This is a genomic window from Zunongwangia atlantica 22II14-10F7, assembly GCF_002094855.1.
Taxonomy (GTDB): Bacteria; Bacteroidota; Bacteroidia; order Flavobacteriales; family Flavobacteriaceae; genus Zunongwangia; species Zunongwangia atlantica.
Window position 1 is genome coordinate 1 of the sequence record NZ_ARYN01000019.1, and the last position, 57671, is coordinate 57671.

Consider the following 57671-nt stretch of genomic DNA (forward strand, 5'->3'; position numbering starts at 1 on the left):
CAAAAAGGTAAGGCTGTAATATTCAATGTAAACTTAAAACTATGAAATATAGATCGGTCAACCATACTGGAATGCTGCTAAAGCGAACGTGAGACAAAAGTAAATTTTCCGCTTCAATCCATTAAACTTTTTGTTTGCTTTTGGCTTATGTTCAAGATCATTTTGACGAACCGTTTTGACTGCAACGTAGTGAAAGGAAATATGGTGAGGAGTATTGCAATTTTGCCTTAATGGATACTATTCTAAGACATTCTGGTTACATTACTCTAGGCTTTATAGATCTTTCCAACGGGATATATCCACAGGGATGGACATATTTCGAAATTTAAAAATTATAAAACTCTAAATAACAGTGTTTTAAAAATTAAAAGGGTCGAATAACACCGCTTTGCGTGTTATCCTCTTGCATAACCCCTTAGCCTAGCTTTGTTATTTGTTTTTGGATATTTTTTATTGACATTAAATTTCAAATCTATAAGTGGTTCAAAATTTTAAAATGGCTATGCATAAGATAGCTCTCAATGCATACACCTTTTAGATCACTAATTTTAATAATTCAGTTTTAAATCATTTATACCGATAATTCAATGTACATTTCATAGTGCTAAGACAATCTATCACAGTCGCATATAGTAGTGCAATAAACTCATTGTTTGTAATTAAATTAAGGATGAAAGAAAATGAATTTGGTCAGTTGGTTCCCTTTAATTTACGAAAGGAAATTACCTATAGTTCTAATGCTATAATTAGACGAACTATAATTGATAAAGCATCTAGAATTGTTGAGTTGATGGCATTTGACTATGGTAAAGTTTTAGCGGTTAAATCAGCCAATACTCAACTTCATTTTTTGATTGAAGGGAAGGCAGAGATGGTGGTAGATGAAGTTTCTACATATCTTCAATCAGGTGATTCTATTATTGTCCCATCAGGTATTACTTATTCTTTAGAGGCCAATGAAAAATTCAAAATTGTAACTATAAATTTAACCTAAACTACATATGCTTTATAAAAAGCCTTTATATCAAACTATGGATCGCGTTTGTGCTAAAAAATTTCCTGAACAAGAACTAAGTATAAGAATTTATGCTTACAATATTTATTATTGTAAAATAATAAATAACCCAGAAGCTAAAGAACTTATATATTTCGAAAATGAATTGACTTCTTATCCTATTTTAAACAAATCGTAATTATAGTTCATTAGGTCAATAATAACTAAGAATTACTTAAAGTCAATATTAATACTAATAGCTCAAAAAAAGTCTAGAAAAACGTTGGCTGCTTTCGGAGAATTACGAAGTTTAATTAGTCCCATTTCCTTAATTTGTCGAACGCGTTCTGAAGTTAAGCCTAGATATTTACTAACATCTTTTAAGCTTTTAGCTTCGCGTCCATTAAGACCATATAATAAAATGATAACTTCTTTTTCCCTGTGTTTTAGTATGTTCATCAATTGACTGATTTCTTTCGATACTGATTTGGTTAAAAGTTTTTGGTCAGGATCATCTGTTTCACTTTTAATAATATGTCCTAAAGTTAAATTGTTACTATCTGTTGTTAGTGGTTTATCCAAGGAAAGGTATGTGGCATTACTTTTTGTTGCTTGTTCTATTTCTGCTAAAGGGAGTTGCAAAAAATCAGAAATTTCTTCGGAAGAAGCATCTCGCTGTAACAATTGCTGAAGTTCAGAATTTGCTTTTCTAATTTTATTAATTACAGCGATTTTATTTAGAGGTAATCTTACGACCCTTGCGTTCTCAGAGATTGATTGTACAATTCCCTGACGTATCCACCAAACAGCATAAGAAATGAATTTAAATCCTCTTGTTTCGTCGAAGCGATTGGCTGCTTTGATAAGCCCCATATTTCCTTCAGCAATTAAATCTGATAAGCTTAAGCCCTGAAACTGGTATTGCTTAGCTACAGAAATCACAAACCTTAAATTTGATGTGATAAGAATATTTAGAGCTTTCTGATCACCAGCTTTAATTTTTCTTGTAAGTTCAACTTCTTCTTCTCCTGTAACAAGAGCAATTGGATGGATGTCTTTTAAATAAAAATTTAAAGTTGGATCATTTTTATTTGTTGTCTGTTTAATAATTTTAAGTTGTCTCATATTTTATGATTTAATAGCTTGATTAATCGAATGAATGACGTTTTCTTTAGCTCTAATGATAAGATTGGATATTTTTCAGGAATTTTCAGAGGTGAAATTGAAATATTTGCAATCACTTTTCCTTTTTTAAAAAATATCAATTCCAGATTTTATTTGGAAATAATAGCTTAGAGCTAATACCCCATATTAAAGATATTTTAATGTAATTAGCCATATTTAGTCTAAGGTAATTTTCCATATCTGAAGGCTTTTTAGACCTTCAGCAAATAAAGCATAATCACCTTTTTTCTACCCGAACAGCTTTGGAGCCCTTAACTGTTTTTTGTTTTATAAAAAGAACCTTGTCTTGTGGCATAAGATCTTCCAAAATATCTAAGATGTGAAAAAAGATATTAGTTCCAGATTTTTGATCTTTTATAAAACCATACCCTTTTTCTGTAAAAAAAGAAATAACAATTCCTTTTCGTTTTGTTTTATGATCGAGATTTTGATCTTCTTGAAAAGAATGAAGGGCGGCATCATCATGATTAGGATCATTTTGAGGAACCTTACTTAGATGGCCAGATTTATCGACATAAATCAACATTTCTTCAAAAGTCTTCCCTTTATTATTATCAGTCTTACGATTCTCTCTACGCTGCTGCTTCAGCTTTCTTTTTTCAACCTTTTTTTTGTTATATTCTTTTTTTGAAACGGAGTCTCCCATAGGATCAATTTTTTATAATTAAAATATTTATTGGATAGTCACACAATACCCCGAATTAATTATATTGATAAAAACGACTTGTGTTGACTAGTGCCGCAAACGAATAAACATTACCGAAAAGAGAACCAAAAAGGAGAAAAATTAAATATAATCAACGTTAGGGGAGTCCTAGGTACAGGTATTTGTAATGCTAGTGTAAGGTATAACATTTTTCTTTGTATTAACCTTATAAGCACTTTATTTTATCAGAACCATTAAAAAAATGACTCTTCAATAGAAAAAGACATATGCTAAATAACACTAAAGAGTTTTATTTGTTATTTTAAAAAGCATATAGAGTATTTTTATAATTAGGAATAATGTAAATTTGTATACAAACCATAATGTTTGATATATGACATTACTTTTTACAGAGGTTTTCGTAGTTTCGATTGCTATTATCTGTTTTTTACTTATTTTTTTAATTTATGTATTTGGAGGATTTCCCTTCATTTTTAATGGAAGAAAGAATTACTAACAATAAAATAAAAAGCTCCTTAAAATTTAAGGAGCTTTTTAATTATAGCAGTCCTGCTATTGTTTACCAAGATTTCTTAACATAGCGATATGATCTGCAATCGCTTCAGTAAAGGTTGATTTTTGATTATAAGGAATACCAAATTCAAGCGCTGTATTTTGTACAATTGGGCTAATATGACGATAGTGAACATGACAGACATTAGGAAACAAATGGTGTTCTATTTGATAATTCAATCCTCCTATTAACCAGGAAAATATCTTATTCTTCGGTGAAAAATTAGAGGTAGTTAGTAATTGATGTACTAACCAATTATTATCAATTTCACCTTTATCATCCGTTAATGGATAATCAACATTCGGCATAACATGTGCGACCTGAAAAACACAGCTTATTAGAAGGCCTGTTATCAAATGCATGGATATAAAAGCAAGAATAATAAGCCTTGGAGAAAATGGCAATACGATAATAGGTAAGACTATAGCGTAACTGTAATAAGCCAATTTCCATAGAGTCAAATGAAATAGGCTCTTATAAAATTTATTCCGATTTTCGATCAATCCCATCTTTCGATACCTGGTTAATCTCACAAAATCTTTTGCGCTAATCCAAGCTAATGTTGAAATACTATAAAAAAACCACACGTAAATAAATTGAAAACGATGAATTTTGTATTTCTTTTTATGCGGTGAAAATCGTAAAAAAAATGGCATATTTAAATCATCATCGGCATCATGGATGTTGGTATAGGTATGGTGTAAAACATTGTGTTGCAAATGCCAAACAGTAGCATTTGCTCCAATAATATTCATAGAGTAACCAAGGATTGTGTTTAGTTTTGTATGTTTAGAATAAGATCCATGAATAGCATCGTGCATTACCCCCATACCAATTCCAGCCATACCAAAACCACTGGTAATATAAAGTAAGAATAACATCCAAGCAGATGTGACGATACCCGAACATAAAATAATTATAGGACCTAAAAACAATAAAAGCATTACTATTGTTTTTGTTACCATACTGCGATTAGCATGGGTGGAAATCTCATTATCTTTAAAATACTGACGAACTCTTTTTTGTAAAAGTTTTACAAAATTACGATCTAACGACCGTGAAAATTTAGGATGATTTTGCAAATTAAGGCGTTATTAAAGGTGATAGATAAAACGATAAATCGAGGAAGAATTGTCGGTTGTTCCGGGAAGTTCTTGGTATCTTTAATGTTATTAACGCAATTATCCAGCCAAAATTATAATTATTACCATTTAAACGAAACAATTTTTACGCAATGGTAATTTAGTCTACAGCTCTAAGCAACATTAAAATTAAATTTTCAGATTGCCAAAATTGGTTTAGGTATATGATTCTTTTAGTACATTAGTAAAAGATGAACTGAAAACACCTAATCTGATGTTTGATCTTGGAAAACTCTATATCCCTACCATTCTTTCGTTTGATCCATCAAGCAAAACAATATCTTTTACTCTACCTGATTTTTTCACTAAAGAGCATTTTGAACATGTCCAATACTCCCTTTAGCATAATATTTTTAAGCTCTGATACTATTAATTATTATGGTGAAAAGGATAAAGAATTTGCTATTTTTGTATTAAGTGAAATTGACGAAATAAAGTCAATTGATATTGAATAAAATGGTTCCGATTCGGTGACCTTTTGAAAGCAACTTTCGAAACCTCCCGATTGACAAGGCATTTAAGGGCTGGGTAGCGTTCTGCCACCCCGACTTTAACAAGTTATATTTTAACATAATTAAAGGGTAATTATATGGTTTTCATATAGTTGCCCTTTCTTTTTTGCTCAAATTTTAACAAACAGTGTTAAATTTTATGTGAGTTCACCGTGAGTTCACTGGGAATTTGTGAGTTTATCGTGAGTTATTTTTTTGTATTTTTAGCTTACCGATACTCCATAATTGCGTATTGGTAGTTTGACTTTCGCCTTAATTAATTGTTTCATTAAAATAACATAACGATGCGTACCAGTCAAACCTTTTCCATTTCTTTTTTTATTCGCAAAAAGAAAAAGCAACCAGCCTTAGCCCTCCTCTATGCCCGAATCACCGTTAACGGTAAATCATTAGAAATAAGTTTAAAACGAACTATTCCGGTAGACAAGTGGAACCAATCAGCCAGTAAACTTACCGGTAACACTTCTGAAAGTCGGCAGATCAATAAAAAGATTGATGAAACCAAAGCGCAATTATATAAAACCTATGATAGCCTTTTAAAAGAAGGACTGCTGGTAACCACACAAACAGTCAAAGCTAGATACCTGGGTAGTGACCAGCAACATTATACGCTTACCTATTTGATTAACTATCACAAAGAAAAGATGGATAAGGTGTTAAAATATGGTACCATGAAAAATTATACGACTACGGAAAATTACCTAAAAGATTATTTAAAAGCCCAGCATCATACTTCAGATGTTTATCTAAAGCAAATTGATTACCAGTTTACCCTGGGATTTGAAAGTTATTTACGTGTTTTGCCGGGCCTTCAAAATAATGGAGTAATGAAGCATATGGAGCGGTTCAAAAAACTAATGCGCCTGGCCGAACATTTAGATTGGATTGAAAAGAACCCCACCAAAAGGTTCAAGCTACGCTTTGATCAGGTGGATATGGTTTATTTAAACAAGACCGAGCTGGAAAAGATCAAAAACGAAGAGTTTGAAAAACCGGTATTAACTATTAACCGGGATATTTTTGTTTTTGCCTGTTATACCGGGCTGGCTTATGCTGATGCCAAAGCCTTAAATAAAAACAATTTGCAAATTGGAGTGGATGGCAATAAATGGATTTATACCCGAAGGAGTAAAACGAATACTGCTGTGAGAGTTCCATTACTCGCAGAGGCGGAACGAATTCTAAAAAGATATAAGACTCATCCTAAAATAGACGGAACGGAAAAATTGCTACCGGTTTATTCCAACCAGAAAACCAACCAGTATTTAAAAGAAATAGCTAAAGAGGTGAAAATAAAAAAACAACTGAGTTTTCATACCGCCAGGCATACTTTTGCCACAACGATAACTTTAGCTAATGGCGTTCCCATAGAAACAGTTTCCAAGCTTTTAGGCCATACCAAATTATCCACTACACAGATCTATGCACGAGTAATTGATTCTAAAATTTCTAATGATATTGATAATTTAAGAGAAAAGTTGAACGATGAAAAAACAGAAATGGTAACAGACCGTACCTTTTATTTATAAACCTTTATTAATAGAGACTTTGTAATAGTCTTGTTTCAAGGTCACCAATTCGGATTCAAGTTTTTTGTTCAAATTTTGTTTTCAAATACTGAAGAAAGTAGAAACTACTTCTAAAATAGCTTATATCTTTATTTGTCGCAGAATTTCTTCGAAACTGGGTGGATCATTTCAGGTCTAGGAATTTTGATCAACCTATTAATAAAAATTAACCTATTTGATATCCTTAAAATCCTTTGTTTTTTCCATTTTAGCTTCTATTTACCGGAAGCCGTTGAGAGCAAAGTATTTGGTCATAAATTTATCACCAATCCAAATTTATCTTTTAAAAAACTTTTGTCCGTTATACTGAGAAACTTTGGGGGCTTTGATTCAGCTGTTATTGTTTTGGTTGCCGATCATATTTTTTTATTTGCCAATGGATTTTGAGATCGAACTGAAGCGAAGAAGATATTGCTCAGCCAGTATTTCTACAGAATTAATTTCTTAATTTGTATTTATTATGAAATTACTGATTGTAGAAGATGAACCGTACCTGTTAAAAAGCCTTGAGGATTTCGCGGCCAAAGAAGGCTATTTATATGATTCGGCAGGCAACTTTCAAACAGCCCAAGAACGTGTTTATTTATACGATTATGACTGTCTAATTCTAGACATTAATTTACCGGATGGCAGTGGGTTCGAAATTCTTGAAATTCTTAAAAAAGAAGATAAGACTGATGGTGTTATTATTCTTTCTGCAAGAGATTCCCTAGATGATAAGTTAACTGGCCTCGAATTAGGAGCTGATGATTACCTGATAAAACCATTTTATTTTTCAGAACTTAATGCCCGGATAAAAGCCGTCATTCGTAGGAAACAGTTTAAAACCAATAAGCCTATCCGCTTTGCCAATATGGTAATAGATCTAGGCCAATACCTAGTGAGAATAGATAACTTTTCTACGCCAATCTCATTTACTAAAAAAGAATATGCTATACTCATCCACCTCATTAACAATAATAAACGTATTATTTCTAAAATGGCGCTCGCAGAGTACGTATGGGGTGATTATGTAGATGAGGCCCAGAGTTTTGATTTTTTGTTTTCTCAGATTAAGAACCTCAAACGAAAGCTGAAAGATGCCGGGGCACAAGTAGAAATAAATAACATCTATGGGGTAGGTTATCAAATTCAGGCTTTATGAAGCTGCTTACCTACACATCCCGCCTTCAAATGCTGTATTTCCTCGTCTTGTTCGGGATTTTTTCGATATTGTTTTATTTGGTACTTAGCTGGAATGTACTTCAAAATGTAGATGAAGTGTTGAACAACCGCAAAGTCAACTTGCTAGCTTATCTAGAAGAAAATCCTGAAGCTCCTTTTAAAGAGGATAACCCACTAGACGATTTTACCTTTTTTCCTGTTGAAAAGAAGGTGTTTCAGGAAAGCTATGAAAGCTACACTGACACTCTTATTTATGAGCCTGTTGATGATGAGTTTGATGAGTACCGAAAGCTTACAGCTTATGTGAAATTACACAATAATAACTACCGGCTGGAAATTATAAAGCCACATCTGGAAGCGGGAGAAATGATAGGTACCATTGCCATTACACTCGGCAGCCTATTTATGGGCTTGGCGCTTTCTTTTTACTTAACCCAACGTATTATCTCCAAAAAAATATGGAAATCGTTTTTTGAAATGCTCGAAAGGCTCCGGCTCTTGCGCTTTGATAAAGAGAAAATGCCCGAATTACCATCTACAAATATTGATGAGTTCCGGATGCTGAATGAAGCTGTGAATGAGCTGGTCCGAAAAAATACTGAAGTCTTTCAAAGCCAAAAGCAATTTATTGAAAACGCTTCACATGAAATGCAAACGCCCTTGTCCATTATCCAGTCAAGGCTGGAAGCACTCATTGGGCAGGCTGAACTTTCAAAGAAGCAGGCGGAAATTATTGAAGGCATTATCGGTTCAACACAACGCTTAAAAAAACTGAGTAAAACTCTGTTGCTCTTATCTAAAATCGAAAACCGGCAGTTTATCCTTTCGGAACAGGTTGATATTCAAACAATTTTATGCCGATCCATGGAATTTTATGAAGAACATAAAGCCGCCTTGAATATATCGGTGAAAGCCGAAACACGAGATAGTTTGAAAGTGCAGGGAAATATTATGCTTACGGAGATACTGATACAGAACCTACTTAAAAACGCCTTTCTGCATAATATTGAGAATGGAATGGTAAGCGTTCAAATAATGGAAAACAAGCTCATTATTGCCAATACCGGGCAAAAGCAAGAAATAGGAAAAGTATTTGAGAAGGATAAATTGTTCAACCGTTTTTACAAACAATCCAGGAATCCCAATACTTGGGGGTTGGGATTAGCCATTGCTCTAAAGGTAGCTGAAACGAGTGGATGGGGACTTCATTATTATAAAGAAGAAGGATTGCACATTTTTGAAGTGAATTTCGGGTAACCAATCAGCTTCCCAAATTTCTACAGATTCCATTCATATACTTGCATTTAATAAAATCATGAAACTATAATGAACAGAGCCGGGAACCAAATCATTCTTATTTTGCTTTTATCCTTTTTAACCCCTAAAATTGTTTTTTCACAGGTAGAAAATAAAGAAACAAATTATCCTAAGATAAAAAACTATTTTAGTATTATGCATCCTATTGCCACTATAACAAAAGACGGGAATCACTTTAATTTTGATGGCAGTTATACAGTAGGCTTTCCAGTTGGTATAAATTTCCTTCAGAGCGACAAAATAGCTTACAGTATCGAGTTTGCACCTATGATTTCTTTTAATGATCGTGCGAGTAGGGTAACCGGATTACTTTTTCACCCAGGTGTTATCTACCGAAACATTGGAGGTTTTAATTTTTTAACCAGGCTTGCATTCAATACCAACGGCCGTTATGGTTTTACAGCCGTTATAAACAGACCTATAATTAAAAAGGAACTTATTTCCTCGCTACGCCCATTCCGTTTAGATTCGGCAATGATTTACCTTTTTCAGTAACTTTTGGTTTTCAAGTTGGAATAGCATTTTAATCATATAAAAGAAAAAATTATGGACAGAAAAGATTTTTTAAGGAACTCAGCAATTTTAGGTGGAGCAACCATACTCCCTACTAACAATGTATTTTCGCAGAATGTGACTGAAAATGGAATAGATAAGTTGGTCGACAAAAACGGTAACTTTATCCAGAAATCACTTCCTTACAACAAAACATTTTTGGAACCACATATGGACGAAGAAACCCTTCACTTACACTATGAGTTTCATCATGGTGGAGCAGTTAAAGGTGCAAACAAAGATTTGATTAAAATAAAAGAACACCTAAAATCAGGAGATTTAGACCAGGTTGATTTGTGGACACGCAAACTGGCGTATCATTTTTCAAGCCACGTGCTACATACCATTTTCTGGACAAACCTTTCCAATAAAAAAACACAGCCCAAAGCAGAACTATTGAAACAGATAGAAAAAGATTTCGGCTCATTTGAAAAGCTCCAGGTATATATAGCAAAAGTATCTAAAGGCGTAGAAGGAAGCGGCTGGGGTATTTTGGGTTATCAACCCTTTTCCCGATCGCTAACCATCTTGCAATGTGAGAATCATCAGAAACTGACCCAGTGGGGCGTGATTCCGTTATTGGTTATTGATGTGTGGGAACATGCATATTATTTGAAACACAAAAATAAAAGAGGGGATTTTGTCGATACGATTTTAAATATCATTAATTGGGATAATGTAGCAGAACGATATAATAAGGCCATAAAAATTGTTTAATGGAGCAATTACCCTTTAAAGAAGCCATAAAAGTATGGATTAGAGTAGCCATTTATAGCTTTGGTGGACCTGCCGGGCAGATTGCGGTGATGCATAAAATTCTGGTCGAAGAAAAAAAATGGATAAGTGAGGACCGCTTTTTACATGCGCTCAATTACTGTATGCTGCTGCCTGGGCCGGAAGCCCAGCAGCTGGCCACGTATATTGGGTGGTTGCTGCATAGGACGAAAGGGGGGGTAACTGCAGGTATTTTATTTGTAATACCTGGATTTGTTTCAATACTAATTCTCAGTATTCTTTACGCTGCTTACAGAGATGTTGGTATTGTCGAAGCTATATTCTTCGGTATTAAACCTGCCGTCTTAGCCATAGTTGTTGGAGCCGTCATTAAAATAGGTAAAAAGGCCATCAAAAATGAGCTCATGTTTGTTTTGGCGGCTTTGGCCTTTATAGCTATATTTTTCTTTGAGGTAGATTTTCCTTATATAATAATAGCAGCGGGATTGACAGGTTTTATTGGCGGAAAACTTTGGGAAGAAAAATTCCATGTCATTAAAGGGCATAGATTAGCTGAAGAACATAAAGACAAGGATAATAATGAAAATACATTGATTGACAGCAAAATACAACCTGTAAAGCCGTCTTTAAAAAAAACATTCAAGACTATTTTTATTTTCCTAACGCTATGGTCTTTACCACTATTGATCCTTGGACTGGTGATTGGGGTCGAAAACATTTTCTTCTCGGAAGGCTTATTTTTCAGTAAAACGGCCGTTGTAACTTTCGGAGGGGCTTATGCTGTATTAGCCTATATCGCTCAAAAAGCGGTTGAAGATTATGGCTGGTTACAATCCGGTGAAATGTTGGATGGACTGGGTATGGCCGAAACTACGCCGGGTCCGCTGATACAGGTGGTACAGTTCGTAGGCTTCATGGGGGCCTATAGATTAAGCGGCTCTCTCGATCCTCTAACAGCTGGAATTTTAGCTTCCCTGATGGTTACCTGGGTTACCTTTGTACCTTGCTTTCTATTCATTTTTACAGGCGCTCCTTATATAGAATACCTACGGGGCAATAAAAGTTTAACCACTGCACTATCAGGAATTACAGCTGCCGTAGTAGGGGTTGTACTTAATCTGGGTGTCTGGTTTGCAATCCACACCCTTTTCTCTGAGGTTAACGAAAAATATCTGTACGGAGCAAGGTGGTTGATTCCCGAATGGAGCACAGTTAATATTGGATCATTAATTATTGCTCTAATAGCCTCTTTTGTATATTTCATTTTGAAATGGGATATGTTGAAAACTATCCTGATCAGTGTTTTATCAGGTATCATCTATTTCTTCATATTTAAGGAATTAGGTTGATTATGTGCTGTAACCCTATTGTCGATAACAGCATGATAACAAAGGATATGGCACTTACGGTATGTTTAAAAGGTGTAACCGGCAATCACGACAAGGGCGGCGGTTTATGGATAAAACAATTATTATGTAGTACGGGCAAATCCACTCGAGGATAACGTGGTGTGTACAAAGTAGAAGATGGCTAACGCAGAGATTTGCCCCTTGTAGGAAAAGGAAAAACCTATGGCTTAGATGTTGCCGCTCTAGGTGATAACTGGAAGAGCCTGGAATTAATATTAAAAGTGATGATTTACCATTTATTTGAACAATAAGGAGTATTTAAAGTTAAAGATACCACCCTCACTAAAGCTGGTAAGGTGGGTTTATGGACCAAAGAAGATGCTGTAACTTACTTTGATGATTTCAGTATAAAAACATTAGATTGATTAGAAGAATTTAAATAATAAAACAAACATATTATGAAAAGTAAATACGTATTGATTTCAACAGTTTTTTTATTGCTTTCGTGCAATGGCCATGACGGTAAAAAAGAGAATGCTGACAGTTCTCGCCCATCTTCTGAAAAACAAAAGGAGATAGAACAACAGGAAGATATGGAACGGCATCCCCTGAATATTACAGCTATCCGGGAGGTTATTGGCATTAAGGGCACGGAAAACAATGGGGAATATAAAGTAGTAGTTCCCCAAAATGATCTAGAGATAATGGTTGATGGTTTTAAAATCATCCCCCCGATGGGACTAGGCAGCTGGGCAGCATTTTCTGCGATTAAAGAGGGAGCAATGGTCATGGGCGATATAGTGGTGACTGAAGATGATTTGTGGCCGGTACAACAGGAAGTAATAAGACAGGGATTGACTATTACCGCCATCCATAATCATTTTGTGAGGAATAATCCCAATGTCATGTACATGCATATTGGAGGTATGGGTGAAGAAGGAGTACTTGCAGAAAAAGTAAAAGCTTTATTCGATAAGGTTGTGGAAGTGCGTGGTGGGAATCCTGCAGCTTCCGAACCTAGTGAAGTCGAGAATACGCTGGATACTGATAGAATAGATAATATTATAGGACATTCAGGTAATCTTAACAATGGAGTTTATAAGATTACAATAGGGAGGCCAGATGTTGATCTTAGGGAGCACGGAGCTCCTGTTAGTACTTTTATGGGATTTAATACCTGGGCCAGCTGGCAGGGGACTCCAGAAAAAGCTGCTGTTGCAGGAGATTTCACCATGCTTGCCGATGAAATTGCCCCTGTTATAAAAGCCCTTGTAGAAAACGGTATTGAAGTAGTGGCAGTACATAATCACATGGTGTATGAAGAACCAAGAATATTCTTTTTACATTATTGGGGTGTGGGCCCAGCCGAGAAACTCGCCCACGGTCTGAAAACGGCTCTTAACCAGACCGGGGTGGTGAGCAAAAATGAATAATTAAATTCATTTTTAATTTAGCGAGGTATTTTAAATGAATGAGAGAGGAGACACGGGATTAATTTCCGTTACCTCTTTCCACGTAAAAATACCTACGGTTCTCGTATACTGTAATTTTTCTATTTATTCTGAATTTCCTCTAACCATTGCCAAGAGGTGGATGTCCTGTCTGGAACTTGCCGAAATAAAACTTTATGTGAGCTTTTTAATAATCCCTTGAATAAAATAGACCTATGAGTAACCCAGGCGAAATTTTCGTTATCTTTAAAAGAAAAGGATAATTATATGTCTATATACGATTACCCTTTAAAATGTTGAAATTTTCTTTAACGAAAAGGATGTTGAACTCCTATTAAATTAAAAGGTCTTAAAACCTGATTTTCCATCTGATGCCGTTCCGGAGATAACTAACAAGGGCTTTTATCAAATAAGTATCAGCCCGAAGCTTTGAATAGCGTATAATTCGTTCCTATCAGTTCGGTCACAGTTTATTATTATGGGGAAGTATTCCCCGATAGAAAGTTAACAATTACAGAAACTCACTAACATATATATAATTCCTAAATAAGTGTGTTCGTAAAACTAAGGGGGAATAGCAAGAGGGTAACACGCGAAGCGATGTTACAGATCATTAATACATTGAAATTCAATAAATTACGAATTTAAATCCTATCATTTTTCACGTATTTTGCGACAAATGCTCTCGCAACCCCCGTAAATAGGTGGTTTTTTGCGACAAATTTCACGGAAAACTGAAATTCAAACCCACTTACCACTTTTACCTCCACTTCGCAAAAGCTCCATTTCAGCAAAAGAGGTTTATTACAATTTGTCTTAGACACGAGCCAAAAAGCTTAAAATATTAAAAGAATACGATCGAAAAAGCTTTTTGACTCAAGTCCGCTAGGCGGTAACTAAAATTCACCGATCAGGTTTTCAGAATTATTTAAAAATCCTTCCTACATCACCTTACCTTTCGATGCAAAAATCAAGCTTAAAAATTAACCGGAGCGCATAAACCGCTTTGCTATTTATAGCTCCTCTATAATTTTAAAACTGAATGAAGTAGCATCAAAAGGTAATGCGATGGCGCTGGAAGAAGTAAATAAAATTGAGAATAAACCATTTCATCCTGATCTCACTATTTTTTCTTTTCGCCGGCAAAAGGAAAATGCTCCAGATGAAAAAAGTAAATTGGTTTTTGTTCTAAACTTTCCGGATTGACCAGATTCGATGCAAAATCTTTGATTTTTTTGGAGTCGGATCTTTTACTTCCTCAATAAATTAGACAGGATTCATAATCTAATTATTTGTATATTTGATTAGGTCAGAATATCAAACTGCACCAATACGTTCTATTTAAATTGTGAGTTAATCGTGAGTTCAAAAAACTAGAACTGCGTGAAACCATACAAATACTGGGGTTTTCAGCGTTTTAAAAGCGTTCTGCCACCCCGACGAAAAACCTGATAGTCTTATGATTATCAGGTTTTTTTGTTTTTGGGATTATTAATAATGCATCACTATCTTTATATGTTTTGAGTGATCACCTATATTACTTCAAATGCTTTTTTAGATTGACATCTATCGATTCTATTTTTTAGTTTCCTACAGAATTAAAAGATTATTAATATCAATTGTATTTTATAGATATATTCTTGGTTGTACATCGGCTAAGAGTAACCTCCTGGCGAAATATTTGCTAAAATTCTTAATTTCTATATATTTTTACAGCTTAAAATATCGAATAATAGTAGATTTACCGCGGTCTCAAGATGATTTTCTTAAAATAGCAAATCAGCTGAAAATGGTGAATGTAGTATTCTCTAAAAAGCCAAAGAGGCAATTTTATGCTTGAAAAAGAACGTTTAGAAGAACTTTACAGTTATCAGATTTTAGATACAGATCCTGAACTAGAACTAGATGAAATCACGCAGCTGGCATCTTTAATTTGTGGTGTGCCAATAGCTTTAATAGGTCTGGTAGATAAAGACCGGCAATGGTTTAAGTCTACTTTTGGTATTGCAGTTTCTGAAATTCCTAGAAAAGAAGCCTTTTGCCATCGTTTAATATCTGAAGATCTCGAACTTTTGGAGATCGAAAATACCCATGCAGACGAAAGATTTAAAAATGAACCTGTAGTCGCTGCAGCCTCACATATTCAATTTTATGCAGGTGTTCCTCTTAAAAGCCCTGCAGGACATGTATTAGGGACACTATGCGTTATGGATACACAGCCTAATAAACTTTCAGAAGATCAGAAAAAAGGCCTGTTGCTTTTAGCTAAAAAAGCAACAGATTTTTTAAATACTCGTAAAACTTTACGAGATCAAAAAATGCATATCGATTTAAGTGCTTCGCGGCTTAAACAGATATTGGATAATGTACCTGGTGTTGTTTTTCAGATTAAAATAGCACCAAACCTGGATTTTAATTTCGATTTTTTAAGTAAAGGGATAGAAGATATTCATTCAGACATCGATCAACTTAAAATTTTAGAAAATCCGGCGATTTTACTCAATTATCTTCATCCAGAAGATAAAGATGAATTTTTACAAACTTTAGAAAAATCTGCCAGTACATTATCGCATTATAAATTTACATTTCGTATTGTTTCACAAACAGGGCTTATAAAATGGTATAAGTTAAGGGCAACCCCTAAAAAAAGTGATAACGATAGTATTCTATGGTTTGGGACTTTATTAGATGTATCTGGTATTATGGAATATGAGTCTATTTTAGAGCAAATTACTTTTGATATTTCTCATGTAATTAGAAGTCCGTTAACCAATTTACAGGGCCTAAGTACAATTCTTAAAACTGAAGAGAAATTAACCGAAGGCAATCTTAGAAACTATGCAGATATGATTAGTATAGTGATCGAAGAGCTAGACATATTTACACGAAAATTAGACCAATTTTATCAGTTAAAAATTGCCGATCACCAGGCAAGAGTCTAAAATGTTATTTTGTAACTTCTAAAAAGCTACCTGAAACTGTATTAAAGCACGGGTAGAATCGTATTGCGAAGTGTTTTCTATATTGGTTTGATAATCATAAAATACGCCTACCAAAGATAATTTTGCATCGTAATCACCTGCTAAAACAAGACTTATCATTGGGATGTGCGATCTTAAAATGTCTCCGTTAACCTGACTGTTTGTATCTAAATATTCTTGCCTAATGCTAAATTCTAAAGCTTTTAAATAGGGAAGGTTTAGGTATTTTTTTGCTCTAAGGAGATTATAAATTCCTTCCATATAAAAATCGTTTAATTTAAGATTATTTGTAAGTATTCCGGTTGCTAAGGCTTCATTATAGGCTGTAAAATTAGTACCGCGTTTATACTCCATATGCGCATCGATTTCCCAGGTTTTACTAATAGGGTAGGTGATTTTTAAGTCGGCACCATAAGCATTAGCGTTTTGATGGTGTTTATTGGTAATCGCTCCGTTTATACCAATTTGTAAGATATCTAATGGTAAAACTTCAAAACGTAAACTGTAATTTTTATTATTATCGTTATCCTGGCTTTGATTGCGGTTATTTCCATTGTATACCGTAAAATAATATTTAAGCGGAATATTTTTTTTACTCAATTCTCCATAAACCGCCGCACCAATTTGAAAACTTTGCCATGCATTCTGTCCAAATAAAAAATATTGGTTAGACCATCGATAAGAATTATTTAGCTGAAATGGGTGCAAATCTTCTAAACCAAAATAAGGTCTAAATTGGCCAAGTCTTATAGTAAAGTAGGGATTAGCTTTATATTGAACAAAAGCGTTTTCCAACACTTTTCTAGAAACAGATTCATTATTAAAATTAGCAAGATTCAATAATATTGATGTCGAAATTCGATCATTTATATAAAAGCTGGTCGCAAATCGTACATATTCCATCTGGAAGGAGTTATTTACAATTTCCTGATCGTTTTCCAGATCTTTAGAAAAATGATTGCCTTCAAAATCGATATTTTCATCAAAAGAAGCGGCATATCTTCCTACAACTAATGCTTTTAGTTCCATTCTTTTCTGAAAATCACTCAATTTAGAGGAATCTTTTGCGGTTTGTGCAGATAAAGGAAATATCAAAAGCCCTAAAAGCGCTTGAAGTATAAGTTTCATGAGACTTAGGATTTTAAACATGATAGACTTGTAAAATTATTGGCCTTTAAGACAGGATTGTATGATTTTTATCAGCTTCCTAATCGATTTTGGAGCTTTTAAAGCACTTTTTTATAGGTAAATGTTATGGTTGGTGGGAGCGGTATTTTTTAACTACCACAGTTATTAGGTTTTATTCTTTTTCTGGAGTTTTTATACTGAATTATAGACCTAATATTTTCAGAAAAAATTACTTCAAAAAACATCGAATATTAGCTTTTGTTTTCCGTAGAAAAAAATCTTAAAAAATATGCCAAAGCTGATATTTATCAGGTTTCTTTAAGTAGATAGTATATACCTTTAATACTGTAAAACGAAGAAGAAATTTGTTTATCAGTAAGTTAAATGAGGATTCGTTTTTAAACTGATAAACTTACAATGGCGACCAAAAAGAGATTGAAATTCCCCGAAGGATAAGCCTCGGAAAATTAAATAATCACTGAATATTAATTTTTAAGCCAAGCGTCATGAAAGCCAAGAAAAATCCAAAAGCAGACCTCAATAGAGGAAGTGTGATTTTCTTCCAAATTGGTCTGATCATGATACTGTCCTCTGTGTATTTCACTTTAGAAATGCGCACCGCTGTTAACGATAGTGTCGATAATTATACCGTTGAGGTAGATGAAGAAATGATTGTGGATATCCCTATTACACAAATGAACACACCTCCACCGCCACCACCTCCACCACCTCCAGTAATTCCAGAAGTGATTGATATTGTAAATGATGATCTGGATATAAAAGAAGATGTAATTGTATCTACTGAAAGTGACCAGGATGATAGAATTGAGACTGTTGCTGAAGTATCTGATATAGATGAAGGTTTTGGAGAAGGAGAGGAGATAGAACAAGTTCCCTTTGTATTTGTAGAACAAGTGCCTATTTTTCCCGGTTGTGAAGATCTTAAAGATAATGAAGCCCGTAAAAAATGTATGACCGAGAAAATCGATCAGTTTGTTAGAAAAGAGTTTAATACAGAAGTGGGTACAGATGCCGGAGTATCTGGAATTAACCGAATTATCGTAGTGTTTAAAATCAACGAATTTGGCAAAGTAACAGATATCCAATCTAGAGCACCAAACATCTTATTAGAAGAAGAAGCAGAGCGGGTAATAAAAATGCTGCCTCAAATGCAACCAGGTATGCAGCGTAATCGTCCCGTAAGAATTTCTTACTCCCTACCAATTGTGTTCGAGTTTAGAGAACGCGGTTAGGATCTAGAAAGTAGACGGCCATCAAAATTTTGAAATATATCTATGGAATTCACTTAAAACCAAAAAACATGAAAACTGTTCTTATCCCTTTCGACTTTTCAAAAGCTTCTTTAAATGCCCTAAAGTATGCTGTTGAATTTGCAAAACAAAAACCAATTGTGACCGTGTATTTACTCCGCATTTTACCAGAAAATGCTAATGAAGCCGAAGTAAAGGCTAAGTTGGATGAGGTAATTGCTGAATACAATAAGCCTGGATTTCCAGAAATAAAACCCATCGTAAAAAGTGGTGAAACTGCTCCTGTAATTTTAAAATTAAGGGAAGAACTAAATATAGATTTAGTGATCGTAGGAACCCGTGGCTCTAAAGTTGTAAGAGAAGATATGACTTCTAATACATCAAAATTAATTCAGCAAGCAGATCTTCCGGTATTGGTGATTCCTGAAAATTCAAAATATTTCAGTCTAAAAACAATCATTCTTACCATGGGGAAAGAAAAGATTGCAGATAGAAATGTGTTGTTTACTTTACTTGATGTAGCAAGACGCTTTAAAGCAAAAGTTCATTTATTAACTGTAGATAAAGGATCTAAGCTAATGGGCTATTCTGAATACGACGAGATAAATGAAAGAACCATAGAATATTTTCTGGAAGATTTCTATTCTCATCATGCTTATCTTGAAAATGAAGATATAGAAGAAGGAATTAAGCAATACCTGGAAAGTCACAATATAGATATGCTTGCCATTATGCCTAAAACGCATTTAGAAAATGGCAAGGCATCTAAAGGAAAATTAACCAATATTTTAACGCTGCATAGCGATAAGCCCTTACTGGTTTTAGATTAAGAAAGTCTTTTTAACCAATTTTAATGCTTATTTATCTTTTCTTGGGTAATGCCTTGCCTAAAGGAAACTTGTCGATTACCTGGCGAAGATTTAGAAGCATAGTATAATACAACTTAAAATAACAATAAACACGTGCCAGACTTCTGGCAATACTAAATGTTTCACTTAAATTTTCAATTATCATGAGTACTTCTCTAGACTACCCAAGAACACAAGATCTTTTAAAATACGGAATAAAAGATAATAAGGTACTGTGGAACCTTAGCGGTGAAGAACTTCAAAAGCTAACGGTAGAAAAAGGAATGGGGAGAGAATCTTCTAACGGAACTCTAGCTGTAAATACTGGTAAGTTTACCGGTAGATCTCCTCAGGATCGTTTTTTAGTGCAAGACGATTACACTAAAAATGTATGGTGGGGAAAAATAAATAAACCAATCTCTCCAGAGAATTTTGATAAGCTTTACGACAGGGTTACCAATTACCTTTCAGGTAAAGAAGTTTATGTTCACGATGGTTATGTATGTGCCTATCCTGAATATAGAATGAATGTTAGAACAATTACAGAATATCCTTGGTCTAATTTCTTTGTTAAAAATATGTTCTTAAGACTTAACGAAGAAGAACTGGAAAATTTTGAAGAAGAATGGTTGGTACTTTGCGTGCCAGGATATGTAGAAGAAGATCCTACATCTTACGGAATACGCCAGGGTAACTTTAGTATCTTAAACTTTACCAGAAAAATTGCCTTAATAGGAGGTTCTGCCTATACAGGAGAAATGAAAAAAGGTATTTTCTCTGCCTTAAACTTAATTTTCCCACAGGATAAAAATGTGCTACCAATGCACTGCTCTGCTAACGTAGGAAAAGAAGATGATACTGCTATTTTCTTTGGTCTTTCTGGAACAGGTAAAACAACCCTTTCTGCAGATCCTGAAAGAAGATTAATTGGTGACGATGAACATGGATGGACACCAGATAATGTGATCTTTAATTTTGAAGGTGGTTGCTATGCTAAAGTTATAGGTTTAACTGAAGAAAAAGAGCCAGATATTTTTAGAGCAATTAAACCTGGAGCTTTACTAGAAAATGTAGTTTTTGATAAAGACGGAGAGATCGATTTTCTAGATAGTAGCATTACTCAAAATACAAGGGTAAGTTATCCAATAGAACATATAGAAAATATTCAGGAAAACTCTTACGGTGAAAATCCTTCGAATATCTTCTTTTTAACCTGTGATGCCTTTGGTGTGTTGCCACCGGTTTCTAAATTAACTCCTGGCCAGGCTGCATATCACTTTATCTCTGGTTATACTGCAAAAGTAGCAGGAACTGAAGCCGGAATTACAGAGCCAGTACCATCATTCTCTGCTTGTTTTGGAGAACCATTTATGCCATTACACCCAACAGTTTATGCTGAAATGTTGAGCAAAAAAATGCAGGAAGCTAATGTGAATGTATGGTTAATCAATACAGGATGGAGTGGAGGCCCTTACGGAGTTGGATCAAGAATAAAACTAAAATACACTCGTAGTATGATTACTGAAATTTTGAATGGAAACCTTGAAAGTGTAGATTACGAGATGCACCCAATATTTGGTTTAAATATGCCTAAGTATTGTGCAGGGGTACCTTCTGAAATGTTGAATCCAATAAATACCTGGCTTCAAAAAGGTGTTTACATTCAAAAATCAATTCAGTTGGCACATTCATTCCACTTAAACTTTGAAAAATTTGCACAAAAAGCGTCGCAAGAAATTTTGGAGGGAGGCCCACTAATCGATGAGCACCACCACATTTCTTCAGATTTATAAAGATTTTTTTGGGGATTTTTTGGTTTGAGAAGGTCGTAGTCTATAGGGAAGACTACGATCTTCTTTTTTAGAGAAGTAAAAAGCACCGAGTGATCGGTGCTTTTGTGCTTTCTGGCAGAGATATATTAAGGAGAATAATTGAGATTGGAAATTGTACTGACTAATGATTCGATTGTCAAACTATAAAGTGCTGCCAGATTCTCCTAAATTCTGATCCAATTTAATTTAAGATTTTAAAATCCTTATCCTGTAGTATCCTGATTGATATTGACTTAAAATGAAACATTTAGAAATAAAATTTAACCTACAACTTATCAAGGCACAATAAATAATTACTGTCGTTTTTTATCGATTTTCGATGTTTTAGAGATGCTTTTCTAAACATGATTTATAAAGTTATTCTAACACGATCTGCCTAATTGTTAATTTATTATATCACAAAAGCTTAAAAAATGAACACTTTTAATTTATTTAGCTTATACAGAAGTTAAGGTTTATTAATCATGCTTTTTAAGCTAATGATCTGAAGTATTTTTAGATTATGATAAAAGAGAAAATATTCAACGATACCGAAACAGCTTTCAGATTAAAATCTGATATGGAAATTAATAGAGCTGTGCTTCTTTTTAGTGTAATGGGAACTCCTTCTTTAATAAAACCAGGAATTGCTCTCACAAAATTTGCTCTTAAGGCTAAATTACCAATCACACCAATTATAAAGAATACCATTTTTGATCAATTTTGTGGAGGTGTAACGATAGAAGATTGTAAACCTACTATGGATCAAATGGATGAGGTGAATCTTTCTAGTATTTTAGATTATTCCGTAGAAGGGAAAAAAACAGAAGAAGAATTTGACGCTGCTTACAAAGTAAAGTTAGAACTTATAGAACTAGCTAAAGAAGAAAGTGAAGTTCCTTTTGCCATTTTTAAGCCCACGGCTTTAGGAAGATTCAAAATCTGGCATAAAGTAAGTTCTCATGTAAGTCTTAACGACAAGGAAAAAGAAGAATGGGAGCGTGTTCAGAAAAGAGTAGAGGGGCTTTGCGAAAAAGCAAAAGAGTTGAAAGTAAGATTATATGCAGATGCTGAAGAATCCTGGATGCAGGAAGCTGCAGATAATCTAATGGAAAAAATGATGGCCAAATTTAACCAAAATGAGGCTCTAATTTTTAATACTTTTCAATGTTACCGTTGGGATCGTCTGGAATATATAAAAGAACTACACGAAAAGGCGAAGGAGGATGGATTTAAGATTGGAGCAAAGATCGTTAGGGGCGCTTATATGGAAAAGGAAAATAAGCGTGCTAAAAAAAGAGGTCAGAAATCACCAATTTGTGAATCTAAAGAAGCAACAGATGTTAACTTTAATAGCGTGATGGGGTATTGCCTGGATCATTTAGAAGACTTTTCCCTTTTTATAGGAACCCATAACGAGATTAGCAATTATTTAGCTTTGCAGATTATGGAGGATAAAGGCATTGCCAAAGATGATGAACGAGTTTGGTTTAGTCAGCTTTATGGAATGAGTGATCAAATAAGTTATAATTTGGCTGCCAGAGGTTATAATACGGCAAAATTAGTTCCGTTTGGTCCTGTTAAAGATGTTGTTCCGTATCTATTAAGAAGAGCAGAAGAAAACTCTTCTGTAAAAGGGCAAACCAGTAGAGAGCTTAATTTGCTAACCAGAGAAAAAGAAAGACGTAAAAAATCAGAGCAACTGGCACAGGCATAAATTTTAAATGTATTTTTCGGTGAAATCTACATTGAAATTTTTGACAAGATCGATTTTGAAAACAGGTGTCTATTTTATATAAAATGAGTAAGCTCCTTATCCGAAGATCAAGGAGCTTACTGTGCACTAACTAAAACTCACTTAAAATTGCCGAAGTTCATTGGCGGTGAACGACGATTGCAAATTAGCTTTCAATGTTTTGTGATGTTTAAAGAAGTTTTTCCCATCTGCAGCAGATAAGGTAATTTCAGTATATCCTTCTTTTTCTACGATTTCAATAACTTTTACTTTCTTACCGTAAAGACTTTTATAGTTGGGGATTTGCCCTTGTTTCAATAAAAAATTTCTCTTCGGAAGTTGTATTCCCTGAAAGTTTAAATGTTCAGGTGCATTTATAATTAATTCGTCTCCAATATGTACTTCAGGAATTATTGGATCTCCTGAAGTTGCTTTACTTTGCCAGCTAAAGGCTAAAAACATAAGGAGTATAAAGACGATTTTGTATGAATTTCGGGGTAATTTCATTTTTTAAATTTTAGACTGTAATTCTTTTTTAATTTGATTTGCAACTATAGAAACCTGTTCTGGTTTTAGTAAAACAACACCAACATTTATAAACTGTTTGTTATTTTTAGTGGTCTTGCTAGTTACAATACTTGGAGTGCCAGATTTCAGTTTTTCATATAATTGATTTCCGGTAATTTTAATTTTATTGGTATCCCAGGTAACATCTAGAGTTGGGAATACATTTGCAGGGCCTTCAGGAATTATTACTTCAGTTTTTACTCCGTCAACTTTATCCAGAGTAGTACTAATGGCAGAAGTACGATCCATCCAATCCTGCCATTCTTTATCATGGTCCTTTTCCAGATAGATTTTTAGAGCAGCATACATCCCAAAGATCTCTTCTTTATTCACCTTCATTGGGCGGCCAATTGGAGCTTCATGCGGACTATAGTTTAATTTTGCAGCTTCAATTAGGGATTCTTTTCCAAACAGTAAACCTGCACTTTGCGGCCCTCGAATCATTTTTCCACCTGAAAAAGTGACCAGATCAAAGCCCATTTTTTGATATTTAAAAAGGTTTTCTACTGGCGGAACATCTGCAGCAGCATCAATAAATGAAGGCACGTTATGCTCTTTACAAATGGCTACAAATTTTTCGTGAGAAATAGTATTCTTTACTCCGTACCAGGATTCTGCAGCATTAAAAAAAAGCGCCATCACCGTATTTTTATTGAAGGCCTTACGCATTTCTTCTTCGTTATTAACTTCGATAATTTTAGCACCTGTTGTGGTAATGGCCTGATCGAATACATAACGATGATTAGTTTGCATAATCACTTCTGGACGTTCGCCGGGAAGATTAGGAATAAGTTTTCGCTTTTCTTCATCGAAACCTGTGATGGCTGCAGCAGTACCCAAAACAAGTGCGCAGGCAGCACCCGAGGTTACCATTGCAGCTTCACAGTTTAGCATTTCAGCAATCTTAATTCCTGCTTTATCCTGTAACTGGTACATATCTGCAAAATCATGAGCGGTAGAATTGATAGCTTCCAATACTTCTGGTAGCATAAGTGATCCTGAAAGCCAGGTCATTGTTGCCGATGCATTTATAACTTTATCTACCCCTAATTCGTTAAAATAATCAATGCTTTTTTTTGCCTTTTCGCTTTTATTGATTGCACTGAATTTATAAATAGAACCCGGAATGCTTCCTGCCAGGGTAACCAATGGAATACTTTTTAAAATATCTCTTCTTTTCATAATTGCAGATAATTAGTTTACTGGATAATCTATAATATATACTCTGATCCTGATCGTTATCGGGATATTCCAAAATCAATATTAGATTCTCATCAATGCCTCATCATTTTGTGCTGAGGTATTTTACCAGGTACGTTTGTTTAAAAATTGATTCAATTCCTCCTGCGTCATGGGAACTCGATCATCATTATTTTTAATCCATTTAAGGAATCGATCTTTAATAGCTGGTGTCCATTCGTTATCGATTTCACCAGATTCATAAATTCCTTTAGAGAGCATTTCGTGACCAAACTCATCCCTTAAATCAATAAATTCGGCTGTTAAAACCACTTTTTCAACTAAATGTGCGGGAATAAAAATTACACCTTCTTCTTTGGCTAAAACCAAATCACCAGGCATCACAATAGCCTGCCCAATTTTTATTGGTGTATTTAGTCCTGCAAGCATTACATTTTTTAAGTAAGTAGGATTCCAGTTTTTAACAAAGGCATTAAAACCTTCGATTTTCGACAAACCTTCTAAATCTCTTGAAGACCCATAAAATACAACTCCGTTTTTTGTTTTAGAGTAAATGGCATTACCCAGATTGTCACCTATTAAAGTTCCTTGTAAGGTCTTTCCAAAAGCATCAGCAACATAAATATCGCCTTCGGTTAACTTGGCAATAGGCCACGAGTTGGTGTTTCCTTTAAAACCTTCTTTGTGTCCCCTGATTTTAATTTGTTCTTCTACATCTGGACGACTTGGTAAGAACATAGCCGTTACCGCTCTTCCTACCACCGGGTTATTATTTATAGTTTTCCATTCTCCTTCGAATTGTGAAGGATATCCCTCGTTATCCAAAATTTGCCAGGCAACATCTATAGAAATGTCTTTAGCCCTTTCCATAAGATCTGAAGGGATTTTAGGACGACCATCTTCAAAACGTTCACCTTCCCATGCATTGGTAAGATATATAAGTTCTTCTTTTGCAATTTGCTGGGCATTTGCAAATTGAAAAGCTATAAAGCAAACAAAGAAAGGAATGTAATATTTAGCTTTTCTGATATTCATAAAGCGTTCTTTATAGATTATTATCCCATTCTGGACTTGCCAATCCGTTTAGATCGTAAACGATTTTACCAGCACGAAGGGTCATTTCACATTGTAGCTTTTTATCGCCCATCATTTTTTTACCGCTACTATCGATGAATCCAAAATCACCATCTAAAACCGATAATATTGCAATATCAGCAACGCTACCTTCAGATAGGTTTCCAAGTTCTTCACGATGGATTACCTGAGCAGGTTTCCATGTAGATGCGTTAATTACCTGTTCTAAAGACATATTAAGATTTAAGAATTTAGACATTACATTAAGCATGTCTTTCATCCCTCCATTCATACTTTCAGCATGTAGATCTGTACTAATAGTATCTGGGAAAAAGTCTTCGTCTATAGCTGGTACAGCCTGGGCAAAAGCAAAACTTCCACCACCATGGCCAACATCGAAGATGATTCCTTTTTCACGACCTTTAGTAGCATAATCGTATAATTTACCCGTTGAAGGATCTAAAATCGTCATTCTAACACTAGATAAATTAGCATACATATGAGTGAAAATATCACCAGGACGCAGTTCTTCCATAAACAAACGTGTTAACGAAAGAGGGGGGTGGTGACCTCCAAAATCTATCATAACGGGTACGCCTGCAATTTCTCCTGCTTCCACAGCTCTTTGAATTGGCGTCCATTCAGCACCAGAATAGTGTGCAACTTTTATCCCTACAAGTTCTGGGTGTTGTTGGATGGTTAAGCCCGTCATTTTTGCATTCATGTCCTGCAAGTCCTGTTCCCATACTCCACCACGCATACCTTCTCCAACAATATTCAGAAAAGATAAAACTCGGGTTTCAGAATGATCTATTACATTATTCTTATAGGTTTCGAAATTCTTCCAACCTGGGCTTCCTGCATCTACAACGGTGGTAACACCATTTCTAAAAGTAAATCCATCTGGCGGAAGGGCAAGAAATCCATCAGAGAGATAATGATTTTCTTTTGTTCCGTAGAAATTATGAGTATGAAGATCGATAATTCCCGGGCTTACATAATAGCCTTTTAGGTCTACTGTTTTTTTAGCTGAATTAGCATTGATATTGCGCTTAACAGCAACGATAGTATCATTTTTAATAGCAATATCTAGTGTTTTGCTCTCAATTTTATTCTTAGGATCGATAACGGTTCCGCCTTTTAAAAGCAGGTCGTATTCCTGAGAAAAGACATGAGAGGAGCTGCACAGTAATGTTAGGAACACTACGGTGTACTTAAAAAAATATGTTTTAAACATTATGTGGTTTTTTGCGTTAGGATTTCATTTAGTCTTGAGGCAACGACTCTTTCCTGTCCAGGTTTTAACATCCAGGTGGTTATACTAACAGAATTTTTTCCACCACCGGCAATTTCTATAGAAGGATGACCATTTCTCATCTCTTCTTTTAGTTCATCTCCTGAAATTGGAATTTTTGAAGTATCCCAATTTAAATGGAGTGTAGGTACAACATTGGCAAGTTCTGGAACTTTTATTTCAGTATTCATCCCTTCAAAATCTTTTACTGCATTCTGAACAAGATTTATCTGGCCTTCCCAAAGTTTCCAATCTGCTTCGTGATCTCTGGATAAAAAGTCTTCAACCGCAGCAAGCATTCCTACAATTTCTTCTTTATTTACCTTCATTCCGCGGCCAATAGTATCACCAAATGGTGGCGCATTAAGGCGGGCGGCATCGATATATTTCTTTTTACCCATTAATATACCAGCGCTTTGTGGTCCTCTAAGACCTTTACCACCAGAGAAGCAAACCATATCAAATCCCATTCTTTGGAATCTAAAAAGATTTTCTACCGGAGGAACATCTGCAGCACAATCGATCATTGTAGGTACGCCGTGCTTTTGGCATATGTCCAGTACTTCCTGCCACTGGATCTCACCCTCGTAATTAAGGAAATTAACGAAGTAATACATGGCTGTATTTTTATTGATTGCTTTTTCCAGCTCTTTTGCAGTGTCTACATAAACTACTTTAACGCCACAGTTTTCGATTGCCTGAGCATACTCAATAGCATGTTTGCGTTGCATGATCACTTCGGTTTTCATGCTGGTACCATCAAGATGAGGTAACATTCCTGCTTTTTCTGGGTCCAGGCCGGTTAAAGTACCGGCCGTTCCCAATGTTATAGCTGCAGCTGCACCAGAGGTAACTGTTGCAGCTTCGCAGTCTAATAATTCAGCAAGGCGAGCGCCTACTTTGTCCTGTAATTCATGATAGTTCACAAAATCGTAGGAAGTAGCAATGTAAGCGTTCTTAACTTCTTCACGCATTAAAGAACCCGTCATAAACGTGTAGGTTCCGGCAGCATTAATGAAAGTTCTTACTCCAAGCTCTTTAAAATAATCTCTCTTTGCCGATTTTGGAAGTTCTGAGGCCGAATTCTTTTTAATAAAAAAATCGGGTTTTAAAGCTCCTGCAAGTGGCAGTAGGGAAAGTGATTTTATTAAATTTCTTCTAGATGTCATATTTTTATTTTAATGCTGCGATACAATCGATTTCTACCAGGGAACTTCCTGGTACACCACCATAAACAGCTACCGTAGTACGCACAGGAGGGTTTTTACCAAATTTCCCAAGATATACCTCGTTCATAGCTTTATAGTCATTAAGGTCATTTAAATACACATTAACCTTAAGTACTTTTTCCATGGAAGAACCTGCTTTTTCAAGTTCTTTTTTAATCTCCTCTAAAACATGTTTGGTATGGTCTTTAACATCACCCTCAAAATGTGCTCCTTTTCCGGCGATGTATACAAGGCCATTATGAACTACAGAACTTGAAAATAATGGCACCTCCTGATCAGAATCATCTGCAGTATTTCTAATAATTTTGTTTGAAGATTCCTCTTGGGATATATTTTTGGCATTTAAATTTCTACCAAATGCGGCTAATCCTGTTAATCCAAAAACTGATGCAGCTATTTTTCTGATTGCGCTTCTACGTTGATTTTTCATAAAAATTATTTATTTAGTGTTTATTGTTCTACGTCCCACCATACTCTGGTAGTAAACAGATCTAAACCTTGCTGACTAAGAGCGGCCTCGTAATTTTCAGTATTTACACTAATTTCACTTGGCGGGTAGGTAAGTCTTCTAGGGATAGTTCCTCCGGTAAGATTACCGGTTACGTTTACCGGGGTAAGTTCTGGATAGCCAGTTCTTCTCCAGTTAGAGTATACTTCAATCTCATCTGGAAAAACAGAAACCCAGAATTGTGTATGTATAGTTTCCATTTGTTCCTCTAAACTTCCAGTCAAAGTCTGTGAAGCGATATAGGTGTTAATTTCTTCTTCTGAAACGGCAGCTTCAGTTCCGTATAAATCTTCTAGGCTATTCATCGCGTCTCTAATCCCCTGGTGATAATAATTTTCTGCATCACCTGAAGTCCATCCTCTAGCCGAAGCTTCAGCAAGAAGAAGGTTCATTTCAGCGCTTCCTAAAACTAATAATGAAGAATTAAGGGATAAAAGCGTATTAAGGTTAGGCTCTGAAAGGTTTGGAAAATTTGAAGGTCTATTTACTAAACCATTTGGCATTCCCTGTTGTATAGCCGGATCTGTAGATTGTCTTCCATCTACCCAAACTGCTGCGAAAGAAGTAAGTCTTGGATCATTATTTTCTGAAAGATAGCTTATAAATGTATCAGAAAATTTACCACCTTCAGTATTACTTGTTCCCTGGTTTGATTCGCTATAGTTATTGTTTCTTAATTGAAATGCTATAGGGTTTGAATTAATAACCTGCCCACCAGGGTAATCGATAACCGCATTGCTAGAAGGCTCTTCTATTACTCCTGCCGAAATAGCTGTTTGTGCCCATTCTTCGGCAAGAGAAGGATTAACTTTGGTTAATCTCATGGCTAATCTTAGCATTAATGAATTTGCAAATCTATTCCACTGATCTACGTTACCATTATAAATTAGATCACCATTTCCAAAACTAGGCTGATTAGGATCTAAGGTATTAGACGCAGTTTGCAGCGTATTTAGCATATTCATATAGATAGTTTCCTGAGTATCATAAGCCGGGCTATAGTTAGCATCGCTAAAAGCTGTAGTAGCTTCAGTATAAGGAATCATACCATATAAGTCTGTAAGACGGTGATACGTATAAACCTTCCAGATGTTAGCTATTGCATTTTGGTTGGAAAGTCCTTCAACACCATCTGTAGCATAAATGATCTTGTCTATTTCATTAATAGCATCTAAATAAGCGCCGTTAAAAAAGGCATAAGGATAACTTCCAGAGATGTAAACATATTTATCTCCCAATCCTGGTACTTCAAGATAAGTAGCAAAATGCTGTACAAATCCTCCTGCACCAAATTCATAAACAGTTCCTGTACTATTATTTAATGCATCATAGATAGCCTTTGTAAACATGTACTCAGGATCTACATCTGTAGAGGCATCTGGGTTAGTGTTTTCTTCTTCGAAGCCATCGTCACAGCTTGTGAATAAAGCAAAAACTAGAATGAATAGGTATGTAAATTTTGTATATATAGTCTTCATAACGTTCTCGATTAAAATTTAAACTTAAGGTTCAATCCGTAGCTTCTGGTTCTAGGAAGTGCGAATGATTCAAATCCTTGCGCGTTACTGTTTGTAAAGGCAGATTCAGGATCAAAGTTATCTGTCTCACTATACAGAACGAATAAGTTTCTGGCGATAAAAGACAATGAAGCCGACTGTAGTTTGAATAAACTAATCTTTTCTACAGGAATATTATAACTTAAAACAACCTGTCTTAGTTTAACAAAACTACCATCGTAAATAAATTCATCTGAATAGTTTCTTAGGTTTTGATAGTAAGATCTAATATCTGTAGATGGGATAGTGTTGCTGTAAGGAGCTCCATTTTGGTCTACACCTTCTAATACAAGACCATTTTCTCTACCTTCTAAAGTACGTTGAGATAAACCAAATCTTGTAGCATATACGTTTAATACAGAGAAGATATCGTTACCAAATTTACCATCTAAAAGTACATCTAAGGCGAAGTTTTTATATTTAAATCTATTGCTTAATCCCATAGATAAAGGCGCAACCGAGTTTCCTATTTTTTTTAATTCACTACGCATAGGGAAACCAGAGTTAGAATCGTAAACTATATTCCCATCGTCGTCTCTTAGCATAGAATATCCTTTAATTACACCAAATGGTTCTCCTACTTCGTGGTGAATTTCTGCCCAGTTTCCTACCGAGTTTGCCACAGAAATGGTGTTAAGCCCTTCAGCTAATTGCTTTACTTCATTTTTATTGTAAGCCATATTGTAGTTTACATCCCAGCTGAAATTATCAGTTTCTATAGGTGTACCATTTATGGCGAATTCAATTCCCTGGTTTTGTACCTCTCCTACGTTAAAGTAAGTGTACTCATATCCCGTGGTTACTGGTATTTGTGCATTTACGATATCATCTGTAGTTGTTTTTTCGTAAACCGCAACATCAAAACCTAATCTATTATTAAATAATCTTGCCTCTAGGCCAATTTCAAAAGTAGTAGAAGTATAAGGTCTTAGGTTTGCATTGGCTAATAAACGTTGCCCACCTACCTGCGTTACCTGTTGTAATGGTTCTCCACTACTTGGAATCATGGTGTAACTTTCATTTAGTGTATATGGATCTGGCAAACCTCCACCAACTTGCGCCCATGAAGATCTAATTTTACCATAGCTAAACCAATCTGGCTTATTGATAACTTCAGAAAAAACGAAACCAGCACCAACAGAAGGGTAAAAAATACTGTTGTCACTATCTGCACCATTTGCTGCGGTTAAGGTAGAAAACCAGTCTTCTCTTGCTGTAGCATTTAAGTATAAAAAGTTTTTATAACTAAGATCTAAAGAACCAAATATAGAGTTTGTTGTAAGTCTTTGGTTACTTGGTATTGTAGTGCTTGTTTGAAGGTTAGTAAAACTGTAGAAGAAAGGGATAATAAATTGTCTTCCATCATAATTAGTTTGCTGGTTTTGGTACTTTCTAATATTTCCACCAGCCATTACACCAAGATTAATATCTTCAGTTATGTCTTCATTGTAATTCATGGTTAACATACTATTAGTTTCGCTTACAGTTAAATCGAAGCCATGATATTCTCCTGCTGCATTATTTGTATATAATGTACCTGTTGGTAAGATTGCTGTAAAATCGAAGCTGGTATAGTCTCTACTTACAGAACCTTTAATAGAAAGATTATCCAATAATCTATAATTTAAGGAAACCTGTCCTAAATAACGATCTCTTAAGCCTTGATTTTGGAATCTATTAGCAACAAAATAAGGGTTAGATGCATACGGAGTCTCATTCCATTCTACTTCGTATCCATTTTCGTCGTATCCAGGATTTAGCCAATCTACATTTACTGTATTCGCTAACATATTTACCCAGTTTGGGTTACCAGTAGCATCCCCGGCACTAGATCTATTGTATGATTTAGAACGGTTAAACTGAACTAATCCTTCGATATCCAGTCTTTCACCAATTGTAGAATTAAGGTTTAAACTAAAAATACGTCTGTTAAAGCTATTGTTAGGAACTACACCTTTACTATCTGTATCTGAAATTGAAAATCTATAGCTGGTTTTTTCACCGCCACCACTTAATGCCACTGTGTTGATGAAGGTAGTTCCGTTCTCATAGAAATTATCGATATTATTTCTTTGTGCAACATAAGGTCGTTCTACACCATCAAATGCAACAAAAGGTTGTCCATCAATGCGTTCTCCCCAGTTTCTACGTCCCCAAGTAACGGCATCAGATTGGTTTAATGGTCTTTGGCCTCCATTACCCTGGCCATATTCGTATTGCCAGTCTGTAAAATCCATAGGAGAATCTATAGTGAAACTTGAGTTGAATTCAATCCCAATACCACTATTGAAAGCACCTTTTTTAGTTGTGATAATAATCGCACCATTAGATGCTCTAGAGCCATAAAGTGCAGCTGCAGTAGCCCCTTTAAGTACACTTATGGTTTCAATATCATCTGGGTTAATTCCACCGGTACCATCACCGTGATCTATATTAAAACCTCCGGCACTTGTAGAAGCACTACCACCTAAAGTAGTATTGTCCATTGGCATACCGTTAATCACATAAAGTGGCTGGTTGTCTCCAGATAAAGAAGTGTTACCTCTAATAGTAACTCTAGAGGAACCACCCGCTCCTGTAGTTAGGCTAGATACGCTTACCCCGGCAATTTTACCAGAAAGTGCATCGGCTAAATTTACCTCTTTTGCTTGCGTAAAACCATCTCCATCAACTTCAGTAACTGCATAAGTAAGTGCTCTTTCTTCTTTTTTGATACCAAGCGCAGTAACTACTACATTTTCTAATTGTTCAGTATCGTTAAGTAAGGTTACATTAATGCTACTTTGGCCATTTACTGCAATTTCCTGTTTTTTAAAGCCAATTCCTGAAAAAGTTAATGTGGCATTCTCCCCAACACTAATCTCATAATTTCCGTCAAAATCTGTAGAACTACCATTTTTGGTACCTTTTTCCATTACATTGATACCTGGAAGAGGCATTCCCTGATCGTCTACTACAGTACCTTTAACCATTTGTTGGTAAACTTCGGTTTTGGTATTTCTTCTGGGAATTTTTTTAGCTGAAGATTTTTTCTTTAATATAATTTGATTATCAAAGATTTGATAAGTAATACTGTCATTTTTAAAAATGATCTGAAGTACATTTTCAATCTTTTCTTTGGTAACATCTAAAGAAACAGGTCTTAAAAGATTGATCTCATTAACCTTGTAAACAAAGTTGTAATCTGAAGTTTTTTCAATAAAACTTAATACTTTTTCCAGTTGTTGGTTTTCAACTTTTACAGAAATCTTGTCTCCCTGAGAGTAAGATACACCTGCTTGCATTGTAAAGAGAGAGGTAAAAAGAAAAAGAAGGCTCAGTTTCATTTTTAAGTTGCTGGTTAGTAGCTGAAAATATCTTTCATGCTTCAGAAGTTTTTTCATATTTTTGAAGTGTGTTTAAAGTGATTAATAATTTTAATCGCATCATATTAACCGAGAGGTGTTGCAGCATCTTTCGGTTTTTTATTTTAATGCGTTTTTTAATAATTTTAGGTTTTTGGCATACGCAGTTATTTAATGATTATTTTATTGTTTTTTACAGTATATTTTATGTCATAGGCCTGTTCAAAGTAGAATAACATTTTATCCAGACTAACATCTTTATCGAAAGTTGCGTTAAACTCACTTTTCTCTAACTTTTCATTTTCAACTTCAAATTCTACATTAAATTTTCGTTCAAGAGAGTTTAGGATTTCATCAAAAGATTTATTTCTAAAAATTAATTTGCCGTAAAGCCAGGAAGTATATAATTCGGTATCTACTTTTTCTTTTTTTAATGTTTTTGAATTTTGATTAAATGTGCCCATTTCTCCAGGACTTAAAAGTTGATTCTGAGATTCTCCTTTTCCCTTCATATTAACAGCCCCTTCAACCAGAACAACTTCAGAAGTATTTCTTGATGAATATTCAGACATATTAAATTTAGTACCTAATACTTCAACCGCTATTTTATTAGATTCTACAATAAATGGTTTGGATTTATTTTTACTCACTTCAAAAAATGCCTCTCCTGTTAAAACTACTTTTCGGGTATTTCCATTAAAAGCAACAGGGAATTTTAGACTAGCACCAGAGTTAAGGTGAACAATTGTACTATCTGCAAGCACTAACTGGTATTTTTTTCCGTACGGAATTTTTATGGTATTGTATTCGGTTTCAGTTCCCTGCTCGTTTCCCAAATAACTAAGGCTATTATTTGACGAATTTTGATTAGCAATTTTTTTTCCGCCAACATTAATAGAATTATCGTTTTCGCTAATTTTTATTTCTTCTCCATTATTTAGTTGAATAGTAATTGGTGCCTGCTCAGCCGGGATAATTGTTGCGGCAGAATTATTTTCGGTTTGAAAAAATAGCGTTGTAGCAAGTACAATTATTAAAATTGAAGCAACCGAATATGTTAACCACTTATTTTTACGATATATATTGATTACTTTTGAAGCTTTAGGGCTATTAATTGTACGATCAATTTTATTGTATGTAAATTCAGCATCAGGAAGATGTAATAAATCAATTTGATAATTAGACTTTACGTAACTCTTAAATAATTGTTTATTATTATCCTCTTGAATCCAATTATAAAGAATGCGTAATTCCTTATCATTGATTGAATTCGTTAAATATTTTATTATCAAATCTTCCAAACTCTATATTTTTTATTTATAATACGGAGTTTTAATAAAAACCCTTAAAAGAAATTTAATTTTTTTTAAATTTTATATTTATGTAAATTTTGCCATATTTCTAAAAGTTTTCTTAATGAAGGAAGAACTGTTATTGCTAAGGAATATAAAGGATGGAGATCAAGAATCCTTTAAAATCTTTTTTAAAGAGACATATCCAGCTTTATTTGGATATGCGAATTCCTATGCAAGAAACAGAGTATTAGCAGAGGATATTACGCAACAGGCCTACATTAAATTTTGGGAGAATAGAAAAAAGATAGACTTAAATAATTCTCCAAAAAGTTACTTATATACCATCGCATATAACGGTTTTTTAGATTCTAAACGAAAAGAGCAGAAAGAACGTAATTATATGGATCAATTACACCGGGCAGCTATAGAGGAGGAGGCTAGCGAAAAGGAAAGGTTAGAGAGAAAACTTGAAAGATTACAAAAAGTTATCGATTCGCTACCAGAAAAATGTAGAAAGATTCTTTTGATGAATAAAATGGAAGGTTTAAAGTATAAGGAAATAGCTGAAAAACTTGATATTTCTGTAAAAACTGTAGAATCGCAAATGCGAATAGCATTTCAGAAAATAAGAGAATCCTTCAAAAATGAAGAGGTTATACTTTGGACGCTTTTCAGTAAACTACGTGTTTGTTGATTTGCTTGTTTCAAAAAAATGTAATGAATTTTATCGAATCTTAGTTACTCACTAATATAATTACTTCCCGATATATCAAATCATTTGCGGATACAAGAAATTTGTTTTTCAGCATAAATAGGGCTTACCGTAAATTGAGGTACAATTGGGTACGGAAACTAACATAAAAATTAGCATTTTTGGAATTTGTGTAAATATAATTATAATTTCTCCGATAATTTCGCTTCTCCTTTTAGAAAGGTTAAACCTCACAATTATATCAAACATAGTAAATAGGCATTTAAAGAAATGTTTTACTTCCTAGATGCCATTTGGATTGGCATCAGGTACATTATTTAGAACTATAATTTTAAGTTCATTTTTTATAAAATTTAAACTTGGGAAACAATAGGGTTTATACTATTGATAATCAATAAAATACCTGGTTTTGGGTATTTTTGCGCTAGGATATTTTTGTCATATTTATACACGTAATTCTATAACAGTAATTATGTATATATACAAAATATCTCGCTTTGCTTTATTAGCTTGTATAATTTTTTTTACGATAGGATGTCAAGATTCAATAGGTGTTTTAAACTTAGATACTGAAAAGGAAGAAGAATTTTATATTTTAATACCTCCATCAGGAAATTTCAAGTTCAGTCAATATTATAATACCGCTACAAGTCCTGCTAAAGTTCGAACCGAACTTTCCGTTATATCTAATAGAACAGATACAATTTCTTTTGAAATAATGGCATTTCAAAAGAATGTATTCAATTATCATGAGTTAGCTTGGGTTTATTCAGGTACTATAATATCAAACACGGGGCAGCCTATTTTATTAGATAGCATTTCTACTACTTTGCTAGATGCAGCCAAATTAAAAATTGCAATTTTTTCAAAAGATAGTACCGATAAGATTACATCTGGTCATATAGAGGGAAATGTTAGTTTAAATAGAAACCAACAAGATGAAGTATTTCCTATATATGGTAATCTGGATAGAGATGGCAATCTATTTTTAATGCCTTCCATCCAAAGAAGTGAGTTTGATTATATTCAAGGTTTCTATTCTACGAGCCATCGTTTTTCTGGTTTTTCAACTAGTAAGGCCAATGATACTATTTTATACGCTAATACAGATAGTACTTTTTACTATAGTGATTCTACTCAAATAATTACAGATACACTACATGCTGAAGATGATAGCCAAAAACTCAGTTTATTTCTCAAAATTTCAAATCCATGAAAAACTATTACTCTATAATCTTCCTTTTATATTCATTTAATTTAGTTGCTCAAGATAAAGTAATACAGTCTACGGATATTGAGGAAACTAATCTTAGTATATCTGCGCAAGCCATTAGCTTTTCGAAGGTTACTTTTACTTTAAGTCCCTCGGCAGAAATTAATGATGATCTAGTAGGTATCGATCTACCTATAAATTTTACCACAACGCCTTTTAATCACTTTAAATTTAAAACGCTGTTAAGAGAGCAGCTTTTTAAGCTGTACGAATATCAAAAACTAACAAAAGAGATTAGGGATTTCTATAGTAGCTATCAAAACGATAAAGATAAAGATGTCCAAAAACTAGTTGACATTTTTACTAAGAATTTTGAAAAAGAAGATTTAAAAAAAATCCTCAACGTAGATGTAGATGATGGGGTTTCATTGATTGAAAAATTTAATAACTCCGGTAAAGAAGAGATGGAAAGCCTCATTAATAGGTTATTAAATAATAGAATTACCATTTTTAATAAAGGTTTTTATAATCACTTGGATAGATATATGAAACAGGATGAAACTAATACAGACAGTTTGAAAAATTTTCTACTAGGTAAACAAATTGTTGAAGAACGTTTGGATCGACTTTATGACTATTTTAATGCACAATTGCTACTTGTATTTAAATACGATATAGAGCCTGTAGCTGGAAAACTTTTCTATAATACTGAAATTTCTAATATACAATATTACGCCGATGAAAAATCTGAAGAATACTACGATAAAAGAGCAAAAAATTACCATAAATTAATAAAAGCTTTATACCTGATTCGTCAAAGCGAAATTGAAGATTTAGATTTTGATGATTTTGATAGAAATTTTATACTGAAACACCTAATTGATGAAACGGCTCTAAAAAATGAAATAACGAAAAATTTTGAAAAAAAGAGACAGGAATTTTTAAATAAATTAAATCGCAACGTTAGATCAGATTTATTGGAAAATTATATGAATTCTAATGAGGATCAGATTGTTAAATACGTAACTGAAAAAGAACTAAAAGAATCAATTGAAAAGTTTAAAGATGACATAAACTTAGAAAAAATAACTAGCAGTATAAATGAAAATGATTTTGCAAAGGATGGAGTAGAATTAGAAAACAGGAAGAAAACTTGGATAGATACAGAATTTGAAAATATTATTTCTGAAATTATTAATTATAAACCTATCGAAAAAGCTTTACTATTAAAAATAGTTTCTTTTTTCGAAAAGGAAGGAAAAGAGTATAAAGAAAAGTACCAAGACTCACCTCAAAAATTCTTAGAAAATTTTGAAGAATATATAAATAATTTTAAAATCTATAGTCTTAAGGATAGACTTAGCTTGATTAAAAAACAATTATTAGCTCTTAAAAATCAAGAGACTTATAAAAATTTGTCTTACAGCATTAACCGTTTAAATAATAACAAAGACCATCTAGAGATAAAAAATGATGAGCAAAAAAAAATAGAAGAAGAGCTCCGACAGAAAAAATTAGTTGAGAACTTAAAAGAAAAAGTAGACGAAGTCTATTATGATATAGCCGAGATTAGAAGAAATTTTGAATTGCAAAAAAAACGCGTAGAAAAAATAATAGACAAAAAACAGAACAAATTGGCAGATATTAAAGGCGATTCTACCAAAGCTCAAATTCAAATTGATATTAAAAAGGAAAAAGAAAGAATAGAAGAACTAGAAAAAGAAGAATTTGAAGAGACATTAAAAATATGGGAAGAACTAAAATTATATATAAATAGTATCAAACTTCCTGAGAAAAAAATTATAGAAAAATTAAATAAGAAAGTTGAAGATATTTGGTATGACTTAAATTCTGCAAGATCTAATTCTGATTTTAGCATTTTGTCAAATAATGATTTTGAAGATTTTTATTATTATTACCATGACTACTATGATTCCTACTTCTTCAAGGATAAAAGCGATTTTAACGATCAATATAAAATCGAAAGTGAGATTATAGCTTTAGAAACTGAAAGAATGAGTATCTTATCAGAGATAGAACGTGCCTTAAAAAAGAATCCTTTATGGAGCTTTGAGGCAGAGGATATCCAATTGGATATTAATGATGGCTATATCGAACATATTGTAGTACTAGGTAAAATTAATGGAATATCAATACCCGATGAACACGATATAAAATTGGAGCAATTGAAAGTTCTAATAAATGAAAATCCTGATTGGAAAACCAATGTTGGAAAGCAGTTGAAATTTAAAAACGCATATCCATTAGGATTTAGCAGTTCTGACGACTTTGATAATTTTAAGCGTTCTAAAATAGCCGTATATACAGGAAACTTGAAAGAGTTTGAGATGGATTTAGAAGATATATTTCCTAATTACGTACAAAGTTTAGCGAATGATCGCCTAGATTTTAGTCCTAAAGATCAAACTGTCGTACTTCCTGAACCAGATAAAAAGAGCGGTTATAAATTGTTAACTAAAGACAAAAGTTCAAAACTCTTTCAGGTGGCGGTACTATCAGATTTCAATGGCTTAAATGGATCTAATCCCAATGGAGTATTGCAATTTAACTTTAGAAAGGAAATCCCCTTACATACACAAAGATATAGAGCTCCAATTTGGAAATATAAAGGACACAATTTGGGTTTTTTTAATTATATTGCTCCAGAACTCAATTGGTCACGTCTTAATAGTAGAGACCAAGATCAAACTTTAGCTTTAAGCTATGTTCCTGTTTTTAATGGAGGAGTTATTGATAGTCTGGCATACACAACCCATCTTAACCTTTTACGATATGAAAACATAGGAGTAGGAGCAATTTTAAATATTTTTACATATTCTATTCCTGCTGTTAAAATAAGGTTTGAAATGAATTTAGGAGGTAAATTTGGTCATACTTACGTGTTGGATCCCCAAGGAGAAACTGTTCAGCAGGATGGTACCACTATAAATAGAAGTAAAGATTACGATTTAAATACATGGCGTTGGTATCCAGAATTAGTACTTAAGCTAAGACCGGAAGAACGTTATGGGGCAGATGTTCGTTTGCGACCTATACGTTTTAATGCTTTAACAGATCATTTTTCAACCATAAGTTCAGAGCAGCAATTTAAGTCAAATCTAAGTGATAATAATCAGTGGCTAAATCAGATTGAAATAAATGCACATTTTTCTCCTTCGGCACAAAAGGAAAACCGCTTTTTCTTTAGATATAGATTTACGAATAGTGCAAGCTGGGAATATAATGGTTATAGCGAAATACAAGTAGGATATAGTATCCAGCTTAAAATTTAGTAGGTTTTATTCAGTAAATAGGTCATGAGTAAAATTGGTTTAAAAATGAATTCGAAAAACAGAATAAAATAATGATAAAAAATTTGCCGAGTACAACTTATTGAACTGAAATTGTATTTCCAACCGTAGTTTTAGAATATTGCATAGTAAACCATGTTTAATTATTAAAAACTGTCTATCAATTGTAATTTTCAATACTAGCTTTCAATTTTTCAATAATCTTTTTTCTAAGACTTAGTGGAGCAATCACTTCTACATCACTTCCGTGTGATAAGATCTCCTGAACAAAGTCGAAAGTTGGTTTTAATTGATATTCGAATCTTATTTCATTATCATTCTGGCTAATGAGTTTCTGGCTATGGTGAAGAGGTAAAGATTTAATATATCTACCCTGATCAATTTTAAAAGCTAGTATGATACGAGATACTTTGTCATTTGTGCCATTTATAATACCAAAACTATTTTCAAATGCTTCATGTATATTGTATTCGACTGAAGTAAATCTTAGATTAGTAAGCTGAAGTTCACTCATTCTATCTAAGGAGAAATTTTTGATGATATTATCTTTCGTATCCTTGGCAATTAGATACCATCTATTTTTTGATTCTTTAAGAGCAATTGGCTTTACAATTCTATTAGTTAAAGAGGCATCCCAAAACTTTTGATATTTAAATTTTACTTCTTTTCTATTTTGAATAGCATTTAAAAGATCTGCCATGTGTTGGGTACCCAAAGCTTTTCTTTGTTCAAAAAACAAGCTTTCACCCATTCCTTTAGACATACGGATGGCATTTATAATATCATAGTTTTCCCTTAGTCTTGTTTTATATTCATCTTCAGCACTTTCTTTAATATAATAAACATTTTTACTTTTATCTGAAGCTATTTCTATTTGATGAATTTGTTCTATTTCCTGAATGTCTCGCTGAAAAGTTCTTTGAGAAACTCGAAGATCTTCTGTAGCATCTTGTTGGTTAGCTAGCTCATTATTTATCTCTTTAAAGCTTCTAGGTTTATTTTGAAGTAAGTAAATGATCTTATAGTGGCGACTTAAAGTTTTATTGAAAGACATAATTTCATTTTTTTCAAAAATATTAATTTATAGCGACAATTTTTGACGTGATGTGAACTTAAACTTGTGCTATAAATAAATAATATGAAAAAACTAGAAGTTCAGATCAACGATCATCAGTTTAGTCAGATATGCAAAGCAATTAACAGTTCAGTTCCCAAAAATGACGATGCAGTTGTATCAGGTAATTTGGATATTATCCTAAGTATAGATTCTCTAAATATACATAGAGCTAGACTACTACTTAAGCGTGATAAAAAAATTAATTGCGGATGGGTGGACTATCAACTAACACCAATTGCTGAAAAATTCCAGGAGCTAGAATGTTTTAGAGGTTTCAATAAAACAGAAGCATTTTATAAAATACTTGAAGTAGATTTTGTAAAACAAGCATTCTTGGAATCGCTAGGCTATAAGAATTATAAAGATTTCGAAATTAATTTACACGGTAAACGATGTATTACTTGTAATGATGCTCTTACAATCCTATTTGTATTGCTAGAAGAGCCAAATGATGCAGTAACTAGGGAGATATGTGAATCCTTTTATCTAATCGATCATTTCAAAACAAAATTGATCCTTATCGACCGTAATTTTAAAGTGGGAGATATTGAACATATCACATTAAGTTCCCATAAGATATCTGAAAGATGTATACAGAATGAAGTTTCCGAAAACAACCTTTTTCTTCAATATATTCAAATTCTTTTTCAATAGTAATGCAATGGAAAAACTTAACGGCGCTAGTATAGGAGATTTAATTATTGGAGTTGTATTCGATGATGTTGCACTTCGTATTGATAGCTTTTATAAACTTTTAAATCACGATTATATCAAGAAAGCAATAGTAAAGTTTCTTGATCCAAAGGCAGATCATGATTTTTGTAACATTTATTTTATAGATCATAGTTATGTGATGATAGGAAATATATTTGATTATTATATCCTCTCCTATGAAAGACCTAAACCTGAGTTTATTGAAAAAATTAAGAACGGTAAAGAAAACGGGTACTATGGTAATGTAAATTTTGTGATTTTGGACGAAGCCTGGAATATAGAAGGCTTAAACTGTATAAAATTGGATTACCAAATAATAGAAGACGATTTGGTGGATCAAGGTTTTCAGAGCGATGATATATTTTGGTATTGTATCAAATATATCTCGAATAAAGAATAGGTGTTTTTAAACGCTTAAAAAATTTTAATGTAGATTTACTGAATCCCTACCTGAAGATATTACAAACCATTAATAATAGAAATGAACGAATTTTTAGAAATTAAGGATTTAATTACTACAGTAAAATCCAGAATTGATTCTCACTTAAAGTTTAAGAAAGAGTACGATAAATATTTAGCTACAGACTTCAATTTTTTTGAATTTTTCAATTTGGGAGAAAATAAGATTAGTGAAGTTTTAGCGTATTTTCTAGACGCTAAACAAAGTCATGGTCAGGGAGATCTTTTTTTAAAAGAATTTTTAAAGATTTTTTGTGATTCGAAATTGGAGATAGCCCAGATTGAGAATACCTGTGAGAAAATTATTACTGAAAAACGTAGAATTGATATTTATATCGAAATTAAAGGTTTAACTATTGGTATTGAAAATAAAGTTTGGGCCGATGATCAAGTGAATCAGTTAAAAGATTATTCTAGATTTCTTGATGAAAAATCTGGAGGTAACTATATCTTATTCTACTTAAATCCTTACGGATTAGAACCTAATGAAAAAAGTATAGACAATGAATTAAAGGTCAAACTTCAAAAACAGAATAAATTAAAAGTTTTAAGTTATAAAAAAGATATAATCAAATTAATCAATAATTGGCTAATAATTTGTGAAGCCGATAATGTAAATAATTTTCTGAAGGAATTTAAAAAATATCTTGAAACCAAATTTCTAGGTAAAAAAACACTTAATATGTCAAAGGAATTAAGAACTATCATTTTTGAAAATCAAAGAGAAGTTCAATATTTAGTTAATGAATATCAGGCAATAGAGTATGATGTTTTGAATAAATTAAACAGTATTGGAAAAAAGTTAGATAAAATCGAACCTAGCATAGATTCAAGTTTAACTATAGATAAGAACGGCGTATTTAAATGGGAGAATTATCATGTTTACAAGTTTTCTCTTTCTAAAGCCGGTAATATGATCTGGATACAGCTCGTGAAACAGGACTTGAAATTAATGACGAATTATTACTTGCAGGATGGAACTGATGTTTTGTTTAAGGAAATTTTAAACGATTTAGGTTTGAAAAGCGATAACGAAATTGATCCGTTTTTACCTAAGTCAGAAATCATAGAGCTATTTTTAAGCCAAGTGAATCTTGTTAATAGGAGTTTTGAAATTTACAATGATAAAATGAAAAAGTAGGAACTAAATATTGAAACTATTCTGATCACGTATTATGAATATAATTTAAAGTCAGTTCTATAACTGACTTTTTTATAACATTTTCAAATTTGATTTCGAAATGAGGGATTTAGTTCGACTGACATTCTTTACTCCTGTGGAATTTAAAAATCAACTTACGGTTATCCATAAAAGTTTTCAAATATTTAATCTATCTTTTTAAACTAAATATACATTTAATAACGCCACTTATAATGAACAAGGAATCTCTCTCTAAAAAGCTATCAACTGTAAGTAATGGTTTAAATAATAAATTTAAGGACACAACTAAAAAAGTGAAAGAGTCCAACAACTTTAAAAAAGTAGTTGGAGATGTTAAAACCACTTCAAGTCAACTTACAATCTTAACCAAAAACACGTCTAGTAATGTGATAAGTACGAGTAAAAAGGTTATAGAGTCAGATCAATTAAAAAGGGGTGTTCAAAATGTTGGAAATCTTTCAAAACAAGCTTTCGTAGAAAGTAAAAAAGTAGCTTATGACATTGCCTCAAATATAGCATTGGTTGCGGCTGCATTTTTCGCTCTGAATCTAATTTATATTCTATATGCACTTTCGAATATGTTTTCAGACTTTCAGGGCTCAGACATACTGGTATTCCTTTTAGCCTTAGGCGTAGCCATAGTATTTAGTATTAAAGTTGGTATTAGAAGCTACAAATATGCTCGTTTTAAGATAGGTATGAGTGTATTTTTTATATTGGAGAGTTTTTTTAAAGAACTCATAAGTGAAAGTTTAAGAAACATTGAAAACTTAGGGACAGAGAGTTTGAAGAAGAACAACATCTATTCGATTCTTAAGATGGATAGCAACAAAATAATTGAAAATTATAAAATTAAAGTTCCTTGGATTTTAAGGCAATCTATTTCCTTCTTAATCGAATTTATTCCATTAGCAACCATAATAATGGAAATTAAAGAAAATGCGAAAGATAATTCTAAAAAGAGTTTAGAAAGCAAAACAATATCTCGGCTTAATTCTTTCGTTAGAAATGTTGAACCACAAAAAAAGTTTACTTCATTTATGGCTATAAGTTTTATAGCAAATATAATCGTTATGAGTATTTTAATGAGTTGGCTTTAAGCAAATAAAATAAGAAGTATGAAAAATTATGAAACGCTATTACTAAATGTGGCGAATACAATTGAGCATCAAAAGGAATTAAGAATATTAAAAGGAGAAAATTTCAACCTATTTACTTTATTAGATATTGAATATAGAGAAAATAAAACTCATTCCGCCATTATTGCAGAATTGTTAGATCCTAATGGATCACATAATCTGGGAGATGTATTTTTAAAACTTTTCTTAGATGAATTAAATATTGAAGATTCTTTTTTTGATCTTTCCAGTGTCACTAAGCACATAGAATATAATTTAGGTCATACCGACTTACATAATAAGACAGGGGGGCGACTTGATATTTTGCTTAAGGATCAATTTAATAGTACGATATGTATTGAAAATAAAATCTATGCGGTTGATCAGGAATCACAGATTGAAAGATATTGTAATTTTCAAACTACAGGATCGAACAAAGTTTTTTATTTAAATCTATATGGAGATTCACCATCTTCTTCAAGTTTTGGAGAAAAGGAAGAGGATGAAGATTTCTATGTGATTAGTTATAAAAAGAATATAATTTCATGGCTTTCAAAATGTATAAAAGAAGCAAGTGAATATCCAATATTAAGAGAATCCATAAAGCAATATTTGATACTTATAAAAAAATTGACAAACCAACTTACAGATAAAAGTATGGAAAGGGAAATAAGAAATGCGATTATTAAAAATTATGAAGCTGCTCAGACTATAACTGGTAATATTGAAAAAGTTGAACACGAATTTACCCTCAAATTATTAGAGGAAGTGAAGGCGGAAATTTATAAGGTTTTGACTCAGGAAGAAGGATGGTCAATCGAAATTAGTGATGATTTATACGGACCTTATTCAGGATTTTGGTTACGTTTTAAAAATTGGCCAGATGACGTATCTATAAAATTGGAAGGTCAATCAAAAGTACCATGGCAAAAGAGCGTATTTGGAATAATTGCTAGTGAAAATATTGTTTCAAGAGAGTCTTTAAATAAATCAATGTCTAATATCTTAGAATTGCAGTCTGGATTTAAGTCAAATAGAGTGTGGCCATTTTATCAGACTGTCTTATTCTTTGACGACCCGGTTGAGAGACAAATCCTTTTCAATGATAATAGTAGGAATAATTCTGCAAAAAAAATTGCTGCAAAATTTATTAGTATAGGGGGACAAGCAAGAAAGCCTTTGTCTCAATTGGAAAATATCAATTAAATATTGAAAGTCTATTAATCAAGCATATTTTAATGGAGTAGCTTATGAATGCCCAGATTGTGATTATGAATGGGGTTCAGTAATCTAACATTTTTCCTATATTTACTGCACATCGAGATGACCAACCACTTATGACCAAGTTTTCGTTTCTTGAAGAATCGTATCCAGAGCTTTTTAAAATTTGCGAATTATCTGAGAAATTAATCGAAATAGATCCTAGTTCCTGTTTGGGAAAATCGCGCTTGTTCTCAGAAAAGCTGGCTAGTTTAATTTGGGAATTCGAAGATTTAAATGAATTTCAGGGAACGCAATCAGAGCGTATTCAGCAACTGTATTATAGAAATATAATTCCAGATGTGGTTAAAGATCTTCTTCATCAGGTGCGTCTTTCTGGAAATAAAGCTACTCATGTAGGAAATTCAAGTAAAGCCGAAGCACTATTTATTTTAAAGAAGTGTTTTCAGCTTGCTCGCTGGTTTTATGAAACTTATGAGAATGAATATATAGAGGTAACCGATTATCAACTTCCGCAGAAAAAAGAAGACAAGTCTGTAGAAAAACTTCAGGGAGAATTAGACAGATTAAGTGTAGAAGTTAAGAATTACCAGGAAAAGATTGCATCATTTAATGCTAATGATCAGGTTAGGGAAGATCGTAAAAAGCGAGCCGTTATTAATGCTAATAATATTCATAAAAGTGAGTCTGAAACTAGGGAGCTTATTGATGAGCAATTAAGAAATGTCGGCTGGCAATGTGATACTGAAGTTCTAAATTATAAAAAGCACAAAACTTTACCAGAAAAAGGAAAATTCATGGCTATTGCAGAATGGCCTTGTGATTCGAAATATGCTGATTATGCTCTTTTTATAGGTAAAACCTTATATGGTTTAGTTGAAGCAAAAAAATATGCGAAGGATATAAGCACTAATTTAGGACAGCCAAAAGTGTATGCAGAATGCATTAAAAACTTAAGTGATATCGAATTTTTGGGATCCTGGGGAAATTTTAAAGTTCCATTTCTATTTTCTACCAATGGGCGCTCTTATTTGGAACAACTTAAAACGAAAAGCGGAATCTGGTTTTTAGATATTCGCAATAAACGCAATCAGTCTAAAGCTTTAAGAGGTTGGTATTCTCCTGAAGGGCTTCAGGAAATTTATAAACGAGATGTTGAGGAAGCTGACAAAAAATTAGAAGATAGCGATATTGGATACTTACAAAGTAGAACAGGTTTAGGTTTGCGTGACTATCAAATTGAAGCCATCTCTTCTATTGAACAAAAAATAGCAAATCAGCCAGAAGATCCTAGATCTTTGTTGGTCATGGCGACGGGAACCGGGAAAACCAGAACTACAATTGGTTTAACTTATCGGCTTATAAAGTCCAATCGTTTTAAACGAATATTATTTTTAACAGATAGAACCTTACTTGCCCAACAGGCTTTAGGAAGTTTTCAAGATAATAAAGTTGAAGATATTAATACATTTTCAGCGATCTATCAGATAGAGGAAATGAAAGAGCGTTTTCCCGATACCGAAACTCGTTTGCATTTTGCAACAGTGCAAAGTATGGTAAAACGTCTTTTCTATAATGAAGAATCCCCTATTCCTATAGATACTTACGATTGTATTATTATTGATGAAGCCCACCGTGGTTATAATTTAGATCGAGAGCTAGACGAGGGCGATTTACATTTTAAGGACGAGAATGATTATGTTAGTCAGTATAAAAGAGTGATCGAATATTTCGACGCTTATTTAATTGGACTTACGGCGACACCTGCATTACATACCAAAGAAATATTTGGAAAACCGGTATTTAGTTACTCTTATCGCCAGGCGGTGATCGATGGTTATTTGGTGGATCATGAGCCGCCTTATTTAATTAAAACTAAACTTTCTGAAGAAGGAATGCTTTGGAAAAAAGGAGATAAGCCTAAAGTTTATATTTCTGAATCGAATACTATTGAAGAGCTAAGTGAATTAGAAGACGAAATGCATATTGAAATTGAGCATTTCAATAAAATGGTAATTACAGAAGCCTTTAATCGCGAAATCATAAAGCAGCTAGTTAAAGAAATTGATCCTGAAGGTGATGAAAAAACCTTAATATTTGCAGTTCGAGATTCACATGCAGATATGATCGTAAAAATGCTTTATGAGGAATATGCTGAATTAGGTTCAGATCTTCAAGATGGAACTATAGAAAAAATAACCGGAAATCGATATGATCCTTCAGATCTCACTAAGCGATTTAAAAATGAAAAATTTCCAACAATAGCGGTAACAGTAGATTTGTTAACTACCGGGATAGACGTACCACAAATCACCAATCTAGTTTTCTTGCGCCGCGTTAAATCAAGAATTCTTTTTGAACAAATGATTGGTAGAGCAACACGGCTTTGTGATGATATTGGTAAAGAATTCTTTAAAATATATGATGCGGTTCGAGTTTATGAGGCTTTAGAAGATTACACCCAAATGAAAACGGTCTCTAAACCTTCTACTTCATTCAAAAAATTAGCTGAAGAATTAGAGATTATCGATACTCCAGAGCGAGCAAAGCAGCAGTTAGAAGAGATCGTTGCGAAAATGCAGCGTAAAAAACGGAAACTTAGCGACGATCAATTAGAGCATTTTGCGTATTTATCTGGAGGGCAATCTCCAGATGAATTAATTTCTGCCTTTAAGCAGGTAAAGCAAGATGAGGTAAAGAAAATCATTTCAGAATATAAAGGATTATGGAATTTTCTGGATACTAAAGTTTATCAACCAAAACTTCAGTATGTTTCAGATCATAAAGATGAATTTGTAGGGATTGAAAGAGGTTATGGTAAGGCAGAAAAGCCAGAAGATTATATCGAAGGTTTTAGAAAATTTATAGAAGAAAATAGAAATAAAATTTCAGCATTAAATATTGTTTGCACCAAACCTTCATCTTTAAATCGCGAATCATTAAAGGAGCTTAAGCTTTTATTAGATGAGCAAGGTTATAGCGCAGTCAACCTTAACACCGCCTGGAAGCAAACTAAGAATGTAGAAATTGCCGCAGATATTATTTCATATATCCGTACTATGGCTTTAAATACGTCTTTACTAAATCACGAAGAACGGATCAAAAAAGCAGTTTCAAAAATTAAAGAAAGTCGAGATTGGAATAAAATTCAGTTACGATGGTTAGATCGTTTTGAAGCACAATTAATAAAAGAAACGATTATCACCAAAGAAGATCTGGATAAAGAACCTTTTAGAAAAGATGGCGGTTATAAAAGACTGAATAAAATTTTTGAAAATAACCTGGATGAAGTACTGGAGAAGTTAAATGATAATCTATATTCGGCTTCCTAACATCTCGACTTCGCTCGATGTGACAACAACGTCAGTCTGAGCGCAGTCGAAGGTTTAATATCTTAAAGTCACTTTAAAGATAGGTTTATGTACACTTATTATGTTTACATATTAAAATGTTCAGATAGTTCCTTCTATACAGGAATAACAAATAACCTAAATGCACGATTGCAACAGCATCAATCAGGATTTAATAAAAATGCCTACACATTTAAAAGAAGGCCAGTTAAACTTGAATTTTATCAGAAATTTAAAGATGTATTACAAGCAATTTATTTCGAAAAAAAGATTAAAAAATGGTCTAGAGCAAAAAAGCAAGCTTTAATTTTAGGTGATTGGGATATGATACAAATACTAGCAGAATGTAGGAATGCAACGCATTATAAATATAAACCAGATTAATATCTCGACTGCGCTCGATTCGACAACAATGTCAGCCAGAGCGTAGTCGAAGGCCTTATTGTTAAAAATACTCAGTTTAAGATCAGGTCAGAATTAAATAGAAAACATAAAAACTATATTAGCAAAAAAGTAAGAAATATTAATGAGCGCAGATCAAATCGCACAAAAGTTATGGAACCTTTGTAACGTTTTACGTGACGACGGGGTTACTTATCACCAATATTTGAATGAATTAACCTATATTCTTTTCCTTAAACTTTCTGAGGTTAAGGGTTTTGAAGAGCATATCCCGGAAGAATATCGTTGGCGAGGTTTTGTTGAAGAAGAAGATAATAACGAAGCTTTTGTAAGATACCGAAAGTTTCTTGCCGAAATTAGTAACCAGTCTAGCAGTGCCTCTATACAGGAAATTTATACTAATGCATCTACCAGCCTTCGTAAACCGGTAAATTTTAATACGCTGGTACAGGCAATCGATAAAATCGACTGGTACGAAGAAGACGATCGTGATACGATGGGCGATATTTACGAAAATCTGTTAGAAAAAAATGCTACTGAAAAGAAGAGTGGTGCCGGGCAATATTTTACCCCAAGACCACTTATTAATGTGATGGTGGATCTATTAGTTCCTAAAATTGGAGAGCGTTGGAACGATCCTGCCGCCGGGACATTTGGCTTTATGATTTCAGCAGATAAATACTTACGTGACAAAACAGATGATTACTATGCGCTGGATGAAAAAGAGCGCAAATTTCAGGAAGAAAAAGCCTTTAGCGGTGTAGAGCTTGTTGGTGACGCTCACCGTTTGGCATTAATGAATGCCCGGTTGCATGGGATGGAAAGTACCATTTATTTGAATGATACCTTAACCGAATTTGGGAAAAGCATTAAAAATTTTGATGGTGTTTTGGCGAACCCGCCTTTTGGAACTAAAAAAGGAGGTGAACGCCCAACCCGAGACGATTTTACCTTTCCAACCAGTAACAAGCAGCTCAACTTTCTACAACATATTTATAGAAGTTTAAAAAAAGATGGCAAAGCTCGTGCTGCGGTCGTGTTACCCGATAATGTTTTATTTGAAGATGGTGATGGTCAAAAAATTAGGCGAGACTTAATGGATAAATGCCATCTACATACCATTTTGCGATTGCCTACCGGAATTTTCTATGCGGCCGGTGTAAAGACAAATGTGTTATTTTTTACTCGTGCTACCTCCGAAACCCAAAATACACCCGGAGTTTGGTTTTATGATATGCGTACCAATGTGCCGAGCTACGGAAAGCGGACTCCTTTTACCGAAAAAGCCTTTGAAAATTTTATTAAAGCTTATACCGGTGGGATCACTTTCGATAAAATTGAGGAAGATTTTAATGGAATCGTAGATCATAAAAAAAGGCAAAAAATAAAGGACGAGCGTTGGCAGTATGTTACCCGAGACGAAATTGCTAAAAAAAGCGATAGTTTAGATTTAGGCTTAATTGCAGATGAAAGTATTAGCCAGGCCGAAGATTTAGGCGAACCTATTGCTATTGCTGAAGAAGCTTTAGCGGAAATTAACAGCATTACGACAGAGATAAACGCAATGATTAAAGAACTGAAGTAATGCCGAAAGAATTACCGAAAAATTGGGTTGAAACAGATTTGTTGTCAATTTCGTCAGTTATGACAGGTAAAAAAGACGCAAATTTTGCAACTGAAAGCGGAAAATATAATTTTTTTACCTGTGCTTTTAAGCCATTAAAAAGTGATAGTTATTCCTATGAAGGAGATGTTTTAATTCTTCCAGGTAATGGAATAAATGTAGGAGAAGTTTTTTACTATTCTGGGAAATTCGAGGCATATCAAAGAACATACATTGTATCAGATATAAAAATTGACTCAAAATATTTATTTTATCATTTTAAAAGATTTTGGAGAGAAATAGGTAGTTCCCAGCAATTTGGTTCAGCAACAAATTATATAAAAATAGGGAACTTTAAAAATTATCAAGTTCAAATTCCTCCACTATCCGAGCAGGAGAGGATTGTCGCCAAATTAGATGATTTATTTGCAAGATTAGATAAAATTAAAGCCAGTTTAGATAAAATTCCGGTGCTTTTAAAGAATTTCCGCCAACAAGTCTTAACACAAGCGGTTACTGGGAAATTGACGGAGGAGTGGAGAAAACAAGAAGGGTGGAATTTGGGTGAATGGGAAGAAGTATCGCTTATCGATTTGGTTTTAGATAAACCTAGAAATGGTTATTCACCTAAAGGAGTTAAATTTATTACCCAAGTTAAAAGTTTATCTCTTGGAGCCACAACATCTGGCACTTTCGATTCAACAAAAATTAAATACTTAGATATTGATCCTCCAAATAAAAATTCACACTTATGGCTCAAAACTGGAGACATTCTTATTCAAAGATCTAACAGTTTAGATTATGTTGGAACTTCGGCAATTTACACAGCAGAAGACAATGAGTTTATTTATCCTGATATAATGATGAAGGTTCGAGTAAATTCAAAAAATTTAAATATTTATGTCAATTACGCTTTAAGTACTTCTGCCAGTAAGGTTTACTTCCAAAACAATGCTTCTGGAACAGCAGGTAATATGCCGAAAATTAACCAAGCTATTGTTTCAAATATTCCAATAAACAGACCGCCTCTTACTGAACAAAAAGAAATTGTCAATCGTGTAGAAAGCTTATTTGCTAAAGCCGATGCTATCCAGAAAAAATACGAAGCTTTGAAAGCTAAAATCGAGCAATTACCACAAGCTATTCTACATAAAGCTTTTAAAGGAGAATTGGTGTCTCAATTAAAAAGTGATGGCGATGCCAGGGATTTATTAAAGGAGATTGAGGAGTTAAAGAAGACTGCCACCAAAACAAAAAAGCCTTCTAAAACCACCAAAATCAAAAAATATAAAACTTCTACAACCAAACTTAGCAAAGCTGCTGAGGGCGAGGGGAAATATAAATAGGATATGAATTTTCACGAAGAAGTTTTTAGAAATCTAAACTACTATAGTAACAAAAACTCGGAATTTAGATTTTTACCTCGTCAAGTTAATCGCCAAAATAAATTAGAAAAAGGATTGTGGTTTCAAGGAGACGACGCCCTTACTTATGCGTTTGTTGGATTGATTGATAAAAGTGGAGGAATCAATAAAACCAGAAGTGTTGGTTTGGTTTTCAAACCAAAAGATGAATCTTTAGAATGTTTTATTGAAATAGTTTTCAAAGGAGAAAAGGATCAGAAACTCGTAAATCTTTATCATGAATTGGCAGAAGCAATTCCTGGATTTAAGAAAGTTAAAAAAGAAAAATATTATAAATATTTAGGCCAAACTTCAGATGGATATCATGAGATTTTTCAGTTTCTAGATAATTATTATTCAGTGCTTATTAATGTATTTCAGAAAGCAAATCGTAATGATGCGTTAATTTCCGAAGAAAAATTTAGAAAACTTATTTCAAAAATCAATCTGCATCGTGAAAAGACTATCAACTACTGGATATTCCAAAGCGCTCCAAAGATTTTCAATTTAGAAAAGGCATTACGAGGTGGTCACGTAAAAAGCTGGAAAGTTGCTGCTCATAAAGATAGTATTCAGCCTGGGGATAAAGTAATTCTGTGGGAAACAGGAATAAATGCTGGCTGTTATGCCTTGGCAGAAGTTATTTCAGATGTTGGTAAATTTGAAGATAAGGATTTTCAGAAGCAATATTACCTCAATAAAGAAATTTTAGAAGTTTCAGATCGTGTAAAAATAAAGATCCTTAATTATTTAGCAGATAAGCCTGTATTGTGGAAAAACATCAAAAATTTACAAGAGTTTCAAAACTTTAATGCAGGCAATAGAGGTACCAACTTTAAAGCGACTAAAGAGCAATTTCAAAAAATTAAAGAATTAGGATTAGAAAATGACAAGCTTTTAGATCATGTAAAAATGAAAAATTTAAATACCATCTTATACGGCCCACCTGGAACGGGGAAGACTTATAAAACAAAAGAGTTGGCGGTTAATATATCCAATCCCAATTTTAAAGTAGCTGGTTCAAATAAAGAGGAAGAACGAGATTCATTGGTTCGTGAATACGATCGATTATTTGAAAACGGTCAAATTGTGTTTACAACTTTTCATCAGTCGTATAGTTATGAAGATTTTATAGAGGGAATAAAACCTATTCCTCCAACAAGTGAAGGCGATGTTGGTTATAAAGTAATGGCTGGTATTTTTAAGAAATTATGTGATCTGGCCTCAGAAAAAAAGAGTGCCTTCAACTTTGATGAAATTTATTCGACTTATGTAAATGATGTAATCGAACAAGGCACTATAGAACTTCAAACTCCAGTCCATAAAAAGCCTTTTGTTGTTCGAATTAATTCCAATGAAACATCAGTTGCGATTCCGAAGACAGAAAGTGCAACAGAGATGGGGATAACCAAAGAAATGCTGAAGGACTATATTATAAATGGAAATATTAAGGATTGGAAACCGTACACATTATCTATAGCTAAATACATAGAAGATAATTATAGTGTAGAAGTTTCTCAGGTAGAGAACGAGAAGAAAAACTACGTTATTATAATAGATGAAATAAATCGCGGAAATGTTTCCAGTATTTTTGGCGAGCTAATTACTTTATTAGAACCAGATAAGAGAAGTGATGGTGATGAAAAGCTTAGTGTAGAATTACCATACTCCAAGAAAAATTTCTCTGTTCCAGGGAATGTTTATTTAATTGGAACAATGAACACGGCCGATCGTAGTGTTGAGGCATTAGATACTGCATTAAGAAGGCGTTTTATGTTTGAAGAAGTCATGCCAAAACCAGACTTACTTCCTGAATTAGATTTTTCTGACATTAATCTATCTGAAGTTTTAAAGACTATAAATGATCGTATTGAAGTTTTATTAGATAGAGATCATACCATTGGGCACTCTTATTTTTTAAAGATCACCTCTTTAGAAGATCTTAAAGAAGTATTTGAAAATAAAATAATCCCTTTACTTCAAGAATACTTTTATAATGACTACGAAAAAATTGCACTGATTTTAGGTGAGGGCTTTGTGAAGCGAAATGAAGCTAAAGTCAAATTTGCAAAATTTGATGCTATAGACGTACCAGAGGAGACAGTTAGTTATGAATTAAAATCTATTGAAGATATAAGTGAAGCGATAAAAGCACTCTTAAATAAATAGATGATTGCTAAGAATCACATACAGGTTTTTGAATATCAATTATTGCAATGTGGAGATGTTTTTAAAAGAAAGCATTTAGCAGCATTATCTAAACTGAACGCATTAAACAATGATTGTTATTTCGATCTTAGATATAATGGTGTAAAGTTTAAAAATTTTGTAGGAGTTCTTCAGGTAGAAAATTTAACTATAGAAATTTTACCAAAAGTTGATACCCAAGAAGATAATACAGCATTATGGCAGGGGGTGTTAATTGATATGCTTAAGACAACCAAGAAGCTAAATATAAGTAAGGTTGGAAAAGCTAATGTCTCTAAACAGAATTTACATCTTTTAGATATTTATTTTCAATGGTTTTTGGATGAAGTCGAAGTTTTAATTCATCAAGGGCTAATTAAGCAATATTATCGAAAGACAGGAAACGTAAAAGCATTAAAAGGGAAGCTTGAATTTGCTGGTCATTTACGTAAAAACTTAGTTCATAAAGAAAGATTTTATACTACGCATCAGGTGTATGCGAAAGATCACCTTATTCATCAAGTTTTATCTTTTGCACTTTCAATCATAGAAAAGTTTTCTAAAGGAACTTACGTTTATTCAAGATGTAAGTCTGTTCAGCTTAATTTTCCTGAAGTTAGCAAAATCAATATTGACAGCAGAAGTTTTACTCGCATCAAGCTAAATAGAAAATCGGCGCCTTATAAAACAGCTTTAGAAATAGCCCGATTTATAATTCTCCAGTATGCGCCTAATATAAAGCACGGCCAAGAAAATATGATTGCCTTATTATTTGATATGAATTCGCTTTGGGAAGAATTTATTTATATCAGTTTAAAAAGGCATCTTCCTGGAAAATATACTATTCACGCACAGAATACAAAAAAATTTTGGAAGCCAAACAGCGGTTACAATTCAAACATGCGCCCAGATATTGTAATAAATAGAGGTATGCAGGATTGCATAGTTTTAGACACGAAATGGAAGAATATTAAAAAATCTAGTCCTGTACCTAATGATCTCAGACAGCTATATGTTTACCACGATTATTATTCAGCGCAAAAAGTTGCCTTAATTTACCCTGGAAATTCTTCATCTTTAAGCTCCGGTTTTTACTACGAAAAATATGGAGAAAAACTTAGTAATAAAGAATGTGGATTAATTTCAATTCAGGTCAATCGAAATATAAAAAAATGGCAATTTGATATTGCTCAAGAAATAGATAATTGGATTAAAAACAGTTAAAATACAAAGAATTTAAATGGCAGAATTTTTAACAACCACTTGGATATCATCGTATATTGAAAAAATTATAAAAGATGCTAATAAAAAAGTAGTATTGGTTTCACCATACTTGCAGTTTTCAAAGTCCTTTTACGAAAGGCTTCAGGACGCACAAAATCATAATGTTCAAATAGTAATTATATACGGCAAGAGTAAATTAAATTCTAAAGAAACTAATTTACTTAAAGAACTAACAAATTTAGAACTTTATTTTTCTGAAAATTTACATGCAAAGTGTTACTTCAATGAATCTTCGATGGTAATAACTTCGATGAATATGTATGAGTACTCAGAAAAGAATAATAGGGAAATGGGGGTTTATATTGAAGCGAAAGGAGATAAGGATTTATATGAAAATGCCGTTAAGGAAACGGAATCGATTATTCGATCATCTGAAGTTGTAGTTCTGCATAAAAAGACACCAAAAAAGAAATTTAGTCTTTCAAGCAAGAAAGAGAAAACTAAATTCAAGTCAAAGACTAGTGTAAATAGAAAAGAGGGAACCTGCATTAGATGCAGCGAAATTATTCCACTAAATATGGATAGCCCATACTGTAAAAAATGCTATAAATCGTGGTCTTTTTATGAGAATTTAGATTTTGAAGAAAAAGTGTGCCATTCATGCGGTGAGGAAAATACTTCCACGATGGTTAAACCGGTATGTTATTCATGTTATAAAATACTAAATTAAAACATATTAATTTTTCACCAATTTTATTGGTTGTAATAGAAGAGATCATTTTACATATTTCAATAAATTCTTAATGTGCTGATAAAAAGAGGTATATAATTATTGAAGCCTTAAGGTATAGTTGAATTTTGGAAATAATAATTAACCGTTGCAACCGCAAATGCAATTATGCCTTCTAATTTTTGCAACGGTTATGTAACGGTTTTTGATATTCCGTTGCATAGCCATTGTAATAGTAAATTAATTAATAAGCCAACCTAGTCAAGGTATGATATTGAAGGTTTAAAATTCAATAATAAAAAATCAGAACTTAGCTTTCAAGCTTAAGAATGATACGAACTTTTATCCACTTCGCGATCCATCTCCCTTTCGGTTACCCAACAAAAAAAGCAATTGAAATATTGAAAAGGATAACAGCTATTTTAAATAGCTAATTACTCACTTCTAACTACTAACAAACCTATTTCCCGATACAGAAGTTGGCAAAAATATTACCAAGCAAATCATCATTTGTGATTTCGCCGGTAATCTCACCAAAATGATGTAAAGCCTGGCGGATATCGATGGCTAAAAGATCACCAGATAGATCCATATTTAATCCGTCTTCAACTTTGTTTATTTCTTCCAGGGCTTTTAAAAGGGCATTATAATGCCGACTATTGGTAACAATGGTGTTGTTATTTCGAAGCGCACCAGTATTAACGAAATTCAATAA

The 57671-nt window shown here is 33.3% G+C and carries 44 protein-coding genes (1 of these 44 running past the window's edge); 29 read left to right on the forward strand and 15 right to left on the reverse strand.

Features of this window, described 5'->3' with window-relative positions; genetic code table 11:
• The first annotated feature begins 670 nt into the window (after nt 1-670).
• A complete protein-coding gene (locus IIF7_RS17570; RefSeq protein ID WP_084842998.1) occupies nt 671-994 on the forward strand; it encodes a cupin domain-containing protein in 324 nt (107 codons plus the stop codon).
• Between the two features lie 261 nt (nt 995-1255).
• On the opposite strand, the gene IIF7_RS17580 is transcribed toward IIF7_RS17570, so the two are convergent.
• The 3 genes from IIF7_RS17580 to IIF7_RS17590 form a co-directional block, all read right to left on the reverse strand.
• Nucleotides 1256-2119 carry a sigma-70 family RNA polymerase sigma factor gene (locus tag IIF7_RS17580; RefSeq protein ID WP_084843000.1) on the reverse strand — a complete coding sequence of 288 codons (864 nt, stop codon included), beginning with the start codon at nt 2117-2119 and terminating at the stop codon, nt 1256-1258.
• 277 nt (nt 2120-2396) lie between these two features.
• Nucleotides 2397-2825: a cold shock domain-containing protein gene (locus tag IIF7_RS17585; RefSeq protein WP_084843001.1), complete on the reverse strand. Its 429-nt coding sequence runs from the start codon at nt 2823-2825 to the stop codon at nt 2397-2399.
• 573 nt (nt 2826-3398) lie between these two features.
• Entirely contained in the window at nt 3399-4481 is a 1083-nt protein-coding gene (locus IIF7_RS17590) for a fatty acid desaturase family protein (RefSeq protein ID WP_084843002.1), read from the reverse strand.
• A gap of 856 nt (nt 4482-5337) precedes the next feature.
• Between IIF7_RS17590 and IIF7_RS17595 the strand changes: the two genes are divergently transcribed.
• From IIF7_RS17595 to IIF7_RS17635, 9 genes are all read left to right on the forward strand, one after another.
• The gene (locus IIF7_RS17595; RefSeq protein ID WP_008615538.1) at nt 5338-6582 is read left to right on the forward strand and encodes a site-specific integrase; all 1245 of its coding nucleotides are present in this window, start codon (nt 5338-5340) and stop codon (nt 6580-6582) included.
• A 499-nt stretch (nt 6583-7081) separates the two neighbouring features.
• The gene (locus IIF7_RS17605) at nt 7082-7765 is read left to right on the forward strand and encodes a response regulator transcription factor (RefSeq protein WP_008615540.1); all 684 of its coding nucleotides are present in this window, start codon (nt 7082-7084) and stop codon (nt 7763-7765) included.
• Complete coding sequence (locus IIF7_RS17610; RefSeq protein ID WP_008615542.1) at nt 7762-9042, forward strand: sensor histidine kinase; 1281 nt, start codon at nt 7762-7764, stop codon at nt 9040-9042. The genes IIF7_RS17605 and IIF7_RS17610 overlap by 4 nt, the downstream gene beginning before the upstream one ends.
• Before the next feature lie 69 nt (nt 9043-9111).
• Nucleotides 9112-9597 (forward strand): hypothetical protein, encoded by a 486-nt coding sequence (locus IIF7_RS17615; protein ID WP_245801669.1) that lies wholly within the window; start codon nt 9112-9114, stop codon nt 9595-9597.
• A 51-nt stretch (nt 9598-9648) separates the two neighbouring features.
• Nucleotides 9649-10371, forward strand: a complete 723-nt coding sequence (locus IIF7_RS17620; RefSeq protein ID WP_008615545.1) for a superoxide dismutase — start codon at nt 9649-9651, stop codon at nt 10369-10371.
• Nucleotides 10371-11738: a chromate efflux transporter gene (gene chrA / locus IIF7_RS17625; RefSeq protein ID WP_084843003.1), complete on the forward strand. Its 1368-nt coding sequence runs from the start codon at nt 10371-10373 to the stop codon at nt 11736-11738. The genes IIF7_RS17620 and chrA overlap by 1 nt, the downstream gene beginning before the upstream one ends.
• Before the next feature lie 497 nt (nt 11739-12235).
• Nucleotides 12236-13171, forward strand: coding sequence for a DUF1259 domain-containing protein (locus tag IIF7_RS17630; protein ID WP_245801670.1), 936 nt, complete (start codon nt 12236-12238; stop codon nt 13169-13171).
• 1086 nt (nt 13172-14257) lie between these two features.
• Complete coding sequence (locus tag IIF7_RS20885) at nt 14258-14395, forward strand: hypothetical protein (RefSeq protein WP_008615551.1); 138 nt, start codon at nt 14258-14260, stop codon at nt 14393-14395.
• Between the two features lie 626 nt (nt 14396-15021).
• On the forward strand, nt 15022-16131 hold the full coding sequence (locus tag IIF7_RS17635; RefSeq protein ID WP_084843004.1) for a GAF domain-containing protein: 1110 nt from the start codon (nt 15022-15024) through the stop codon (nt 16129-16131).
• A gap of 18 nt (nt 16132-16149) precedes the next feature.
• Here IIF7_RS17635 and IIF7_RS17640 read toward each other — a convergent pair whose 3' ends face one another.
• Entirely contained in the window at nt 16150-17298 is a 1149-nt protein-coding gene (locus IIF7_RS17640) for a porin (protein WP_084843005.1), read from the reverse strand.
• 506 nt (nt 17299-17804) lie between these two features.
• Between IIF7_RS17640 and IIF7_RS17645 the strand changes: the two genes are divergently transcribed.
• The 4 genes from IIF7_RS17645 (at nt 17805) to IIF7_RS17660 (ending at nt 22945) form a co-directional block, all read left to right on the forward strand.
• The gene (locus IIF7_RS17645; protein WP_084843006.1) at nt 17805-18551 is read left to right on the forward strand and encodes an energy transducer TonB; all 747 of its coding nucleotides are present in this window, start codon (nt 17805-17807) and stop codon (nt 18549-18551) included.
• Nucleotides 18552-18619: 68 nt separating this feature from the next.
• Complete coding sequence (locus IIF7_RS17650) at nt 18620-19399, forward strand: universal stress protein (RefSeq protein ID WP_084843007.1); 780 nt, start codon at nt 18620-18622, stop codon at nt 19397-19399.
• Between the two features lie 182 nt (nt 19400-19581).
• Nucleotides 19582-21210, forward strand: coding sequence for a phosphoenolpyruvate carboxykinase (ATP) (gene pckA / locus IIF7_RS17655; RefSeq protein WP_084843008.1), 1629 nt, complete (start codon nt 19582-19584; stop codon nt 21208-21210).
• 541 nt (nt 21211-21751) lie between these two features.
• On the forward strand, nt 21752-22945 hold the full coding sequence (locus IIF7_RS17660) for a proline dehydrogenase family protein (RefSeq protein WP_084843009.1): 1194 nt from the start codon (nt 21752-21754) through the stop codon (nt 22943-22945).
• A gap of 141 nt (nt 22946-23086) precedes the next feature.
• Here IIF7_RS17660 and IIF7_RS17665 read toward each other — a convergent pair whose 3' ends face one another.
• The 9 genes from IIF7_RS17665 to IIF7_RS17705 all read right to left on the reverse strand — a co-directional run bounded on the left by IIF7_RS17665 (nt 23087) and on the right by IIF7_RS17705 (nt 35036).
• Nucleotides 23087-23470, reverse strand: a complete 384-nt coding sequence (locus tag IIF7_RS17665; RefSeq protein WP_139801354.1) for a hypothetical protein — start codon at nt 23468-23470, stop codon at nt 23087-23089.
• 3 nt (nt 23471-23473) lie between these two features.
• Nucleotides 23474-24712 (reverse strand): aminotransferase class V-fold PLP-dependent enzyme, encoded by a 1239-nt coding sequence (locus IIF7_RS17670; RefSeq protein WP_084843011.1) that lies wholly within the window; start codon nt 24710-24712, stop codon nt 23474-23476.
• A gap of 123 nt (nt 24713-24835) precedes the next feature.
• On the reverse strand, nt 24836-25765 hold the full coding sequence (locus tag IIF7_RS17675) for an RraA family protein (RefSeq protein ID WP_084843012.1): 930 nt from the start codon (nt 25763-25765) through the stop codon (nt 24836-24838).
• A gap of 10 nt (nt 25766-25775) precedes the next feature.
• Nucleotides 25776-27041, reverse strand: coding sequence for an amidohydrolase/deacetylase family metallohydrolase (locus tag IIF7_RS17680; RefSeq protein WP_084843013.1), 1266 nt, complete (start codon nt 27039-27041; stop codon nt 25776-25778).
• Nucleotides 27041-28267: an aminotransferase class V-fold PLP-dependent enzyme gene (locus IIF7_RS17685; protein ID WP_084843014.1), complete on the reverse strand. Its 1227-nt coding sequence runs from the start codon at nt 28265-28267 to the stop codon at nt 27041-27043. The genes IIF7_RS17680 and IIF7_RS17685 overlap by 1 nt, the downstream gene beginning before the upstream one ends.
• Nucleotides 28268-28271: 4 nt before the next feature.
• The gene (locus tag IIF7_RS17690; RefSeq protein WP_084843015.1) at nt 28272-28757 is read right to left on the reverse strand and encodes a RidA family protein; all 486 of its coding nucleotides are present in this window, start codon (nt 28755-28757) and stop codon (nt 28272-28274) included.
• Nucleotides 28758-28777: 20 nt separating this feature from the next.
• Nucleotides 28778-30313 carry a SusD/RagB family nutrient-binding outer membrane lipoprotein gene (locus tag IIF7_RS17695; protein WP_084843016.1) on the reverse strand — a complete coding sequence of 512 codons (1536 nt, stop codon included), beginning with the start codon at nt 30311-30313 and terminating at the stop codon, nt 28778-28780.
• Between the two features lie 11 nt (nt 30314-30324).
• On the reverse strand, nt 30325-33774 hold the full coding sequence (locus IIF7_RS17700) for a SusC/RagA family TonB-linked outer membrane protein (RefSeq protein ID WP_084843017.1): 3450 nt from the start codon (nt 33772-33774) through the stop codon (nt 30325-30327).
• Between the two features lie 128 nt (nt 33775-33902).
• On the reverse strand, nt 33903-35036 hold the full coding sequence (locus IIF7_RS17705; RefSeq protein ID WP_084843018.1) for a FecR family protein: 1134 nt from the start codon (nt 35034-35036) through the stop codon (nt 33903-33905).
• Nucleotides 35037-35151: 115 nt separating this feature from the next.
• Between IIF7_RS17705 and IIF7_RS17710 the strand changes: the two genes are divergently transcribed.
• The 3 genes from IIF7_RS17710 (at nt 35152) to IIF7_RS17720 (ending at nt 40248) form a co-directional block, all read left to right on the forward strand.
• Nucleotides 35152-35724 (forward strand): RNA polymerase sigma factor, encoded by a 573-nt coding sequence (locus IIF7_RS17710; RefSeq protein WP_084843019.1) that lies wholly within the window; start codon nt 35152-35154, stop codon nt 35722-35724.
• A gap of 427 nt (nt 35725-36151) precedes the next feature.
• Nucleotides 36152-36958: a hypothetical protein gene (locus tag IIF7_RS17715; protein WP_176218991.1), complete on the forward strand. Its 807-nt coding sequence runs from the start codon at nt 36152-36154 to the stop codon at nt 36956-36958.
• The gene (locus tag IIF7_RS17720; protein WP_084843021.1) at nt 36955-40248 is read left to right on the forward strand and encodes a transcriptional regulator; all 3294 of its coding nucleotides are present in this window, start codon (nt 36955-36957) and stop codon (nt 40246-40248) included. The genes IIF7_RS17715 and IIF7_RS17720 overlap by 4 nt, the downstream gene beginning before the upstream one ends.
• Before the next feature lie 178 nt (nt 40249-40426).
• Here the strand turns inward: IIF7_RS17720 and IIF7_RS17725 are convergent, their stop codons facing one another.
• A complete protein-coding gene (locus IIF7_RS17725) occupies nt 40427-41320 on the reverse strand; it encodes a helix-turn-helix transcriptional regulator (protein WP_084843022.1) in 894 nt (297 codons plus the stop codon).
• An 84-nt stretch (nt 41321-41404) separates the two neighbouring features.
• Here IIF7_RS17725 and IIF7_RS17730 point away from each other — a divergent pair, with 84 nt between their 5' ends.
• The 12 genes from IIF7_RS17730 (at nt 41405) to IIF7_RS17785 (ending at nt 56956) form a co-directional block, all read left to right on the forward strand.
• Complete coding sequence (locus IIF7_RS17730; protein WP_084843023.1) at nt 41405-42037, forward strand: hypothetical protein; 633 nt, start codon at nt 41405-41407, stop codon at nt 42035-42037.
• 7 nt (nt 42038-42044) lie between these two features.
• Complete coding sequence (locus IIF7_RS17735; protein WP_084843024.1) at nt 42045-42497, forward strand: hypothetical protein; 453 nt, start codon at nt 42045-42047, stop codon at nt 42495-42497.
• An 81-nt stretch (nt 42498-42578) separates the two neighbouring features.
• Complete coding sequence (locus IIF7_RS17740) at nt 42579-43697, forward strand: PDDEXK-like family protein (protein ID WP_084843025.1); 1119 nt, start codon at nt 42579-42581, stop codon at nt 43695-43697.
• A 233-nt stretch (nt 43698-43930) separates the two neighbouring features.
• Nucleotides 43931-44818 (forward strand): hypothetical protein, encoded by an 888-nt coding sequence (locus tag IIF7_RS17745; RefSeq protein WP_084843026.1) that lies wholly within the window; start codon nt 43931-43933, stop codon nt 44816-44818.
• Nucleotides 44819-44836: 18 nt separating this feature from the next.
• Nucleotides 44837-46042, forward strand: a complete 1206-nt coding sequence (locus tag IIF7_RS17750) for a PDDEXK-like family protein (protein ID WP_084843027.1) — start codon at nt 44837-44839, stop codon at nt 46040-46042.
• A 131-nt stretch (nt 46043-46173) separates the two neighbouring features.
• Nucleotides 46174-49389, forward strand: a complete 3216-nt coding sequence (hsdR, locus tag IIF7_RS17755; RefSeq protein ID WP_084843028.1) for a type I restriction-modification system endonuclease — start codon at nt 46174-46176, stop codon at nt 49387-49389.
• 87 nt (nt 49390-49476) lie between these two features.
• Entirely contained in the window at nt 49477-49791 is a 315-nt protein-coding gene (locus IIF7_RS17760; protein ID WP_084843029.1) for a GIY-YIG nuclease family protein, read from the forward strand.
• Nucleotides 49792-49933: 142 nt separating this feature from the next.
• Nucleotides 49934-51394: a class I SAM-dependent DNA methyltransferase gene (locus IIF7_RS17765; protein ID WP_084843030.1), complete on the forward strand. Its 1461-nt coding sequence runs from the start codon at nt 49934-49936 to the stop codon at nt 51392-51394.
• A complete protein-coding gene (locus IIF7_RS17770; protein WP_084843031.1) occupies nt 51394-52758 on the forward strand; it encodes a restriction endonuclease subunit S in 1365 nt (454 codons plus the stop codon). Before IIF7_RS17765 ends, IIF7_RS17770 begins: the two co-directional genes overlap by 1 nt.
• Before the next feature lie 3 nt (nt 52759-52761).
• On the forward strand, nt 52762-54984 hold the full coding sequence (locus tag IIF7_RS17775) for an McrB family protein (protein ID WP_084843032.1): 2223 nt from the start codon (nt 52762-52764) through the stop codon (nt 54982-54984).
• Nucleotides 54985-56226 (forward strand): McrC family protein, encoded by a 1242-nt coding sequence (locus IIF7_RS17780; RefSeq protein WP_084843033.1) that lies wholly within the window; start codon nt 54985-54987, stop codon nt 56224-56226. It begins immediately after the preceding gene.
• Nucleotides 56227-56242: 16 nt separating this feature from the next.
• Complete coding sequence (locus tag IIF7_RS17785) at nt 56243-56956, forward strand: phospholipase D family protein (protein ID WP_084843034.1); 714 nt, start codon at nt 56243-56245, stop codon at nt 56954-56956.
• A 460-nt stretch (nt 56957-57416) separates the two neighbouring features.
• On the opposite strand, the gene mnmE is transcribed toward IIF7_RS17785, so the two are convergent.
• A protein-coding gene (mnmE, locus tag IIF7_RS17790; protein WP_084843035.1) for a tRNA uridine-5-carboxymethylaminomethyl(34) synthesis GTPase MnmE crosses the window boundary here: on the reverse strand, nt 57417-57671 show its final stretch. 1188 nt of this gene lie beyond the right edge of the window; 255 of the gene's 1443 nt are visible here — the last part of the coding sequence; its start codon lies off the right edge, out of view — the gene reads right to left on this strand; the stop codon is at nt 57417-57419.

Bases quoted from the DNA above. Each gene is read 5' to 3' on its own strand.
- IIF7_RS17770 (WP_084843031.1), top strand. From the start codon at position 51,394: ATGCCGAAAGAATTACCGAAAAATTGGGTTGAAACAGATTTGTTGTCA.
- IIF7_RS17675 (WP_084843012.1), bottom strand. From the start codon at position 25,765: ATGAATATCAGAAAAGCTAAATATTACATTCCTTTCTTTGTTTGCTTT.
- IIF7_RS17640 (WP_084843005.1), bottom strand. From the start codon at position 17,298: ATGAAACTTATACTTCAAGCGCTTTTAGGGCTTTTGATATTTCCTTTA.
- IIF7_RS17570 (WP_084842998.1), top strand. From the start codon at position 671: ATGAAAGAAAATGAATTTGGTCAGTTGGTTCCCTTTAATTTACGAAAG.
- IIF7_RS17730 (WP_084843023.1), top strand. From the start codon at position 41,405: ATGAAAAAACTAGAAGTTCAGATCAACGATCATCAGTTTAGTCAGATA.
- IIF7_RS17680 (WP_084843013.1), bottom strand. From the start codon at position 27,041: ATGTTTAAAACATATTTTTTTAAGTACACCGTAGTGTTCCTAACATTA.
- IIF7_RS17775 (WP_084843032.1), top strand. From the start codon at position 52,762: ATGAATTTTCACGAAGAAGTTTTTAGAAATCTAAACTACTATAGTAAC.
- IIF7_RS17610 (WP_008615542.1), top strand. From the start codon at position 7,762: ATGAAGCTGCTTACCTACACATCCCGCCTTCAAATGCTGTATTTCCTC.
- IIF7_RS17700 (WP_084843017.1), bottom strand. From the start codon at position 33,774: ATGAAAAAACTTCTGAAGCATGAAAGATATTTTCAGCTACTAACCAGC.
- IIF7_RS17725 (WP_084843022.1), bottom strand. From the start codon at position 41,320: ATGTCTTTCAATAAAACTTTAAGTCGCCACTATAAGATCATTTACTTA.
- IIF7_RS17660 (WP_084843009.1), top strand. From the start codon at position 21,752: ATGATAAAAGAGAAAATATTCAACGATACCGAAACAGCTTTCAGATTA.
- IIF7_RS17735 (WP_084843024.1), top strand. From the start codon at position 42,045: ATGGAAAAACTTAACGGCGCTAGTATAGGAGATTTAATTATTGGAGTT.
- IIF7_RS17750 (WP_084843027.1), top strand. From the start codon at position 44,837: ATGAAAAATTATGAAACGCTATTACTAAATGTGGCGAATACAATTGAG.
- IIF7_RS17690 (WP_084843015.1), bottom strand. From the start codon at position 28,757: ATGAAAAATCAACGTAGAAGCGCAATCAGAAAAATAGCTGCATCAGTT.
- pckA (WP_084843008.1), top strand. From the start codon at position 19,582: ATGAGTACTTCTCTAGACTACCCAAGAACACAAGATCTTTTAAAATAC.
- chrA (WP_084843003.1), top strand. From the start codon at position 10,371: ATGGAGCAATTACCCTTTAAAGAAGCCATAAAAGTATGGATTAGAGTA.
- IIF7_RS17780 (WP_084843033.1), top strand. From the start codon at position 54,985: ATGATTGCTAAGAATCACATACAGGTTTTTGAATATCAATTATTGCAA.
- IIF7_RS17635 (WP_084843004.1), top strand. From the start codon at position 15,022: ATGCTTGAAAAAGAACGTTTAGAAGAACTTTACAGTTATCAGATTTTA.
- IIF7_RS17605 (WP_008615540.1), top strand. From the start codon at position 7,082: ATGAAATTACTGATTGTAGAAGATGAACCGTACCTGTTAAAAAGCCTT.
- IIF7_RS17650 (WP_084843007.1), top strand. From the start codon at position 18,620: ATGAAAACTGTTCTTATCCCTTTCGACTTTTCAAAAGCTTCTTTAAAT.
- IIF7_RS17645 (WP_084843006.1), top strand. From the start codon at position 17,805: ATGAAAGCCAAGAAAAATCCAAAAGCAGACCTCAATAGAGGAAGTGTG.
- IIF7_RS17785 (WP_084843034.1), top strand. From the start codon at position 56,243: ATGGCAGAATTTTTAACAACCACTTGGATATCATCGTATATTGAAAAA.
- IIF7_RS17585 (WP_084843001.1), bottom strand. From the start codon at position 2,825: ATGGGAGACTCCGTTTCAAAAAAAGAATATAACAAAAAAAAGGTTGAA.
- IIF7_RS17685 (WP_084843014.1), bottom strand. From the start codon at position 28,267: ATGACATCTAGAAGAAATTTAATAAAATCACTTTCCCTACTGCCACTT.
- IIF7_RS17745 (WP_084843026.1), top strand. From the start codon at position 43,931: ATGAACAAGGAATCTCTCTCTAAAAAGCTATCAACTGTAAGTAATGGT.
- IIF7_RS17695 (WP_084843016.1), bottom strand. From the start codon at position 30,313: ATGAAGACTATATATACAAAATTTACATACCTATTCATTCTAGTTTTT.
- IIF7_RS17665 (WP_139801354.1), bottom strand. From the start codon at position 23,470: ATGAAATTACCCCGAAATTCATACAAAATCGTCTTTATACTCCTTATG.
- IIF7_RS17615 (WP_245801669.1), top strand. From the start codon at position 9,112: ATGAACAGAGCCGGGAACCAAATCATTCTTATTTTGCTTTTATCCTTT.
- IIF7_RS17740 (WP_084843025.1), top strand. From the start codon at position 42,579: ATGAACGAATTTTTAGAAATTAAGGATTTAATTACTACAGTAAAATCC.
- IIF7_RS17670 (WP_084843011.1), bottom strand. From the start codon at position 24,712: ATGAAAAGAAGAGATATTTTAAAAAGTATTCCATTGGTTACCCTGGCA.
- IIF7_RS17765 (WP_084843030.1), top strand. From the start codon at position 49,934: ATGAGCGCAGATCAAATCGCACAAAAGTTATGGAACCTTTGTAACGTT.
- IIF7_RS17760 (WP_084843029.1), top strand. From the start codon at position 49,477: ATGTACACTTATTATGTTTACATATTAAAATGTTCAGATAGTTCCTTC.
- IIF7_RS17620 (WP_008615545.1), top strand. From the start codon at position 9,649: ATGGACAGAAAAGATTTTTTAAGGAACTCAGCAATTTTAGGTGGAGCA.
- IIF7_RS17720 (WP_084843021.1), top strand. From the start codon at position 36,955: ATGAAAAACTATTACTCTATAATCTTCCTTTTATATTCATTTAATTTA.
- IIF7_RS17580 (WP_084843000.1), bottom strand. From the start codon at position 2,119: ATGAGACAACTTAAAATTATTAAACAGACAACAAATAAAAATGATCCA.
- IIF7_RS20885 (WP_008615551.1), top strand. From the start codon at position 14,258: ATGGCGCTGGAAGAAGTAAATAAAATTGAGAATAAACCATTTCATCCT.
- IIF7_RS17595 (WP_008615538.1), top strand. From the start codon at position 5,338: ATGCGTACCAGTCAAACCTTTTCCATTTCTTTTTTTATTCGCAAAAAG.
- IIF7_RS17710 (WP_084843019.1), top strand. From the start codon at position 35,152: ATGAAGGAAGAACTGTTATTGCTAAGGAATATAAAGGATGGAGATCAA.
- hsdR (WP_084843028.1), top strand. From the start codon at position 46,174: ATGACCAAGTTTTCGTTTCTTGAAGAATCGTATCCAGAGCTTTTTAAA.